The following is a 57,671-nucleotide window of genomic DNA, read 5'->3' as shown; positions in this document are numbered from 1 at the left end:
TCGCGGCACGGACAACGGTCCGGTCGTCCAGGCCGACGCCACCGCCCCCAACTGGACCGCCACGGCGGCTGCGGTGGCCCCCAGCGTCGTCTCCATCACGGTGACGACCAGCCAGGGTGAGGGTCAGGGGTCGGGCGTCATCATCGACGGCAAGGGCCATATCCTCACGAACAACCACGTCGTGAGCGGTGCGGGGCAGGGCGCCACGATCAGCGTGGCCCTCAACGACGGACGCACCTACAAGGCGACCGTCGCCGGCACCGACCCGAGCACCGACCTGGCCGTCATCACGCTGACCGACCCGCCGTCCGACCTCAAGGCCGTGGCGCTGGGCAACTCCGACGACCTCAAGGTCGGCGACCCGGTCATGGCCATCGGCAACCCCCTGGGTCTGGCAGGCACCGTGACGACCGGGATCGTCAGCGCCCTGAACCGCCCTGTCACGACACAGGCCGAGAACGACAGCCAGTCGCAGCAGGACCCGTTCGGGCAGGGCCTGCCGGGACAGGGCCAGAGCGACCCGCAGACCGGCAGCGACTCCAGCCAGGTGGTCACGAACGCGATCCAGACGTCCGCCGCCATCAACCCGGGCAACTCCGGTGGCGCGCTCGTCAACTCCAGCGGGCAGCTCGTCGGGATCAACTCCTCGATCGCGTCCCTGGGCAGCTCGGGCAGCAGCCAGAGCGGCAGCATCGGCATCGGGTTCGCGATCCCGGTCAACGAGGCCAAGAGCATCGCCACGCAGCTGATCGACAAGGGCAAGGCCGAGCACGCCTTCCTCGGGGTCACCCTGCAGGACGGCACGGCCACCGACGGCTCCAGCCAGCGTGCCGGCGCCGAGGTGTCGTCGGTCAGCTCCGGCACCCCCGCCGCCAACGCCGGGCTGAAGAAGGGCGACGTCGTGATCGCCGTCGACAACGACCCGGTCGACTCGTCCCTGTCCCTCGTCGCCAACATCCGCGAACGGTCCGTCGGCGACAAGGTCTCGCTCACCGTCCTGCGCGACGGCAAGCGCGTCGACCTCACCACGACCCTCGTGGCCAAGGCTGCGGCGACGAGCTGACGTCCCATCGTCCGCGGAGGGCACCTCGCTCCTCCTGCGGCCAGCGCCGCCGACGTGCGGACAGCGGCGCGCACGCATCCCCCCGGACCCCTTCCCGGGGGGATGCGTCACGTCCGGGGAGGGACCCTCGGGGAGGGGTCGTCGGGGAGCCGAGCGGTGATATCCGTTCGACCGCGAACTGGTTCGGTGGCAAGGTGGACCCTTGTGCCTGCCGCCTCGGTCCCGCCATCGCTGACGCCAGAGCTCCAGCGCGAGCAGTCCTACCTCACCGCCGCCCGCGAGGCCCTCGCCAGGATGCGCGAGCAGACCCTCTCCCTGCAGGTCCAGGCACACGACCCGATCTCGGCCGAGCACCTGGCCCGGAACCTGCGGCTGCGAGCGGCCGCGCTCAAGGACGACCCGTCGTCCACCCTGTTCTTCGGGCGGATCGACACCGACGACACCAACGACTCGGGCCGTGCGGAGCGCTGGTACATCGGGCGTCGCCACGTCGCCGATGCCAAGGGCGACCCGCTGGTCATCGACTGGCGCGCCCGGATGTCGACGGCGTTCTACCGGGCATCGCACGCCGAGCCGATGGGGGTCGTCCTGCGGCGCCGGTTCGGTCTCGACCACGGGGCGATCACGGCCTACGAGGACGAGCACCTGCAGGACCGCTCCGAGCACGAGGTCCACAGCCGGATCCTCGCCGAGGAGATCGAGCGCCCCCGCGTCGGCCCGATGCGCGACATCGTCGCGACGATCCAGCCCGAGCAGGACGAGATCGTCCGCGCCGGCCCCGACGAGACGATCTGCGTCCAGGGTGCGCCCGGCACCGGCAAGACGGCCGTGGGGCTGCACCGGGCGGCCTGGCTGCTCTATGCCTTCCGCGACAAGCTGGCCCGTTCCGGGGTGCTGGTGATCGGCCCCAACCGCGCGTTCCTCGAGCACATCGGCGCCGTCCTCCCGGCACTCGGCGAGGTGTCGGTCGCCCACACCACGATCGAGGAGCTGGTCGCCTCGGTGCCGGTCCGTGGAGAGGACTCCACCGCCACCGCGCTGCTCAAGGGCGACGCCCGCCTCGCCGACGTGCTCCGGTATGCCGTGTGGTCGGCCGTGCAGCCCGCCACCGAGCCGCTCGTGGTGCCGCGCGGCGTGCGCAAGTGGCGGGTCCCGGCATACGAGGTCAACGAGATCCTGGACGAGCTCCGGTCGCGGGGGGTGCGCTACGACGCCGCCCGGCAGATGCTCCCCCAGCGGCTGGCCCACGCGGTCCTGGTCAAGCTCGAGGGATCCGGCGACTCGCCCGACGACCGCGTGCAGGACCAGGTGGCCCGTTCGGCGATCGTGAAGAAGTACGTCTCGGCGCTCTGGCCGCCCCTGGACGCCAAGGCGGTGCTGTTCGACCTGCTGTCGAACCCCGAGAGCCTGGCCAAGCACGCCGACGGTCTCTTGACCGAGGATGAGCAACGAGTCCTGTTGTGGGACAAGGGTCCTCGGAGCAAGGGGTCGGCGAAGTGGTCGCGCGCCGACACCGTCCTGCTCGACGAGCTGGGCGACCACATCGCGAGGACCCCCTCGCTCGGGCACGTCGTCCTCGACGAGGCACAGGACCTCTCGCCCATGCAGCTGCGGGCAGTCGGGCGCCGCTGCTCGACCGGGGCCGCGACGGTGCTCGGCGACATCGCCCAGGGCACGACCCCGTGGGCCACCGACTCATGGGAGTCGTCGCTGGCCCACCTCGGCAAGCCCGGCAGCCACGTCGAGGTGCTCGACCGCGGCTTCCGGGTGCCCGCCAGCGTGATCGAGTACGCCGCCCAGCTGTTGCCGCACATGGCTGCCGGGCTGGGGGCTCCGGTCTCGGTGCGTGACAACCCAGGCCGTCTCGACCTGGTCGCCGCCGACGCCTCGCGACTCGAGGACACCGTGGCCGAGATCGTGGCCACCGAGCTGCAGGAACCCGGCTCCATCGGCGTCATCGCCCCGGATGCGATGGTGGAGTCCCTGTCAGAGGCGTTGCGGCGCAATGGATTCGATCATGGTGTGCTCGGGCAGGACCACGGCGATATCGACCACCAGGTCGACATCGTTCCCGCCACCGTCGCCAAGGGACTGGAGTTCGACCGCGTCATCGTCGTCGAGCCGGCCGCGATCGCCGCAGCGGAGCCCGACGAGCGCACGGGACTGCGCCGCCTCTACGTCGTGCTCACCCGCGCCGTGTCCGCCCTGACCGTGGTCCACGCGCAGCCCCTCCCTGCCGAGCTCGGGCGGGCGGCATAAGGAGCTCGTCCGACCCCTGCGTCTGCAAGACTTCGACCGTGCCGGCCCTGCAGACCTGGTGGACCCTCGACATCGCCGAGCTCGCCCCGCGCGCTCACCACGACACCGTGGCCGCGATCGGCGCGGACCTGCGGCGGCGGCTCGAGGAACCGCACCGCAGCTACCACACGGCCCACCACCTGGTGGAGCTGTTCTGGGCGCTCGAGGACCTCGAGAACGCCCGCGAGCTCAACGCCAGGGAGGCGACGGTGGCCCGGGTGGCCGGGTGGTTCCACGACGCCGTCTACGACCCGGCATCTCCGGGTGACAACGAGATCCGCAGCGCCGAGCTCGCCGCGCGCGACCTGCAGGCGCTCGGTTTCGACACTGACGACGCCAAGACCGTCCGGGACCTCGTCCTCGCCACGCAGACCCACGACCTCACCACCGACAGACTCCGTGCCGCCTTCCACGACGCCGACCTGTGGATCCTCAGTGCACCGCCCGAGCGCTACGCCGAGTACACCCGTCAGGTGCGAGAGGAGTATGCCGCCGTGCCCGACGACGCGTTCCGCTCGGGGCGTGCCGCGATCCTCGGCCCGTTCCTCGCCCGGGAGACGATCTACGCGACCGAGCACGCCCGTGAGCACTGGGAGGACGCGGCCCGCGCCAACCTCGCCGCCGAGCTCAAGGACCTCACCCGGCCCTGATCGCCGCGGCGACCATGGGCCACCAGAACCGGTGACCGGCGCGCGACTCGAACTCCTCGACGGTCAGCCACTGCGGGTCGACCGCATCGTCGAACGCGGCTCGGAGCTCCGGCGTGCCGGCCACCGTGGCCCGGTAGAGCTGCATGGAACCACCACCGACGGGCCACCTCCCGACGTCGGAGGCGGGCGTGAACCGCTCGGACCCGCACGGCGTCAGCGCCGCCGCGTCGAGCTGCACCCCCGTCTCCTCGGCCACCTCGCGGACCGCACACTGCGCCACCGACTCACCTGGTTCGCGCACGCCACCCGGGATGCCCCACTCCTGCCGACGCGGCGACCAGGCGACGGCACACCGCCCCAGCTCGTCCCGGAGCACCACCATCGCGGCGAAGACCTCGCCCTCGGGCACGAGCTCGTCCGAGTGCCACAGCTCCACGTCGGCCACCGACCCGTCGGGGTAGTCCACCCTCGTCGTGGGCCCCAGCTGCCGCCTCACGGGTGGACTCCCGGGCCGTGGTCGAACAGGGGCCACCAGTGCCGGTCCCCCACGAGTCGGGCGGCCCGGGCGAGTTCGAACCACGTGCCGACGCTGGAGTCGTCCGACGGAAGGAGCTCACCCGAGTAGACCGCGAAGCACGCCTTGGGGACCGGCCACGGGTAGCCGGCGTCGGGGGCCGGGACGGTGTTGCGGACATAGCCGACCAGCCGAGGTGCGAGGGCCGCCGGCGTACCCAGGAGCCGCGCGACGAGGCCTGCCAGCGCGTCCGGCACCGCCTGTGCCCCGACCGCCTGCGAGGGCAGGTCCCACCCGCCGTCGCGCTCGACGAGCAGCAGGTCGCCGCCTCGACGCAGCGCCAGCCGGACGATCACCGTGTTGGCGGGCGGGTCGTCCTGGCGCGACAGGATGACGTCGGCGCGCGACCCGGGTGGGAGCCAGGACGCGCCCGGCACCGCCGCCACGACCCGCTCGTGCTTGCGCTTCTGGATGCGCAGGCCGCTGCGCTGGAGCATCCGCACCACGTCGCGTCCGTCTGCGGGCCTTGCCCCCGCCGCGACCAGCCCGCGATAGCTCTCCTCGGGCACGTCGTAGTGGTCTCCCTCGAAGCCGCGACGCGGAATCCCTTGCGCTGCAGCGAACTCGTGCAGCTCGTCATAGGACGAGTCGGAGATCATGTGCGACCAGAGCCGTCCGTGGGCGGGCCAGGCGGGCGGGTCGATCCAGATCGTCACGGCACCGACGCTACTGCCTGACCGTGACCCTGTGGACAACCGCCGGGGGCCGCGCGCCCACTCCCCTACGGTCGGAAGCCAGCCGCGGAGGTCATGGGGGCTCCGCCGACGACGAGGAGTCAGACATGTCCATGCAGTTCCAGGTCGACACCGAGCGCATCACCGCTGCCTCGGGCGACATCGCCCGCATCTCCGCCGAGATCGACAGCCAGGTCACCGCCATGATGAGCCGCCTGCACGGCCTCCAGGACGCGTGGACCGGCTCCGCCTCGGCCCGCTTCCAGTCGCTGGTGGCCGAGTGGCAGGGCACCCAGAGGCAGGTGCGCACCTCGCTGGAGTCGATCGGCACCGTCCTCGGGGCGGCGGGCGCGCAGTACGCCGAGACCGAGGCCCAGACGCTGCGGATGTTCACCTGACGTGGCGCCGCCCCGGCCCGGTGGTCGGGGCGGCGCCATGGCGGGTATGCCGGGTGCTCACCCCCGGCGCCGCCGTCAGCTACTCCGTGGTGATCGCCCGCAGGACGTCCAGCCGCGAGGCCCGCCGTCCGGGCCAGAGCGCGGCCAGCACGCCCACGACACCCGCCAGCAGCACGAAGATCGCCAGCTGGGCCACCGGGATGGACAGCACGTCGATGCCGTCGTCGGCCAGCGAGCGCTGCAGGCCCCAGCCGGCGGCCAGGCCGAGCACGACGCCGAGCACCGCACCGAGCAGCGCGATGGCGACGGACTCGAGACGCAGCATGGTCCGCAGCTGCCGGCGACTGAGCCCGACGGCCCGCAGCAGCCCGATCTCGCGGGTCCGCTCGATCACCGACAGCGCGAGGGTGTTGATGATGCCGAGGACGGCGATGACCACGGCCAGTCCGAGCAGCGCGTAGATCATGTAGAGCAGCTGGTCGATCGGCTTGCGCTGCTCGGCCGCGAAGGCGTCCTGGTCCTTGAGCGTGACCGTCGGCAGGTCCGCGATGACCTTGTCGATGCCGGACTCGATCGCCGCCTTGTCCGCACCCGGCTCCCGGACGACGAACGTGAGGCTGTCCTGCTGCGGCCGGCCGTTCGCGGTCGCCGTCGCGAGGGACGTCAGGACCGGGATGTCCATCGCCTCCATCGACCGGTAGATCGCGGCGACCCTGAAGGTGCCCTCCTTGCCGGCCGCGACCGAGGCCTTGACCGTGTCGCCCAGGCCGAGGCCGAGCTCCTTGGCGGACTTGTCGGTCAGCATGACGGTGTTGCCGGTCAGGTCCGAGATCTTGCCCTGCACGACCTCGACCGGGACGGCCCGGCCGAACGTCGCGGGGTCGATCGCGGCGGCGAACTTGGTGTCCCCGCCGGACTTGAAGACGGTGTACCGCAGCGGCGTCGCCACCTCCACGCCGGGCACCTTGGCCACGTCAGCCGTGATCGACGACGAGAACGGCTGGCCGATCGCGTTGGACACGACGTAGTCGGCCACGAAGTTCTCGTTGATCGACTTGTCGACGCTCGCCTTGGCCGACGCCCCGAACACCGACATCAGCGACACCAGCGTGAGGCCGATCATCAGCGCGGAGGCGGTGGCCGCCGTGCGGCGCGGGTTGCGGATGGCGTTCTGCTCGGCCATCACCCCGACCGTCCGGAACAGCCGCCGGTAGACGAACCCACACGCCGCGATGACCGGCCGGCCGATCACGGGGCTCGTCAGCGCCACCCCGAGCAGCAGCCCGAAGACACCGCCGCCGACGTAGTACGCGGAGTGGTCGATGTCGGTGAAGGCCCCGAGGTAGCCGGCCACCAGCCCACCGACCATCAGCACGGTGCCCACCAGCAACCGCCAGCGCAGGGCCGACTCGGGCAGGGCCACGTCGTCGCGCATCGCGGCGACCGGCGGCATCTTGCCCGCCCGGCGAGCGGGCAGGTAGGCCGCCACCATGGTCACGAGCAGCCCCACGGCATACGACCACATCGCGGTGGACCACTCGAAGACGAGGGGCGACCCGCTGAGGTCGAGGCCGAACGTCGCGAACAGGGCCTTGATCCCGAGGGCCAGGACGAACCCGAGCCCGAGCCCGAGGGTGGCGCCCACCAGGCCCACCACGAACGCCTCGAAGAGCACCGACCGCGTCACCTGCGTGCGGGCCGCCCCGAGGGCCCGGAACAACGCGAGCTCACGGCTGCGCTGGGCCACCAGGATCGAGAAGGTGTTGATGATGAGGAACGAGCCGACGAACAACGCGATGCCGGCGAAGATGAGCAGGAACGTGTTGATGAACGACAGCGCCTGGTTGATCGAGTTCTGCGACTCCTTGGCGACGGCGGTTCCCGTGACGGCCTCGTAGCCGGCGGGCAGCTTGGCCTGGACGGCCTTGGCGAGGTCCTCCTGGCTCACGCCGTCCTTGGCGGTCACCCACGCGTCGGTGTACTCGTCCTTGCCGCCGAGGTACATCTCCTGGGCGGTCTTGGTGTCGAAGAAGGTGAGGGTGGCGCCCACGAGCCCGGACTTGAACTCGGCGACGCCCACGAGGGTCGCGCGCACGATCGGCGTCGGGCTGCTGGTGGCCAGCGTGACCTCGTCGCCGATCCGGTAGCCGGCCCGCTCGGCGGTGAGCGTGTCGAGGACGACCTCACCCTTGCGGTCGGGCCACCGGCCCTGCTTGATGAAGGCCGGCGGCTCACCGGACGCGGTGGGCGCGTCGTTGTAGGACAGACCCAGACCGGGGGCCCCCTGACCGCCGATGAGCTTGCCCTTCTTGGACACGACGAAGGTGGTCGGGTCGGTGACGTTGCCGTCGGCCCGCGCCACCCCCGGCACCGACGCCAGGTCGCGCACCATCGAGCCAGGCAGCGTGGCCGACGACGGGGCGCTGTCGAAGTCGCCGCTCACGGTGTCGGGACGCACGACGACGTCGCCGACCGTGTCGACGATCCCGCTGAACGCCTTGCCCAGGGTGTCGGTGAAGATGAGCGACCCCGAGACGAACGAGACCCCGAGGATGATCGCGAAGGCGCTCATGAACAGCCGCAGCTTGCGGCCGAGGAGGCTCTTCCAGCTCGCGCGCAGCATGTCAGCCGTGCCCGGGGGTGAGGCTGCGCATCCGCTCGAGGATCGAGTCGGCAGTGGGCTCGCGCATCTCGTCGACGACCTTGCCGTCGGCGAGGAAGATGACGCGGTCGGTGTAGGCGGCTGCGTTGGCGTCGTGCGTCACCATGACGATGGTCTGGCCGAAGTCGTCCACGCTGCGCCGCAGGAAGCCGAGCACCTCGGCGCCCGAGGTGGAGTCGAGGTTGCCCGTCGGCTCGTCCGCGAAGACGATCTCCGGCTGGCTCACGAGGGCACGCGCACAGGCGACCCGCTGCTGTTGGCCGCCGGAGAGCTCGGCCGGGCGGTGGGTGAGGCGGTCGCGCAGGCCGACGGTCTCGATGACCGTGTCGAACCAGGCCTGGTCCGGCGTGCGGCCCGCGATGGCCAGCGGCAGGAGGATGTTCTCCTCGGCGCTGAGGGTCGGGATGAGGTTGAACGACTGGAAGACGAAGCCGATCCGGTCGCGGCGCAGCACCGTGAGGGCCTTGTCCTTGAGCCGCGTGAGGTCGACGTCGCCGATGTAGACCTGGCCGTCAGTGACCGAGTCGAGGCCGGCCGCGCAGTGCATCAGGGTGGACTTGCCCGAGCCCGAGGGGCCCATGATCGCCGTGAACTCCCCCTTCGAGAGGTCCAGGCTCACCCCGTCGAGGGCTCGTACCTGCGCCTCGCCCTTGCCGTAGACCTTGGCCAGGTCGACGACACGGGCAGCGGCCGCACGGGTTGGCGACGCCGCGGTGGCGTCGGTGGTCAGGGGTGTCGCAGTCATCTCAGGCTCCCGGCTCATGGTGGTTCCGCTCTCCTCACACAACGTAGGGACGCGTCCCCGCTCACGCATTCAGGTTCGACCCTGAACCCACCCTGAGTGAACCCCCAGTCCACCTACGCCCCGTCAACCAGACGGTGGACAGCGCGCGAACAGGGTCCAGCGGTCAGCTGACGGTGATCCGGGCGACCTCGCGCAGGTCCGGGGCGTCGTACCGGTCGCCGCGGACCTCGCCGGCCTCCCAGCGCATCAGGAGTCCGCGTCCGCGGACCTCGAGCGTGGCCAGGTTGTTGTCGAACCAGGGACCGTGGGTGACCTCCCACCGGTATGGCGCGCTGGGCACCTTGTCCGTGCGGCCCACGAGGAACTCGAGCGGTCGCGCAAGGCCCTTGCCGAGCAGGGCCTGGCCGATGCGCACCTGGCGCGGCAGTGGGTTGCGGATCGGTGAGCAGACGGCCTGCAGGATCGTGCTGCTGCCGCCGCCGAGCTGGTCCGGACCGATCTGGGTGACGTAGGAGTTGTGCACGTCACCGGACAGGAAGGTGATGGTCCCAGGGCGTCGCCCACGGTCCCCGCGCGCGACCGCCACGACCAGGTCGAGCACGGCGGAGAATCCCTCCTGGAACGCCGCCCAGTGCTCCAGGTCGAGCGCACGACGCATCTTCTCGCCGAACCTGGCGACCCGCGGACCCCAGGCACCGCTCGACATCGCCTCGTTGATGGCTTCGAGGTCGTGGATGCCCTGCGCGATGAAGAACGGCAGGGACGTGCCGATGAACAGGTGGTCGACGTCGCCGCGCAGCTGCCGGTCGAGCCACTCCATCTCGTCGTCGTCGAGGATCGAGCGCCGCGAGGGCTGCAGCACCCGCGCCGCCCGTGAGTCGACCACGACGAGCCGGGACTCACCCAGGTCACGGGCGAAGCTCCAGCGGTAGGTCTCGGGCTCCTTGTCCACCCGCTCGGCCAGGTCGTCGAGGACCTGGGTCAGGTCGAGCTCGTCAGCGGCGCCCGAGCGTCCCGACTCCGCGTGGGCCGAGATGAGGCGCCAGACCTCGTCGTCGGCCAGCTCCTGCGGCGACAGGTTGCCGACGTGCTGGTACACCCAGTACGACGCCAGCCCGCCGACGATGCGCTGGTGCCACCACGGCTTCGCGTTCATCTCGCGGTGCCAGCTCTGCGAGGTGTTCCAGTCGTCGCGGATGTCGTGGTCGTCGAAGATCATCGCGCTCGGCAGGGTCGACAGCAGCCAGCGGTTGAGCGGGTCGCTCCACGCCAGCCAGTACAGGTGGGAGTACTCCTCGAAGTCCTTGAGCTCCTCGCCCGGCGGCTCGTCGAGGCTGCGCCGGGTCGCGATGAACTCGCGCATCTCGTCGCTGGTCTCGTCGGCGTACACCTGGTCGCCCAGGAAGCACACCAGGTGCGGCCAGTCCCGCTCCTCGCGCTCGGGCCTGCTCAGGTGGTACGCGTAGGCCCGCAAGGCGTCGACACCGTTGCTCTTGTTGCCCTCGGCGTCGTGCGGGACGCTCGTGCGGCAGGACCCGAACGCCATCCGGGTGGGCTCGCTGTTGACCAAGGTCCTGATCCGGCTCGGCGGCAGGCCGGGGAAGTCCGGCTCCACGGGCGGCCACACCTGCTCGTCGTCGATGTCGACGTCGTAGTCGCTCGAGGTGCCCGGCTCCAGCCCGTCCAGGACCACCAGCGCGTAGTGCCGCCCGTGGGCGCCGAAGGTCGGCGCGCTCCACTCCCGGTCGAAGGCCCGCACGCGCACCCGCGAGGCGTCGCGGGTCTGCACCCACACGGTGGCCGACGTCTCCCCGACGTAGCGGAGCAGCGGCCCCAGGATCAGGGGGCCGTCGGGAGGGTGAGTCGACACGATGACCGTTCTACACGCCATACCCCCTGCTTGGGTAACGCCGGTGGGCGGTCGGTCCTTTCGGGGGATGGCCGAAGGGCGGCCCACCTCTCGGTGGACCGCCCTTCGGCGTCGTGGCGTATGCCGTGTGGCTAGCTTCGTCAGAAGCCCATGCCGCCCATCTCGTCGCCACCGGGAGCCATCGGCGCAGCCTTCTCGGGCTTGTCGGCGATGACGGCCTCGGTGGTGAGGAACAGCGCGGCGATCGACGCGGCGTTCTGCAGCGCGGAGCGCGTGACCTTCGCCGGGTCGATGATGCCGGCGGCGATCAGGTCGACGTACTCGCCGGTCGCGGCGTTGAGGCCCCAACCTGCGTCGAGCGTGCTGACCTTCTCGGTCACGACGCCGCCCTCGAGGCCGGCGTTGATCGCGATCTGCTTGAGCGGGGCAGAGGCGGCGACGCGAACGATGTTCGCACCGGTGGCCTCGTCACCCTCGAGCTCGAGCTTCTCGAACGCGGCCTTGGTCGCCTGGAGCAGGGCCACGCCACCACCGGCGACGATCCCCTCCTCGACAGCAGCCTTGGCGTTGCGCACGGCGTCCTCGATGCGGTGCTTGCGCTCCTTGAGCTCGACCTCGGTCGCGGCACCGGCCTTGATGACCGCAACACCGCCGGCCAGCTTGGCCAGACGCTCCTGCAGCTTCTCGCGGTCGTAGTCGCTGTCCGACTTCTCGATCTCGGCGCGGATCTGGTTGACGCGACCAGCGATCTGGTCGGCGTCGCCAGCACCCTCGACGATGGTCGTCTCGTCCTTGGTCACGACGACCTTGCGGGCGTGACCCAGCAGGTCGAGCTCCGCGGTGTCGAGCTTGAGGCCGACCTCCTCGGAGATGACCTGGCCACCGGTGAGGATGGCGATGTCGGCCAGCATGGCCTTGCGACGGTCACCGAAGCCGGGAGCCTTGACGGCGACCGACTTGAAGGTGCCACGGATCTTGTTGACGACCAGGGTCGACAGGGCCTCGCCCTCGACGTCCTCGGCGATGATGAGCAGCGGCTTGCCGGACTGCATGACCTTCTCGAGGAGGGGCAGCAGGTCCTTGATGCCGGAGATCTTGGAGTTCACGACGAGGACGTAGGGGTCCTCGAGCACGGACTCCATGCGCTCGGTGTCGGTGACGAAGTAGTGGCTGATGTAGCCCTTGTCGAAGCGCATGCCCTCGGTGAGCTCGAGCTCGAGGCCGAAGGTGTTGGACTCCTCGACGGTGATGACGCCCTCGTTGCCGACCTTGTCCATGGCCTCGGCGATCATCTCGCCGATCTCGGTGTCAGCGGCGGAGATCGAGGCGGTCGAAGCAATCTGCTCCTTGGTCTCGACGTCCTTGGCCATCTCGAGCAGCTGCGCGGAGACGGCCTCGACGGCCTTCTCGATGCCTCGCTTGAGGGCCATCGGGTTGGCGCCGGCGGCGACGTTGCGCAGGCCCTCCTTGACGAGAGCCTGGGCGAGGACGGTGGCGGTGGTCGTGCCGTCGCCAGCGACGTCGTCCGTCTTCTTGGCGACCTCCTTGACCAGCTCGGCGCCGATCTTCTCGTACGGGTCGTCGAGTTCGATCTCCTTGGCGATGGACACGCCATCGTTGGTGATCGTGGGGGCTCCCCACTTCTTCTCGAGGACGACGTTGCGGCCCTTCGGACCGAGGGTGACGCGGACGGCGTCGGCGAGGATGTTCATTCCCCGCTCGAGACCGCGGCGAGCCTCTTCATCGAATGCGATGATCTTGGCCATTCGGGTGGTTCCTCCCACGCGAAACGTAAGCGGTGGCCAGTGGGTGCCCGCGACGGACGGAACGGCTTGCGCGGCTCACGTCGCCGCGTTCCCCGGACCTCACCTGGACTGGCCTGGATTGTCACTCTCAGGGTGAGAGTGCTAACGCCATTATTGGCACTCTCCCCGGGAGAGTGCAAACGCCGTCCGTGCTCCCGGACGAGCTCCCGCGTGATCTCCCGGACGGGCTCGGCTTCCGGGCCAGGGGAGCCGGGGGCTTCCGCGCACCCTGCCGGGGTGGGACGCTCGGCGCATGGCTGCGCACCCCGACCCATTCGAGGGCTCGAACTTCGTCGTCGACCTCGGGGCGGGCAACGACACCTCGATCGCCCGCGTGGACCTCCCGGTGGCGGTCCTCGACGAGGTGGCCTACCGCTCGGGCAACGACAAGACCGCCGAACCGCGCAAGCAGCCCGGGCTGGCGAGCTACTCGCACCTCGCGCTGCACCGCGGCCTCACCACCAACCTCGACCTGTGGAACTGGTGGGAGCAGGCGAGGAACGGCGACCCGGCGGTGGACCGCGACGTGCGGGTCAAGCTCCTCGACGCCACCCACAAGCCGGTCCTCACCTGGCGGTTCCGCAACGCCTTCCCGGCGGTCTACCGGCTCAGCCCCCTCGACGCCTCGTCCAGTGACACCGTCATCGAGACGGTCGAGCTCACCTTCGACTCCATGGACGTCGAGGCGTAGAGCCCGCCGGAGGCGGGCCGACCGGGCCCCGGTCAGAGGAGGGTGCGCAGCGTCGCGTCCGCCTCGGACTCCACCGGATCGTCGAGGTCCCCGACGAAGACCGCGTATGCCGTGCGCGCCGGGTTCGACTCGAGCTCACCGAGGACGGTGCGCCAGGCCGCGAGGTTCGGGTGGTCCACGCTGGTGCACGCCTGCGCCGGTGCGAGGGTCTCGACGGCCGCCTCCAGCTGGGGCCGCGACAGCTCGTAGGTCTGCGTCCCACTGGCGTGGCCGAGCAGCTTCGCGAGCACCACGCCGGGCAGTCCGTGGGCGGACCCGGGCGGGTTGATGTGGGGGAACTCCAGCTCGGGTGAGCTGGACGCAGAGCTGATGCCCACGGCATACGCGGCCGGCTCCTGCCAACCCTCGATCGTGGAGGCCAGCGCCTGCGTGATCGCGGCGATGCCTTCGGGCGTGCTCCAGTCGGGATCCATCAGCCCATCCTGACAGCCGAGGGGAAGGCCTCGCGGTAGGACCGCAGGTCCACGGTCCCGTTGCTGACCGACTCCGCGGCGAGGACCCCGTGGCCCACCGCCCGGGTCACGCACTCGCTCGCTGCCACCATGAGCGCGTGCAGGGCCTCCAGCTCGGGGGGTGGCCGGTGACCCGTTGCCAGGGTGAACAGGGTGTCCCCGTCGAGCAGCGTGTGCACCGGGTCGACCGCCCGCGCCAAGCCGTCGTGCCCGAGCCCGCTGACCTTCTGGCACTGGGCCTTGGTCAGGGTGGCGTCGGTCGCGACGACCCCGATGACGGTGGCGGTGCCGGGGCGCAGGGGCTGGTCGGCGTAGACCACGGCCGCACGCTCCCGGGCGACAGCCAGCTCGCTCGCGGTCGGCAGACCGACGTGGGCGAACTCGCCTGCCAGCCCGTGCCGCCGTGCCAGCAGCTCGCCGGTCTCCTCGTCCCACGCGGGGCCGAAGGCGTTGACCACCACGAGCGCGGCGACCGTCGTGCCGTCCTCGAGGACAGCGCTGGCCGATCCCACCCCGCCCCTGAGCCCGCCCGTGCGCGCACCGGTCCCGGCGCCGACCGCGCCCTGGTCCACCGCGCCGCCGCGGGCTGCGTCGAAGGCGGCCGCACCGTCCAGCGCGTCCGGTGCATGTCCGAAGTCGCCACCACGGCCCAGGTCGAACAGCACGGCGGCGGGCACGATCGGGACCACCTCGCCGCGCCCACCCGTGGGCCAGCCCCGCCCCGCGGCATACAGGCGCTGCATCACCCCGTCGGCGGCGGCGAGGCCGAAGGCACTCCCACCGGTGAGCACGACGGCGTCGACCCGGTCGACAAGGTTGCGCGGGTCGAGCAGGTCGGTCTCGCGGGTGCCCGGCGCACCACCGCGGACGTCGACGCCACCGACCGCGCCACCCTCGGGGGCGAGCACGACGGTCGTGCCGGTCAGCCAGCCCGGCTCGGCACGCGTCCGGTGGCCAACCCGCAGGCCCCGGACGTCGGTGAGCGTGTTGGTCGGGCCCGGCCGCAGCATCAGTCGGTGCTCGCGTCGATGACGCAGAAGCGGTTGCCGTCCGGGTCCTCGAGGACCACGAAGTCGTGCTCCTCGTCGGGATAGGGCCAGTCGTCGACGCGACGGGCCCCGAGGGCGAGCAGCCGGTCGACCTCGGCCGCCTGGTCGGCGGCGTAGAGGTCGAGGTGGACGTGGGGGAAGGGCTCGGGGCGTGACTCACCCTGGTTCAGCGACAGGTTGGGCCCGACGCCGTCGCGGGGCTCGAGGATCACCCAGTCCGGCTCGGGGTCGTAGCGGGGCCGGTAGTCCAACGCCGGCGCCCAGAACGCCATAGCCGTCGGCACGTCGCTGACATTGACGACGATCGAGCCGATGCGGAACTTCGCGGTCACGGCAGCTCCTTGCGGTACGCACCCTCGTCGGCGACGAAGCCGACCCGTTCGACCATGACCCGGGTGTGGGGGCCGGCGGTCATCCTGACCTCCGCGAAGCCCCCGTCGCCGGCCCAGGCGGCGGTCCCCCGCAGCAGCAGCTCACCGACGCCCAGCCCCCGGTGCGACGGCCTCACGAAGAAGGTGTCGACCAGCAGCAGCGGGGCCACCGGGCGCGACGGGGTCGGCAGCGGCTCGACCACGGTGGCCTGGAGGAACCCGGCGTGCTCGTCGCCTGCCTCGGCCAGCCAGACGGGTCGCTGCCGCTGCGTGGCCAGCCAGGTGCGGGCGTAGCGGTCGAGGAACCCCGGCTCGCCCGAGCCGCCCCGGTGCAGGGCGCACTGCAGCGCCAGCGCCGCGACGACGAGGGCGTCGTCGGGACCGGCCAGCCGGGTTCGCACCTCGCCCACGTGCGCAGTCAAGCACGCGGGACTCGTCGCGCGCAGGCATACGCCCGGCGCACGACCTGCGCCGGGGGACGCGGCAGACGCCCTGGGACGCAACAACGCCCGCACAGTCGATTCTGCGCGGGCGTTGGTGACTTGGGGGGACCGGGTCAGAGCTGGATGCCCAGTCGACGGGCGCTGCGGGCGCGCTGGCGCGACGCGCGCAGTCGGCGCAGCCGCTTGATGAGCATCGGGTCGGCCTCGAGGGCTGCCGGCGAGTCGATGAGCGCGTTGAGCACCTGGTAGTAGCGGGTGGCGCTCATGTCGAACAGCTCGCGGATGGCCTGCTCCTTGGCGCCGGCGTACTTCCACCACTGGCGCTCGAAGGAGATGATCTCGCGGTCTCGCTCGCTGAGCTGCCCAGCGGCGGCGACGCGATCGGGCTCGTGTGCGACGTTCACTCTCGGTTCTCGTCCTTCAAGGCTCTGGGTTCCGTGCTTGCATCGCCAACTATACGGAGCGAATCACACGGTTGTCATTCCAATCCCGGACACTCGAACCGGATGTCTGGGCCGCCGCGCCACACCAGTCACAAGGGACGCAACAGCCCCGCGGGAGGTCAGCCGGATCCCAGCCCCGTGCCCCAGCGGGCCGGGGCGCTCAGGCCATGGTGTCGAGGATCGCGGAGATGTCGTCCTCGGAGGTGCGCGGGTTGACGATGGCGAACCGCGTCAGCGTCTCCCCGAGGTGTGACGTCGGCACCACGAACGCGAACTGGTCCTCGAGCAGGCGGTCGGACCACTCCTGGTACTGCGCCGCCGTCCACCCGACGCGGCGGAACACCACGACCGACAGGTCCGGCTCGCGGACGACCTCCACGTAGTCGCGCCGACCGATCTCGTCGGCGGCGAAGCGGGTCACCTCGAGGGTGCGCTCGACCGCGGCGCGGTAGGCATCGGTGCCGTGGGTGGCCAGAGAGAACCAGAACGGCAGGCCCCGCGCGCGACGGGTGAGCCCCACCGAGTAGTCGGTGGGGTTCCAGTCGGGCGCGTCGTTGAGGACGTCGAGGTATGACGCGTGCTGGGTGTGCGCGGCGCGCGCCAGGGCCGGCTCCCGGTAGATCAGGGCACAGCAGTCGAACGGCGCGAACAGCCACTTGTGCGGGTCGACGATGAACGAGTCGCAGTGCTCGATCCCGGCGTAGAGGTGACGCACGGAGGGCGCAGCGAGCCCCGCGCCGCCATACGCACCGTCGACGTGGAACCAGATGCCGAACTCCCGGCACACCTCGGCGACCGAGGCGAGGTCGTCGACGATCCCGAAGTTCGTCGTGCCGCTGGTGGCCACGACCGCGAAGAAGGTCTCGGGGCCGTTGGCCTCGAGCACCGCGCGGAGGTTGGCCCCCGTGAGCCGGCTGCGCCCATCGACCTCGACGCCGACGAACTCGGCGTCCATCACGTCGCAGGCCGACTGGATCGAGGAGTGCGCGCCATGGGTGGCGGCGACCCGCCACGGTCGGGCGCCCTGGCCCGTCACCCCGGCGTGGGCGGCCTTGCTGCGCGCGGTGTGCCGCGCGGCGACGAGAGCCGAGAGGTTGCCGATGGTGCCGCCGGGCACGAACACGCCGCCGGCCTCGGGGGGCAGGCCCACGAGGTCGGCGATCCAGCGCAGCGCCTGGTTCTCCGCGTAGACCGCCCCCGCGCCCTCGAGCCAGGAGCCGCCGTAGATGGACGACGCACCGACGACGAGGTCGAACATGGCCGCGGCCTCGGTGGGCGCGCACGGGATGAAGGACAGGTAGCGCGGGTGGTCGGTCGAGATGCAGGCCGGCGCGAGGTCCTCCTCGAACAGCTTCAGCGCCTCGACCCCGCCGATGCCGTCGGCCGTGATCGTCTGGCCCGCCTTGGCGTCGAGCTCTGCCAGGGTCCGAGGACCGTCGAGCGGGACCGGTTCGAGCCTCAGCCGGTCGGCGGAGTAGGCGAGGATCGCGTCGCCGAGGACTTCGAGCTGCTTGTCGCTGTAGCCGTGCACGGCGCGAGTCTAGGCCCGGGTCTGCGGCAGGAGGACGGCCTTCAGGGAGGCCACGTCCGCGACGACCGCGTCCGGGGCGGTGGCCCGCAGCGCCCCGGGTTCGCCCGCGCCCCACAGGACCGCGACAGCACCCATCCCGGCGGCCCGCGCCGCCTCGACGTCCACCGTCGCGTCGCCGACGTACACGCAGTCGAGAGGGTCCACGCCCAGGGCCGACGCGGCATGGAGCAGGGGCTCGGGGTGCGGCTTGTGGCGGGTGGTCTCCTCCTGGCCGGCCACCACGTCGACCAGGTCGGCCAGGCCCACGGCACGCAGCCCCAGCCGGACCGTGTCGGTCTTCTTCGACGAGACCAGGCCGGTCCGCGCACCCGCGTCGTGCAGGGCGGCGAGCAGCTCGGGGATCCCGTCGACCGCCCGGATCAGCTCGTCGTGGTGGGCGAGGTTCCAGGTGCGGTAGACGTCGGTGAGGTGCGCGCCGCGACCTGGGTAGCGCTCCTCGAGCACGGGCTGCAGCGGGCGCCCGATCCACGACCTGACCTCCGCGTCCTCGGCCCGTTCGCCCAGGGTGCCGATCGCGTGGTGATAGCTCGCGACGATCAGGGGGATGGTGTCGGCGAGGGTGCCGTCGAAGTCGAAGAGGACGACGGGCCAGCGGGGAGTCACGGTCACCGAGGCTAGCGCCGAGGGCTAGTTTTCTGGGTATGCCGCCCACTGCCCTCACCGAGCTCGTGCACCCCTCGTGGGCGGCGGCGCTGGAACCTGTGGCCGGCACGGTCGCGTCGCTGGGCGACTTCCTGCGCGAGGAGGTGGCCGCGGGTCGCGGCTACCTGCCTGCCGGCGATCACGTGCTGCGGGCCTTCGAGCGACCTCTCGAGGACGTCCGCGTGCTCATCGTCGGACAGGATCCCTACCCGACGCCGGGGCACGCCGTCGGTCTGTCCTTCTCCGTGGCCCCTGACGTCCGGCCGATCCCACGGTCGCTGGTCAATATCTTCAGCGAGCTGGAGAGCGACCTGGGCCTGCCGCGGCCCACGTCGGGCGACCTGTCACCGTGGGCCGACCAGGGCGTCCTGCTGCTCAACCGCGTCCTGACAGTGGCACCCGGGAAGCCGGCCAGCCACCGGGGCAAGGGCTGGGAGTCCGTCACGGCGGCCGCCATCGCCGCCCTCGTGCAGCGCGGCGGACCACTCGTGGCGATCCTGTGGGGCAGGGACGCGAGGAACCTCGTGCCGCACCTGCCCGGCATACCGGCCATCGAGAGCGCACACCCCTCACCGCTGTCGGCGCACTCCGGGTTCTTCGGGAGCAAGCCGTTCAGCCGGGCCAACGAACTCCTCGCCCAGCAGGGCGCCGCACCGATCGACTGGAGCCTGACGTGACCGACCCCGCCGTCTCCCCCGCCTCCCCGGACGACAACCAGACCCACCTGCCCCAGCCGGGCAAGGTCTGGCACCGCTACGTCGCGATCGGCGACTCGTTCACCGAGGGCATGTCCGACCCCGACCCCGTGCTCGAGAACTCCTACGTCGGGTGGGCCGACCGCCTCGCCGGGCACCTGGCAGGCATCGCGCACGCTGCCGGCGGGGACTTCGCCTACGCCAACCTCGCGGTCCGCGGCCGGCTGATGGCCGACGTCATCGGGCCACAGCTCGACGCGGCGATCGCCCTCGGACCCGACCTCGTCTCGATGGTCGGGGGCGGCAACGACATCCTGCGCCCGAAGGCCGACCTCGACGCCATCGCCGGCCGGCTCGAGGCCGCGGTGGTTCGGCTGCGCGAGGCGGGTGCCGACGTCCTGCTCGCGACACCGACGGACCCGGCCGGGGCGCCCGTGCTCAAGCACCTGCGGGGCCGGCACGCCATCCACACCGCCAACATCTTCAGCATCGCCCAGCAGCACGGCGCCTACGTCATCAACCAGTGGGGTATGAAGGCGCTCCAGGACTTCCGGCTGTGGGCCGACGACCGGATCCACATGACGAGCGAAGGCCACCGCAGGGTCGCCCTCAACGCACTCTCGGCGCTGGGCCATGACACCGACCGGGCCGACTGGTCGACCCCGCTCCCCCCGCAACCGCCGCTGGCTCGCCGCGAGTCCGCCGCCGCCAACGCCGAGTGGGCCAGGACGCACCTGGCTCCGTGGGTGCAGCGACGGCTGCGCGGTGAGTCCTCCGGTGACACCGTGACCGCCAAGCGCCCCGAGCTGACGCCCGTCGACCCGGTCCGCGACTGACCGCTCAGGCGACGGGGACCAGCAGCTGGCGCGAGACGAGGCCCACGCTGCCGGCGAGCGAGTCGAGGTAGGTGCGGGTCAGCGTCGGGCTGTCCTGCAGCTCCCAGAGGACCAGCGCCTGCTGCCAGGCCGCGTCGCGGGCCCGGCTGACGCTCCACGAGCCGACCAGGTTGAGCACCGGTGACACCTCGTGGTCGACCAGGCGCTCCGCCTCGTCGAGCAGCGACTGGCGCGCCTCCTCGTGCACGTCGGCGAGCACCGCGTTGACCGTCAGGAAGTCGGCCCGGACCCCGGGAGTGGAGGGCGAGAGGCCGAGCTGGCGACAGGCTCGGACCGTGGCGATGGCGAGGTCGTGGTTGATGTGGGCGTTCATGCCCGCCAGGGCGAACTGCAGCGGCACGACCCCGGCCGCGGCACGACTCTCGAACAGTGGCGTCCACGCCTTGCTGCGCTGGTCGTCCCGCGCATCGACCGCCTCGAGATAGAGCCCCGCGAAGATCGCGTCGAGGCGCTCGAGGAAGGCCGGGTTCACGAAGGCGTGCGCGGCCAGGCGATCGCCGACCCGTTCCGTGACCAGCAGGTACAGCGCGTTGAAGCGGCCCACCCCGTCGGCGGGCGCGAGGCCGGCACCCACCCTGCGCAGTCGCTCGACCACCTCCGCGACGCTGGTCGGCTGGCCGGGCGGCACGGCGACGGGCCGGCGCGGTGCGAGGACCTGGCGCACCTGTCGGCGGAGCGAGCTGAACCACCCCACGCCCTGACGGTAGGGGCCTGACCTGCGCGATTCAAGTAGTAGGACGTCCTACTACTACCATCGGCGCATGCCTGCGACCCGTCTGATGCCCACCGAGGAGGGCCAGGACCTCATCGACCTCACGCGTGAGATCTGCGCCAAGGAGCTGCGTCCGCGCGTCGACGAGGCCGAGCGCCGGGCCGCCATGACGCCCGAACTGCCGCGCGACGCGTTCCGCACCCTCGGCCGGGCCGGGCTGCTCTCCCTGCCCTACCCGGAGGAGTTCGGTGGCGGCGGCCAGCCCTACGAGGTCTACCTGCAGGTGGTCGAGGAGATCGCGTCCGCCTGGATGAGCATCGCCGTGGGCGTCTCCGTGCACTCGCTCACCTGCTACCCGGTTGCCCAGTTCGGCACCACCGCCCAGCGCGAGGCGCTGCTGCCGGCCATGCTGTCCGGCGACCAGCTCGGCGCCTACTGCCTGTCCGAGCGCGGCTCCGGCTCCGACGTGGCCTCGATGAGCGCCCGCGCGACGGCCGACGACGACGCCAACCCCACGGCATACACGCTCAAGGGCACCAAGGCGTGGATCAGCCACGCGGGCCACGCGGACTTCTACACCTCGTTCGTCCGCACCTCCGACGACGGCGGCCGCGGGCTGTCGTGCATCGTCGTGCCGGGTGACGCCCCGGGCCTCGCCTTCGGCTCCCCCGAGAAGAAGATGGGCCTGCACTGCGACACCGTCAGCGAGGTGCACTTCGAGGGGGTCGAGGTCTCCGCCGACCGGCTCGTCGGCGAGCGCGGCCAGGGCATGGCCATCGCGCTCTCGGCGCTCGACTCGGGTCGCCTCGGGATCGCCGCCGCCGCCACGGGTCTCGCGCAGTCCGCCCTCGACGCGGCGGTCGACTACGCCAAGGAGCGAGAGCAGTTCGGGCGCCCGATCGGTGACCACCAGGGCCTCGGGTTCATGCTCGCCGACATGGAGGCTGCCGTGACCAGCGCGCGCGCCTCGTACCTCCACGCCGCCCGACTGCGCGACGCCGGCCGGCCGTTCAGCAAGGAGGCCGCGGTCGCCAAGCTGGTCAGCACCGACAACGCCATGCGGGTCACCACCGACGCCGTCCAGGTGCTCGGCGGTGCCGGGTACACGCAGGACTTCCCGCTGGAGCGCTACATGCGCGAGGCCAAGGTCACCCAGATCTTCGAAGGCACCAACCAGATCCAGCGGCTGGTCATCAGCCGACAGCTCCTGAAAGGCTGAGATCCCTTGCAGATCAACGACTCCACCGTCGCCCTCGTCACCGGAGGGGCCTCCGGCCTCGGCGGCGCCACCGTCCGCCGACTCCACGCCGATGGTGCTGCGGTCGTCATCGTCGACCTCCCCTCGTCGTCCGGCGCGGAGCTGGCCGAGGAGCTCGGCGAGCACGCGCGCTTCGTCGCCGCCGACGTCCGTGACGAGGCCCAGGTGCAGGCCGCCATCGACGCGGCCGCCGAGCTCGGCACCCTGCGGGTCGTCGTCAACTGCGCCGGGGTCGGCACGCCCGGCCGGGTCGTCGGCAAGCGCGGGCCGCTGCCGCTCGAGGACTTCGCGAACGTCGTCAGCATCAACCTCGTGGGCACCTTCAACGTCCTGCGCCTCGCTGCCGCGGCGATGCTCGCCAACGAGCCGGTCGACGGCGACCGCGGCGTGGTGGTCATGACGGCGTCCATCGCCGCCTACGACGGCCAGGTCGGCCAGGCCGCGTATGCCGCGAGCAAGGGTGGCGTCGTCGGCCTCACCCTGAGTGCCGCCCGAGACCTCGCGGACAAGGGCATCCGCGTGATGACGGTCGCCCCCGGGACGTTCATGACCCCGATGCTCGCGGGACTGCCGCCCGAGGCCACCGCAGCCCTCGAGGCACAGGTGCCGCACCCCTCGCGGCTGGGCAACCCCGACGAGTACGCGGGCCTGGTCCGCCACATCGTCGACAACGGCATGCTCAACGGCGAGGTCATCCGTCTCGACGGCGCGCTTCGGATGCCCCCGCGCTAGTCGCGGCGCCACGCCATACGAGAAATCCCCACCGGCCTCTTGCGCGAGGGGCGGGGATGGGTGAAGATCAGCGAACCTCCTTCGGGAGGCCAGTCCCCCTCGGGGGACACGAGACCCGGCCAACTCATACTTGGCCGGGTCTCATCTTTTGTAACAGGCGTTGGGGGTGCGACCGGTAACCGACACGCGTCGGTCACGTAAACAGTGATCGATCTCTCGTCAGCTCGTCGGCACCCAGAACCGCAGCATCCCGCGGCGCTCGTCGTCCAGCACGCCCCCGCACGCCTCGATGACCTTGCGCGATGCGACGTTGTCGGCGTCGCAGGTCACGAGCGCCTGGGCGATGCCGTGGTCGCGCGACGCCAGGCGGAGCACCTGTCGCAGCATGGCAGTGGCATGCCCCTGCCGGCGGTGGGCCGGGGCGACGTCGTAGCCGATGTGCCCGCCCGTGTCGCGCAACCGCTCGTTGAGCCGTTGCCGCAGCTGGATCCGCCCGAGCCACTCGTCGTCCTCGCCCCACCACCAGGTCGTGGACGGCACCAGGTGGGCCGGGCGCGGCGTGTCCGGCAGTGCCTGGGCGCGCAGGCCCGCGACGTAGGCCGCGAACGCGGCGGGGTGCTCCCAGCGCTGTCCCCACTCGCGCAGGTCGCGTCCGATCATCGAGTTGTCGCCCACAGCGCCTCGACCCTCGGCCGCGAACCCGGACATGGCCCGCAGGAACGATGTGTGGAACCGCACGTGGGGTTCGTGGAGCGCGGGCACGGCGACGACGGGTCGGCCAGGTGGATGTCGGACCGGTCGTCCCGGTCAGACGGACTCGGCGAAGGCGTTCTCGAGCAGGTCGAGCCCCTCGGACAACAGCTCGGGCGACGCCGACAGCGGTGGCAGGAAGCGGAACACGTTGCCGAAGGTGCCGCAGGTCAGTGTCACGAGGCCCTGCGCGTGGCAGGCCTTGTTGATCCTCGAGGTGAGGTCGGCGTCGGGGGTCTTGCGCTCGAGGTCGCTGACCAGCTCGACCGCCAGCATCGCGCCCCGACCGCGGATGTCGCCGATGACTCCGTACTTGTCCGCGAGCGCCTCGAGCCGAGGCCGGAACTGCGCCTCGACTGCCTTGGCCCGGCCGCACAGGTCGTCCTCGCGCATGGTCTCGATCGAGGCGAGCGCCGCGGCGCAGGCCACGGGGTTGCCGCCGTAGGTGCCGCCGAGGCCGCCGGTGTGGATCTCGTCCATGACGTCGGCGCGGCCGGTGAGGGCGGCGAGCGGCATGCCGCCGGCAATGCCCTTGGCCGTGGTGACGAGATCCGGCACGACGCCCTCGTGGTCGGAGGCGAACCAGTCGCCGGTGCGGCAGAAGCCGGTCTGGACCTCGTCGGCGATGAACAGGATCCCCTGCTCTGAGCACCAGTCCGCGACCTTCTTCATGAACCCCGGAGCGGGCACGATGAAGCCGCCCTCGCCCTGGATGGGCTCGAGGATGACCGCGGCCGTGTTGTCCTCGCCGACCTGGGCGTGCACGAGGTCGACGAACTCGGCGAAGGCCTCGTCCGCGCACTGCTCGGGCCCGGTGGGCCAGCGGTACGGGTAGGCCATCGGCACGCGGTAGATCTCGCTCGCGAACGGGCCGAACCGGTGCTTGTAGGGCATGTTCTTGGCGGTCAGGCCCATCGTGAGGTTCGTGCGCCCGTGGTAGGCGTGGTCGAACGCGACGACCCCCTGCCGGCCCGTGAAGTGACGGGCGACCTTGACGGCGTTCTCGACGGCCTCGGAGCCGGAGTTGAACAACGCAGACCGCTTCTCGTGGTCGCCGGGCGTGACCTCGGCGAGCGCCTCCGCCACGAGGATGTACTCCTCGTAGGGGGTCACCATGAAGCAGGTGTGCGTGAAGTCGTTGACCTGCTTCGTCACGGCGTCGATCACGCGCTGGTTGCCGTTCCCGACCGTGGTCACGGCGATGCCCGCGCCGAAGTCGATCAGCTGGTTGCCGTCGACGTCACGCAGGATCCCGCCGGACGCCTGCTCGATGTAGACCGGCAGTCCGGTGCCGACACCGGCGGAGACCGCGGCGAGCTTGCGTTGCTGGAGGGCCTGGCTCTTGGGGCCGGGGATGCTGGTGGCGAGGACGCGCTTCTGCTCGAGCATGGGCCGAGCATAGGGCGGTGGAGGGAGCCCCGAGAAGGGTGGCTGGCTGACCCCCGGGAAGGTGCAGTCGGACCGGTCCGTGGCACACCGGCACACCCGCCCGTAGCGTGGGGGCATGGCACCCAAGGCGACCTCACCCGCGGTCGAGGTCGAGGTCGGCGAGCGCGACGTGCGGATCTCGAACCCGGACCGCGTCTACTTCCCGGCCAGGGGCGAGACCAAGCTCGACCTCGTCAACTACTACCTGTCGGTGGGCGACGGGATCGTCAATGCGTTGCGCGAACGGCCGTGCATGCTGCACCGGTTCCCCGAAGGCGTCGCGGGCGAGAAGGTCCACCAGAAGCGCGTCCCCCACGGGGCGCCTCCGTGGCTCGAGACCGTGCGGGTGACCTTCCCGCGCTGGAACCGCACGGCCGACGAGCTGTGCGTCACCGAGCTCGCCCAGGTCATCTGGGCCGTGCAGATGTCGACCGTGGAGTTCCACCCGTGGAACAGCCGGCGGGCCGACGTCGAGAAGCCCGACGAGTGGCGCATCGACCTCGACCCAGGGCCGGACTGCCCCTGGGACCGCGTCCAGCGCGTCGCCCACGTCGCCCACGAGGTCCTCGACGAGCTCGGCGCCGTCGGGTGGCCCAAGACCAGTGGCGGGTCAGGGATGCACGTCTACGTGCGGATCGCCCCCGAGTGGGGCTTCAAGGACGTGCGTCGCGCGGCTCTCGCGTTCGCGCGCGAGGTCGAGAGGCGTATGCCGGACGACGTCACCACGACGTGGTGGCGCAAGGACCGCGACCCCGCCGACCTCTTCGTCGACTACAACCAGAACGCCCGCGACCACACCATCGCGGCGGCGTACTCGGTGCGCGGCAACCCGATCGGCACCGTGTCGGCTCCGATCCGCTGGGACGAGGTGGACGACGTCCACCCGGACGACTTCACCATCGCGACGATGCCGGCGCGCTATGCGGAGCTGGGCGATCTGCACGCGGGGATCGACGACGCGGTGTTCCAGATCGACCCGCTCATCGAGTGGGCGGACCGGGACGAGCGCAACGGGGTCGACGAACCACCGGACCCGGAGTCCGCAGAGACGGACTGAAAGCCCTCCCCTCTCCGCACCTGCGGAGGTAGTGTCACTCCTGTGCCGCTGATGAGGATCAAGGATGCTGCGTCGTTCCTCGGCGTCAGCGACGACACGGTGCGACGCTGGGTGGACAGCGGCGCCCTCGAACCGAGCACCGACGAGGCCGGGCGCAAGGTCGTCGACGGCTACCAGGTCGCGCTGCTCGCCCGAGACCAGGCACACGCCGTCGCCGACCCGAGCGGCGTGGGGCGCTCGGCCCGCAACCGGTTCGTCGGGCTCGTCACGGACATCAAGCGCGACACCGTGATGGCGCAGGTCGAGATGCAGTGCGGTCCGTTCCGGGTCGTGTCGCTGATGAGCTCCGAGGCCGTGGACGACCTCCGGCTCGAGCTCGGCTCCGTCGCCATCGCCGTCGTCAAGTCCACCACCGTCATCGTCGAGACCCCTCAGGGAGCGTCATGATCCGACCCCTCGCCACCCTGGCCGCCGCCGCACTCGTCCTCGCGACGGCCGCCTGCGGGTCGGACGCCGGCGACCCGGCGAGCTCCAACGCGTCCTCCTCCTCCTCGTCCTCCTCGTCCCCCGCCCTGTCCGGTGAGATCACCGTCTTCGCGGCCGCGTCGCTGAAGAAGACGTTCACGGCCATCGGCGCCGAGTTCGAGAAGGCCCACCCCGGGGCGAAGGTCACCTTCAACTTCGCCGGTTCGTCCGATCTCGTCGCCCAGCTCCAGCAGGGCGCCCCGGCGGACGTCTTCGCCTCGGCCGACACCAAGAACATGGACAAGGCGACCGGCGACTCGCTCACTGCGGCCAGCCCGGTCAACTTCGCGTCGAACACGCTCGAGATCGCCGTGCCCCCGGGCAACCCGGCCGAGGTCGCGAGCCTCGCCGACCTCGCCGAGCCCGGGGTCAAGGTCGTCCTGTGTGCCCCCGCCGTTCCGTGCGGCTCGGCCGCCGCCAAGGTCGAGACCGCCGCGAAGGTCGACATCAAGCCGGTCAGCGAGGAGCAGTCCGTGACCGACGTCCTCGGCAAGGTGACCTCCGGTGAGGCCGACGCCGGACTCGTCTACGTGACCGACGTCAAGGGCGCCGGCGACAAGGTCGAGGGTGTCGAGTTCGCCGAGTCCTCGGCCGCGGTCAACACCTACCCGATCGCCACGCTCAAGAGCAGCAGGAACGCTGCGCTGGCCGACGCGTTCCTCCAGGCCGTCACCGGTGAGCCGGGTCAGGGCATCCTCGCCGCCGCCGGGTTCGCGAAGGCGCCGTGACCGGAACGCGCCCCCCGCGCCTCGGACTGCCCGCCTGGGTCTTCGTCCCCGCAGCGGTCGGCGGGTTGTTCGTCGTCCTCCCCCTGGTGGCCATGCTCACCCGGATCGAGTGGGGCAGCTTCGGCACGCTCATCACGTCCGACTCCTCCCGCGCCGCCCTGTCGCTGAGCCTGCGCACGTCGGTCGCCAGCACGCTGCTGTGCATCGTGTTCGGCGTGCCGATGGCGCTCGTGCTCGCGCGCACTGAGTTCCGTGGCCAGTCGGTCGCCCGGTCCCTCGTCCTGCTCCCCCTCGTGCTCCCGCCGGTCGTCGGTGGCATCGCACTGCTCTACACGTTCGGCCGCCGAGGGCTGCTCGGCCACACGATCGAGGTCCTCGGGTTGCAGGTCGCGTTCTCCACGACGGCGGTCGTGATGGCGCAGACGTTCGTCGCGCTGCCGTTCCTCGTGGTCAGCCTCGAGGGTGCCCTGCGTACCGGCGGCCAGCGGTTCGAGGAGGTGGCCGCGACCCTGGGCGCCCGGCCGACGACGGTGTTCCTGCGGGTGACCCTGCCGCTGGTCCTGCCGGGCCTCGCGTCGGGAGCCGTCCTCGCCTTCGCCCGGGCACTGGGTGAGTTCGGCGCGACGATCACCTTCGCGGGCAGCCTGCAGGGAGTCACCCGCACCCTCCCGCTCGAGATCTACCTCCAGCGGGAGACCGACCCCCAGGCCGCGGTCGCCCTGTCCCTGGTCCTCGTCGTCGTCGCGACCGTCGTGATCGCCCTGACCCGCCGCTCGAGGACCGCGCTGTGAAGCTGCACGCCCAGGTCCGCCTACCGCAGCGCGGCGTCGACCTCACCGTAGCCGTGGAGGCCGGCCGCACCCTGGCCCTCCTCGGGCCGAACGGCGCCGGCAAGTCCACGGCTCTCGCCTCCATCGCCGGCCTCCTGCGTCCTGCTGCTGGACGCATCACCCTCGAAGACCGGATCCTGTTCTCCGGCAACGACATCGGCAACCTCGAGGCGCGCGTTGGCGCCGATGGCGTTGCCGGCGGTGACGCCCACCGCGGCCAGTGGATCCCTCCGCATGCGCGCGGGGTGGCGCTGCTCGCCCAGGAACCGCGGCTCTTCCCGCACCTGTCGGTGCTCGACAACGTCGCCTTCGGCCCACGCAGTGCCGGTATGGCGCGCGGTGCCGCCCGCTCGGTGGCGCGGGAGTGGCTGGCCAAGGTCGATGCCGAGGCCTTCGCGGACCGCCGCCCGGCGGCGCTGTCCGGCGGCCAGGCCCAGCGGGTGGCCATCGCCCGGGCGCTGGCCACCGAGCCGCACCTGCTGCTGCTGGACGAACCACTCTCCGCCCTCGACGTCGAGTCCGCCCCCGCGATCCGCCAGCTGCTTCGCCGGGTCCTGCGTGACCGCACCACCATCCTGGTCACCCACGACATCCTCGACGCGGTCCTGCTGGCCGACGACGTGGCCGTCGTCGAGGGCGGACGCATCGTCGAGCAGGGGCCAACGGCGCGGGTGCTCACCCGACCCACGAGCGGCTTCGCGGCCCGCATCGCCGGGCTCAACCTGGTCCGCGGAACCGCGCGCGGGGCGGCCGTCACGACACCTGGCGGGCTGCGCGTCGAAGGGCTGTCGGAGGACGTGCTGCACGACGGGCAGGCCGCGGTCGCGGTGTTCAGCCCGAACGCGGTCGGCGTCTACCTCCAGGCCCCCGCCGGCAGCCCCCGCAACGTGGTCCGGGGGACGGTGACGGACCTCGAACCCCACGGACACCAGGTACGGGTGCACACGGCATACCTGGCGGCGGACATCACCCCCGCGGCGCTGGCCGAGCTCGACCTCGCACCCGGCTCCGACGTGGTCTTCACGATCAAGGCTAGCGAGGTCGCGGTCTACGCCGCGTGAGCGAACCGGTACTAGGACATTTGCCCCATGACCGTCCCGACTGGACCGGGGACTGTTGGTCGGTGGGCCCACCCGCGCCCGCAGACCAGGGAGGAATACTCATCATGCGCAGACTGCCGTTCATCACCACCGGAGCACTCGTCCTGACCCTCGGACTCGCCTCGGGAGCCTCAGCCCAGGGCGAGCCCGACCCGTGCCTGCTCATCTTCGGGGTGGAGCAGGCGACGATCGTCGGCACGTCGGGGCCCGACCGCATCGTCGGCACGTCAGGGCCCGACGTCATCCTGGCCGGCGCGGGTGACGACATCGTCAACGGCGGTGGGGGCGACGATCTGATCTGTGGTGGGCCCGGCAACGACAGGGTCGACGGAGGAGACGGGAACGACTTCATCCTCGGCGACACCGGCGAGACCTTCCTGCTCGGCAACCCGGCAGGGATGAACGTGCCCGGCGGCGCCGACCAGCTGACCGGCGGGGCTGGCGACGACCAGTTGGCCGGCGAAGGTGGCGACGACCTGCTTCGCGCCGGTGACGGCAACGACTTCGCCACTGGCCAGATGGGCGCCGACGTCGTCATGGGCGAGGCGGGCGACGACGAGCTGTTCGGAGGCCCGGCCGACGACGTGGTCAACGGTGGCGACGGCAAGGACACCGTGGTCGGCAACTTCGGCAACGACGTGCTTCTCGGCGGCAGGGGTGACGACCTGATGACGGGCGACAACCCCATCCCGGTCACGCAGGGTCCGTCGTTCGACGTCTGCAACGGCCAGCAGGGCGCCGACTTCGCGGTCGAGGGGTCCTGCGAGCAGCTGAACCAGGTGGAGACGACCGGCCCCTTGCCCGAGTGAGCCAGCGGCGACGCCGAGGGTGCCTGCCGCCCTCGGCGTCGCAGTGAGAGGCGGGGCTCGCGCTACGCCTGGGAGGCGCCGCTCCCCCCGCCAGCGGCCGCCGCCTCGCGCGCAGCCAAGCCGGCTGCGTAGTCGGGCAGCTCCTGGAGCGCGAAGTGGTTGCCGTCGGGGTCCTCGAAGTGGGTGAACCGGCCCCAGGGCAGGTCCTCGACCTCGGTCACCTCGACACCCCGGCCCTTGAGCTCTGCATGGGCCGCGTCGGCATCGGCGACCACGACCTGGATGTACTGCTTCATGCCTTCGCCCAACATGTCCATGCCCTTGACGAAGCAGAAGGAGCAGGCGGACCCCGGTGGCGTGATCTGGACGAAGCGCAGGCCTGCCTCCTCCACGACCTGGTCCTGGTCCGCCGGCCAGCCGACGACGTCCTCGTAGAACGCCTTCGTGCGGTCGATGTCCGTGACGGAGATGGGGATGAGCTCGATCTTGTAGTCCATGGCCGGTCCTTCCGTGGCAGCCTCTCCCTCGGAGGTTCTACCACCAGCGTAGGAAGGATTCCGGTCAGTTCCTGACCGCTGGCCCACCCGACCTAGGAGGCCCGGGGCCCGTCGGGGCGACGGTGGAGCTCGTCGATGATCTCCTGCTCGCGGGCCAGGGCGGCGAGCAGGTCGGTCGTGCCGACGCCCCCGCCCGGGGCTCCGGGACCGCGCATCGCGTCCTCCAGCGCCGCCAGCTCGGTCAGCAGCTCACGCACCGAGGGCTGGCCCGTCGGCGGTTCGGCCGCCGTGGCCCGCGCCCACTCGTCGGAGGGGTGCTCTGCCGTGGTCGACTCGGTCATCTGCGGCCTCCCGAGGCACGTGGTGGTGACGCCCCGGCTGCTTGAAGCCTTGCGATCATCATCCGAATTGTCGCTTTCTGTCAATGGTCACGGGACCCCGGTGACACTTTTCCGGGCCCCAGACGTCTCGTTAGGCGTTGGTCCATCCCGGGCTGGTCCGCCGGGTCGGACCAGCACCACGAGCCCCGCCCCCACCGCCTGACCGAGCCCACACGGCGGTGGGGGTGGGTCGTCCTACAGGGGAGACAGGAGGGTGGGCGGTTGTCTGCACCAGGAACCGCAGCCGACGACGACGAAAGGGACTGGGCGGAGGCCCTGGAGTACGCGGCCATCCTGACCCGCAAGCTGGCGCTGCCCGTCGTGGAGGACCCGCGGATCACCCTTGCCCGCGGCGAGGAGGCCTGCCTGACCACCGTGGCGAGCTACCTGCGCGGCTACCGCGTGGGCTCACGTCTGAGCTGGGGCGACCGGCAGGGGGCCGCGGTCCTCGGCACCACCCAGCGGATCGTCGTCAACCACCGCCTGCAGGGGTGGACGTCGTTCTGGCTGAGGGACCTGCGCGAGAGCACCCCGAGCCTCGAGGAACCGCCGTGGAGCGTCGAGCTCACCTGGCACAGCAACCTCGCACCACTGCGCTTCACGGGACCGAGCGCTCCCCTCATCGCGATCCACGTTGCCGCGTTCACCGACCCGTCGGGCTGGACCTCTCACCCGGGGATCCAGCCCATCGTGCGCGCCATGCCGCAGACCCGCTCGGCGGTCCGGCTCGGGTCCTTCCACCGCTTGCACCCAGGGGTGGTCGTCGTGGTCAACCGCGACATCCAGTCGGCCACCGCCCACACCCGCATCCCCGCCGGCACGCAGGGCATCATCGTCCGGCGCGAGGTGCCGTGGGCGCGGGTGCAGTTCGACAACGGCCGTGCGGTCCTGGTCGACCCCTCGTGCCTGGACACCGTCAGTTGAGGGCGGCCCGGAGGCTGGCCCGCTGGGTCCTCGGCATGCTCGGGGACGTGTTCCTCACCACCGGACTCGGACTCCTGCTCTTCGTCGGCTGGCAGCTGTGGTGGACCGACGTCACGGCCAACCGGGCCCAGGACGCCGCCGTGGTGAGGCTCGACCGCGACTTCGGTGCCGACCCGGCCCCAGGCTCCACGACCGCCACCACCGACCCCGACGCCCCGGCCCTCGGCAAGGGCTTCGCCATCCTGCGCATCCCACGGTTCGGTGCCGACTACGCCCGCCCCCTGCTCGAGGGGACGGGCCGGGACATCCTCATGAAGGGGGTCGGCCACTATCAAGGCACCGCTGCCCCGGGGGCCGTGGGCAACTTCGCCATCGCCGGTCACCGGACGACCTACGGTCGTCCCTTTCACGACATCGACACCTTGCGCACCGGGGACCGCATCGTCGTCGAGACCAGGACCGCCTTCCACGTGTATGCCGTGCAGCGGCACACGATCGTCACCCCGGACGACGTCGACGTGGTCGCGCCGGTCCCGGAGCACCCGGGTGCGCGGCCCACCCAGCGGTGGCTCACGATGACCGCCTGCCACCCCAAGTACAGCGCGGCGCAACGGTATGTCGTCTTCGCCGAGCTGGTGAGGTCCTACCCCCGAGCCGAGGGCCTCCCCGCGGGCGTCCTCGAGCTGCCTTCGTCGTCTCAGCACGGGAGCTGACCACGCCACCGCGTCACCCTTCGGTCCCTGCCCTCTCTCTTAATTGCGTGGCGGGAACCTCCGCCGCGATTTCCAGGGGGGACGACAGACGTGATCAAGGCAGTGGCGGGAGCTCGGACGACGATGGGGAGGACACGGAGGACACCGGGGCAAGGAGTCGTACTGGTCAGGGGTTCGGCTGTGTGGATCGTGACGTCTTGCCTGGTGGCGCTGTTGGCGATGGTCGCCTTGCTGGCGACGGCCGGACCTTCGCGAGCCGACGTCATCCCCGACGCGATCACCTCCATCAGCACCACGGCAACCCACGTCGACGAGGGTGACCAGGTCACCTTCACGTGCGAGTGGGCGGTTCCCGACGGGTCGAGCCCGGGCGACACCTTCGACCTGACCCTGCCGGAGCAGCTCAAGTGGGTCGGCTCGAGGACGTTCGACCTGCGGGCGCCCGACCGCTCGGTCGTGGCCACCGCCGTGGTCGATGACAGCGGCCACGTGATCTTCACGCTGGGGGACTACGTCGCCTCACACACCCGCGACGTCCACGGCACCTGCACGTTCGTCACCCTCTACAGCACCGAGGGCACCGGCGAGCAGGTCGACCTCGAGTTCCAGACGGGCTCCGAGGTGATCCGGGTGCCCGTGGGCACTGACGAGCCGTGCACCTCCAACTGCACGGGCACGCGTGACGACGCAGGCAAGGACATGTGGTGGCTCGATGCCGCTCAGACCACCACCCGGTCAGTCGTCTGGACCCCGGCCACCACCGCCGACTCCACCACCGTGACCATCACGGACATCCCCGCGCCCGGGCTGGCGCTGGACTGCGACACCGTCGAGCCGCACATCGGTCGCCAGCTCAGCGCCCAGGGCAAGCTGACCGCCCCCTACGACGACGACGCCCTCCCGGCGACGGTCACCTGCACGCCCGATCGCCTGGTGGTGCAGTGGAGCTCGGCCCCGGCAGGTGAGTACGCCGAGGTTCGGGTGAACGCCGTGGTCACGCGCGCCGCCCAGGACACCTACGCCAACGCAGCGGTGGTCTCGTTCGACGGGATCGACACCGCCGTTAACTCCACCGTGATCCGGACCGACGCGAGCGGCACGGGGAGCGGTCAGGTCCCGCCGAGCACCACGACCTCGACGACTTCGACGAGCTCCACGAGCTCCACGAGCTCCACGACCTCCACGAGCCCGACGAGCTCCACGACGTCGACGACCTCGAGCCCCACCCCGACCAGCCCCACCCCGACCCGGCACGTCGTCACCGACTACGCCGCGCCCACGCAGGGCCCCAGCCTGACCGCATCGCCCACCGTCGCCACGGGAGGCGGCGACGCCGGGGCCTTGGCCTACACCGGGTCCGACCTGCTCGGCATCGCCGCCGTCGCGGTGCTCTTCCTGACCTTCGGTGCCGGGCTCCTCGTGGCGGCCCGACCACGCGGCAGCCACCAGGGTCGGTGATCTGGGGTCCATGTCTCGGCACGATGTGTGGGTTCGACCGCTGGAGGTAGCCGCGCGCGAGCGGGCCCGGCGCAGCTTCGCCACCCGTCGCGTGCCGCCCGAGGCGATGCAGACCCTGGTCGGTGGCGCCGTCCGTCCTCGCTCGGGGGACGTCGTCCTGGCCAAGGTCGAGCGGCTCGGGCAGCACCGCCGCATCGAACAGCCCAACGGCAGGCGCAGTGCGCTGCACCTCGACGACACCGTGGTGGTCGCGTATGCGGACCGCTACGCCACCGACCAGTTCGAGTCGCACGTCCCCCGCTCGCTCGGGCGGGCGCAGCTGGTCGCCTCGGGGGGGATCGCGTCCGAGTCGCTGTCGCAGAGCCGGGCCGTGCGGCGCGCCACCGACATCATTCCCCTGGGCCTCGTGGGCGACGAGCTCGGTCGCCCCCTGAACGTGTGGGACTTCCGCCTCCCCGAGGTGGAGCTGCCGCGCGAGCGACCCCGGACGATCGCGGTGCTGGGCACGTCGATGAACGCCGGCAAGACGACGACGATGCACTACCTGCTGCACGGCCTGAGCAAGGTGGGCGCGGACCCGGGGTCGGTCAAGGTCACGGGCACCGGTTCGGGCAACGACTACTGGGTGATGCTCGACGCGGGCGCCCACCGCATGCACGACTTCACGGACGCCGGGCTCGCCTCGACCTTCCGCCAGCCGATCCCCGTCCTCGAGTCGGCCATGAGCCAGCTCGTCGCCCAGCTCACCGTCGCTGGCTGCGGGGTCAACTTCGTCGAGATCGCCGACGGGGTCTTCCAGCAGGAGAACCGCATGCTGCTGACGTCGCCGGTCGTCCACGACCTGCTCGACGTCGTCGTGCTGGCTGCGTCCGATGCGATGGGTGCGGCGCACGGGGTCGCCCACCTGCGTGAGCGCGGGTTCGAGGTGGCGGCCGTCTCCGGCATGCTCACGCGCTCGCCCCTCGCGATCCGCGAGACGCAAGAAGCCACCGGTCTGCCCGTGTGGGGCATTCCCGAGCTCCAGTCACCGGACCTGGTCATGCCGACCCTCGGGATCGACCTGTCGCTGGCCAAGCAGCCCGAGCCATCGCCGCCGGCGGCCTGGCCCATCGAGCTCGAGGGGCTCCAACCCGACCTCGCGGACCCCGTTGCCGAGCCCGGTGGCATGGACCTGTCGGGCGCCGCGTCAGGCCCTGACCTCGCGTCGAGCGACAGCCTGCGCGGCGGACCCCTGGGTGGGGCTCGCCTGGTCCCTCAGGTGGGCTGACCGTGGACGGACACCTTCCCGTCTACCCGTCCCGGGCCAGTCGCCGCGCCCTGCGCAGACGCGCCACCCTCCCCGACGCCACACCCGGCGACCGCTCGCTGTTCCGCGTCTCCCGGGTGGCCATCGCCGCCGTGGTCGGCCTGGGCCTGGCACAGGGTGCCTGCCTCCTGGCGTTCATCCTGCTGTTGTCCCACGTCGTCGAGCTGCTCGAGCCGACCAGCGTGGGGTTCGCGGCGGAACGCCAGTACCGCGACTCGCTGATGGCGTGCGCCGTCCTCGCCGCGCTCGGGGTGGCGCTGGGGATCCTGCGCGCGGTCGAGTTCACCGTGACCGAGAAGGCCGGCTACGAGGTGGTCCGCCGCCTGCGGATGGAGATGTACGCCCACCTGCAGCGGATGTTGCCGGCACACCTGCTGCACCGCGCCCGCGGGGGTCTCCTGCTGCGACTGACCGGCGACCTGTCGATGCTGCGCATGTGGCTCAGCCGTGGCCAGCTGCAGGGCTCCTCAGCCGCCATCACGCTGACGGCCGGTCTGGCTGGCGCCTTCGTCCTGGACCGGCCCATGGCCTGCGCGCTCCTGGCCGTGCTCGGTGTGGGTGCCATCGCCTCCCTCCACAGCGGCCGGGCCATGCGGACGGCAACCCGCACGATGCGGCGCCGCCGTTCGCTGGTGATCGGCAACATCGCCGAGCAGATCAACGCCCTCGCCGTCACCCAGGTGGCCGGGAGGGCGGCCGGCGAGTTCGCCAGGCTCTCGCGGCAGAACGACTCCCTCAACCGCGCCCTGGGGCGCGTGGCCGCCCTCCGGGGTCGGCTGCGCGGCCTGGCCACCGGCACGAGCATGGTGGCCACCGCAGCCGTGGTCGCCGTCGGGGTCGTCGAGGCTCGGGGTGGAGCCGTGCTCCCCACCACGGTGCTGCTCGAGGTCCTGATCGCGCGCTTCCTCACGAGGTCGGTCAGGACGCTCGGGCTCATGCACGACTACTGGCACCGCGGGCTGGTCTCGCGCCAGAAGATCCTCGACTTCCTCGCGAGCTCGAGCCGGGGCGTCGAGGCCTCCCTCCTGCCGCCGCTGCGGGTCCGGCGTGGCGAGATCCGCTTCGACGGCGTCACCGTGCCGGGGGCGCTGCAGGAGCTCACGGCGGTTGCTGGGCCGCGCACGATCGTCGCCATCGCCGGCGGTGCGGGTTCGGGAGCCTCGGCCGTCCTCGATGTCGTGGCACGGCTCGTGGATCCCACGGCCGGCACCGTCACCGTCGACGACCAGGTCCTCTCGGACACCGACCCCGCCTCTGTCGGGCGCGTGGTCGGCATGGTCGGACCCGACCTCCCTCTCCTGCGGGGCACCGTCACCCGCAACCTGAAGTACGCCGCCCGGGAGGCCTCCGCCCAGGAGGTCCAGCGTGTGGCATTCGGGCTGGGCCTCCCACAGACCCTGGGCCGGCTCGGCGACTCAGGCGTCGGGGAGTGGCTCGTCGAAGGCGGCCACAACATCTCGCCGGCCGACCGACAGCTCATCGCACTCGGACGCGCCCTGATGGGCAGCCCACCGATCCTCCTGCTCGACCGTCCCCTCGAGGGCCTGGACCCCGCCAGTCGCACCTTGGCCCGAGCCATGCTGCTTCGCCACCGGGGCACCGTCCTGTGGTGCACCGACGAGCCGGACGACCTGGCCGAGGCCGACCTCATCTGGGTGATGGAGCACGGCCGCCTCGTCGAGGTGAAGGCCAGCAGCACGTACCGCGCGGAGCTGTGGACCAGTCGCACCCACCAGGAGCAGAGATGGCCCGCCCCCACAACCTGAAACGCGACCGACGGTTGATGGCGGGGTTCGCGGCCATCACGACCCTGTGTGTGGGCGCCGTGGGCTGGCAGCTCGCCGGCGCGGCGCCTGCGGCACCGGACGTGGTCACCCGCACGGTCGACCCCGGCCCGGACGGTGTCATCGACCTCACCTTCGGTGGCGACACGATGCTCGGCGACGGCGCTCAGTCGCTCATCGACGCCAAGGGGCACGACGCCGTGCTCGCCGGCGTCGCGCCCATGCTGGGCGGCGACACCACCATCGTCAACGCCGAGGGTCCGATCACCACGGTGACCGATCCGGCCAACCCGGGTGCGAAGTACTCCTATGCGGTCGACCCCCTGGGCGCTGGCGCCCTCGCACGTGCAGGCGTCGACGTCCTGGGCCTGGGCAACAACCACGCCATGGACCGCGGTGCCATCGGGCTCACCCAGACCCAACAGGTCGCGTCGGCGCAGGGGTTGTCGACGTTCGGGGCGGGTGCCAACCGTGCCGAGGCCATGCGCCCGCTCATCCTGCGGTCGCCCGACGAGACCATCGCCGTCCTGGCCTTCGGCGAGAACTTCGGGCCGGCCCACCGGAGCACACCGACCACAGCCGGGATGGTGCCGCTCAGCCCCGAGCGGATCGAGCGTGGCGTTCTCACTGCCAAGCGGGCCGGCGCCTCCAAGATCGTGGCGTTCGTCCACTGGGGTGACAACTACGCCGATGTCAACGCCCAGCAGCGCTACTGGGCGGGCCTGTTCGTGGACGCAGGCTACGACGCCGTCATCGGCACCGGTCCGCACGTGCTCCAGCCGGTCGAGGTCCTGCGAGGCACCCCGATCGCCTACAGCCTCGGCAACCTCGCGTTCGGTGCACCCGGACGGTTCGCCGGCTACGGCAAGGTCGGGATCGGCGCCGTGGCCCACCTGCGCTGGGACGCGTCCGGACTCGGGACGCTGAGGCTCGACTGCATCCGGACCGACAACCTCCTCAACGGCTACGTCGCCAAGGCGTGCCCCGCGGAGCCGCTCGCAGCAGCCCGACAGGTGCTCGGAGCAGGCATGAGCTGGCAGCAAGCCCAGGCATCAGTCACCTTCTGATGCGACTTCGACGACTGACCTGGATGGTGCTCCTCGTGACGATCCTGGCTGGACCAGCCTGCAGCAGCTCAGCAGACGACCCGACCGCACCCCTGACGGGCACCGGCTCGTTCGCCTTCGCCCCACCGGGACGCAAACCCATCACGGTGTTCTATGCGGTGGGGTCCGGCGACCTGCGCGACGGCCGTGTCGTCGTCGTCATGCACGGGACCAACCGGAACGCCCGTGACTACCGCGACTCGTGGGCCGCCCTGGTCGAGCACCGTCCGTGGGTCGTCATCGCACCGGAGTTCGACCGCGAGGACTTCCCTGGGGTGTCCGGTTACAACCTCGGTGGGGTCGTCGACGAGTCCGACGACCCGGTCCCCCAGTCCGAATGGACCTTCTCCTACATCAAGCCGCTCGTCGACCAGGTCCGGTCGCGGACCGGGGTCGCCGAGCGGACCTTCGACCTGTTCGGGCACTCGGCCGGCGCCCAGTTCGTGCACCGCTACCTGGAGTTCGTCCCGGACGCACCCGTACGACGGGCGGTGGCGGCCAATGCCGGCTGGTACACCATCCCCGACCCGGACGTCGACTATCCATACGGCCTGGACAACGCGCCGCGACCCGTCGACCTGCCGGCGTTCCTCGCCCAGCACCTCACGGTCCTGCTGGGCAGCGACGACGTCGAGGACGACAACCTCCGCCAGGACGACGGAGCGAGCCAACAGGGCTCCACCCGCATCGAGCGCGGGGAGCAGTTCTACCGCGTGGGCAGCGAGCAGGCGCGCCGCCGCGGCCTGCCGTTCCGCTGGACCCTGGCCGTCGTCCCCGGGGTGGCGCACGACCACGCCCTCATGGCGACGGCGGCCGCCGACGTCCTCGCGGGGTGACCGGCCAGGTCGGCTCCGGTGACGGCTCCACGATCGTCAGGTGACGGCTCACGTTGGGCGCAGGCGTCGCGACGTAGAAGCCCTGCACGAAGTCGAACCCGAGGGCTCGCACCCCGGCCAGCTGCCTCTGGTCCTCGATGCCCTCGGCCAGGCACTTGATCCCCAGCGCGTCGGCGATCTCGACGGCCGACCTCATGATCGCCAGCGCGACCTCGGCGGCGCGCGAGTCCGCCTGGCTCAGCGCCGCCGAGAAGGTGCGGTCGACCTTCAGCATGTCGACAGGCATCCGCTGCAGGCTGCCGAGCGACGAGAAGCCGGTGCCGAAGTCGTCGATGGCCACGCGCACCCCGAGGTGGCGCAGCTCGCGCAGGAAGGCGATCGACTCGTCGGAGATCGCCGACGACTCCGTGACCTCGAGCTCGAGCCGGTCGGGCTCGACGGCGTACTCCGCCAGCGTCGCCTCGACGTGGTCCATGAACCCTGCGGCAGCAAGCTCGACGCCTGACACGTTGACGGCAAGGCGCACTCCGCGCCCGACGGCAGACAGCTGCTGGCAGGCTCGCCGCAGCATGAGCCGCCCTATGGGGACGATCAGGCCGGACGTCTCAGCCAGCTCCAGGAACTCCGACGGCAGCAGGAGTCCACGGGTGGGGTGCTGCCAGCGCAGCAGCGCCTCGTGCCCGACGACCCGCCCGGTGCGGACGTCGTGCTGGGGCTGGTAGTGGAAGACGAACTCCGCGTGGTCGATCGCCAGCCCCAGCTCGGCGAGCAGCGATGCCCGGTGGACCGCGCGAACGCTCATCGAGGTCGTGAAGGTGCTCATCCGGCCCGACCCCCGGCCCTTGGCGTCGTAGAGCGCCAGGTCGGCGGTCCGCACCACCTCATCGGCTGCCGTACGCACCACCTCGTCAGTGCTGGCGCCAAGTGGCATCGCGTGGGAGCACCCCACGCTCGCCGAGACCTCGATCCTGTTGCCGCGGACGGTGAACGGGTCGGCGAAGGCGCCCTGGTACCGGGCGAACAGCACCTGGGGAAAGGCCGGGGGACTCTCTGGTTGGGCGATCACGGCGAACTCGTCGCCGCCGAGCCTCGCGACGAAATCCCCCCGGCTCTGGGCCAAGAGGCGCAGCGCGACGTGCTGCAGCAGCTCGTCGCCGATCCCGTGACCCAACGTGTCGTTGACGGACTTGAAGTTGTCCAGGTCGAAGATCGCCAGGTGGCTGGTCCCCGGCCCGTCCTGGCCGCTCAGGCACCGCTGGAGCTTCTCCTGGAAGCTGCGACGGTTGGCCAGGCCGGTGAGGGGGTCGGTGTGGGCGAGCCGGACCAGCTCCTTCTCGTGGCTGAACTCCTCGGTGATGTCGACACCGACACCTCGCCAGCCGACCACGCTGCCGTCCTGCGCGAGCTGTGGCTTGGCCGACAGCGACCACCACCGCTCGGCGCCCGCGACCACGACGGCCAGGACGTGGTCACGGATCCCGTCGGCGCGACCCATCGCCGCAGCCAGCTCCCGCAGCGAGGCGCAGCCCTCGGGCGAGTCCCTGGTCAGCCGGCCGAGCAGGCCCTCGAGGGTCAACCGGCGGAGCTCGTCGGCAGAGTACCCAGACACCTCCGCCAGTCGCTCGGACGATCGGGTGAAGGTGCCGTCCGGGCCGGTCTCCCAGAGCCAGTCGCGTGACCCGTCCTCGAAGTCGTCGAGCAGGAGCTCGACGACCTGCTGGGCGCGCAGGGCGGCGACCTCTGCCAGCGACCTCCGTTCGAAGGAGTTGGCCAGGTGGAAGACCCCCACCACGAGGACCGCCCCATAGAGCACGAGCTGCCCGGCCAGCACTGAGTAGGCCGTCTGGCCCATGGCGAGGAACGTCACGGCCATGCCCACGGTGTGGATCGCGATCCACAGGATGCCGATGGAGCGCAGCGGCGACAAGGCGATCGCACCCGCGCCCATGATGCCGGCACCCGTCGCCACCAGGACGATCTGGCGACCGGTGTCGACCCTCGGCAGGAGGTAGACGACCAGCGTCGTCGTGAGGGAGGCCTGCGCGGCCACCTCGATGATGGTGACCCGGTAGTACCGTCGGTTCGCCTGCTGCTCCTGCCGGGTCACGTCGCGCTCACCCACCCACCAGGCAACCACGCGCAACGCCGCAGCCGGCAGGGCCAGGCTGATCCACGCGACGGCGAACGCCACGTGGTCGTGGGGGATGACGTAGACCGCCAGCACCACCACGCTGAAGGCGTTGGCCAGGTTGGCCCTCGGCGCCACCTGCATGGCTGCGCGCACCTGACGCCGGAACACCTCGGCCTCGTCAAGGGTCCGTTCAGGTCTCTGCGGCAGGAGCCGGACCCTCTTCACGTGATGCCCCACCACGTTCCACCCATGTCACAGCCTCTCCACGAGGGCAGGCTCGCCCCTGCGAGCCGTCGTTCGGAAGACGCGCACGGGGCCTTCGCCGTGACGCTTGGCCAGCGCAGGGGGCCTGTTTGTCCGAGGGCTGAGCCGATCTCGGTCGGCCGAAAGTCGAGGTCATCGCCCCGTAATACGCGACGCAGGCCCGCCGTCTTGTCCGTGTTGGTCCATCAGCATCCGCTGACCGACCAGGTGGCCGCCGCGGCGCGGCCGGGGCCCCGCGGTTGATCCTCCCCTCCGATCCCGCGGGGCCCAACCGGGTTCCACGGCATACCCGCCCTCTGACGGCTACGCAGGACGTCCAGCAAGGAGGTTCAGCACGTGGGGTCGCACGCCGCCCCGGCACCCGCCGCGGACGACATACCGCAGGACGAGGGTCGCGCCGCAGTCCGCGGCACGCTCCATACCGTTGACCGAGCCGAAGACCCTGATGGAGTGGGCGAAGCCGCCGTAGCGGATCTGCCGGACGTGGAGCGCTTCGTGCGCCATCACCATCTTGGTCTTGGACCACGTCATGCCCGGCTGGATGTAGACGGTTGAGGGGCCGGGACCCCTCCCCCTGAACACCGTGAGGCCACGGGTGCTGCCCCGGGCGTAGGCCCTCGCGTGGTCCAGCTTCCACTGCGCGTTGCCGGTCGGGTCGACCACGCGCACCCAGGCCCTGAACGCGCTGTCGGCACCTCGTGCGGCGGAGGCTGTCGCCCCACCCGCGACGGCACACGTGACGGTGACCGAGATCCACCGGCCCTTCCGGAGCTTGATCCACCCCCGCGTGACCGGACCGGTCACGCGCGCCCCGCGGCCCAGGGTCGTGACGACGCGGTACGAGAGCCCTGGGCCCCTGCGGACGTTCGCCCGCGAGACACAGACCCGCCGCGCCTGCGCGTTCGGCCCGGAGGAGGACGAGGACGCGAGGGCCAGCGGCTGCTGGCCTGTCTCCGCGACCCCGACGAGGTGGGTATGACGGGTGTCGAGGGCCATGACGCGCAGCCGGTCCCCCGCTCCCGTGGTGCCCGCGCCGACCGCCGCCGTACGCACATCGGACACCTCGGTGAAGCCGAGCGAGGGCGCCAGGATCGGTGACGCCGCAAGGACCGTCGCCGCCAGCGCCACCGCGCACCGAGATGCGCAGAGGTGCCGGTGCAGGTCCAGGGGCGGCGCCGTCGTGCAGGAGCGAGCTGCTGCGCCCGGCCGGTTCGTTCGTGCGAGTCTCATCTGAAGCCACACCTCCACGCGTTGATGATTCCCCGCACCTGGTCGCCCGGGGAAGGCCTTGCTCAGGTCCGCCCGTCCACGGGTCCGTCGCGGTGTCCACGAGGTGGTGGATCGCCTCCGGCGGCGACTCGAGGGAGAGCGCCTTCACCCCCATAGACCGCCGCGACCAACCGGACATTACGGAGATGTCGCGCCGTAAGGGACCGGCTCTCCGTTTCGTCCCTGCAGTGACGCCCGTTCCGGACGTCCACCTCGGAGATTCACGAATCTCACAGCGGCGCAACGTAATCCGGCTCGCGACCCGTTGTCTCGACACGGTCGGCCATCGCCGCGTTCCTTCTCGGTGCCTGAGCGCCGAGACCCGATCGAGCATGCCCTGAAAGCAGGCGATCACATGAAGTCGACCCTTGGACCCGACGCGCTGCAGCCGACAGCGGTGCGGCTGTGCTGTGCCGTCGGGACGCTCTCCCTCATCATGGCCACCGGCCTGCCCGCCGACCGTGCCGACGCGGGCACCGTCCCGGCTCCCTCCACCCGGTCGTTCCCCATCGGCACGAAGCTGCTCGACTACTGCGGCAACGGATCCCTGACGGTCAAGACTGCCGGCATCCGCAGGGTCGTGTTCGTCGTCCACGGGAGCTCGGCCAACCACTGCGACTACGCGCGGTACGCCATGGAGTCCGCGGAGGACGCCGGCGCGCTCGCCTCGACCCTCGTGGTCGCCCCGCTCTTCACGGATGCTGCGACGGCCGGCGACAGACGCCTGACGTGGGGCTCGGGATGGCGCGAGGGCAGCACCAGCACCAACCCCGACGGCACGAGGGTGTCGAGCTTTGCGGCGATGGACCTGCTCGCGGCCGCGGCCCGGCAGACCTTCGGGGGCGGTGTCCCGCTCCTGCTCGTGGGGCACTCCGCGGGCGGCCAGTTCGTCCAGCGGTATGCCGAGGGGAGCGACGCGCCCTTCGACGCCTTCGTGCCCATGAACCCCTCCAGCTACGCCTACCTCAGCGCGCAGCGGTGGCCGGGTGGTGCGACGGTCGACGGGGTGCCGGGTTGCCCCGGCTACAACACGTGGAAGTACGGGCTGCACGACCTGAACCGGTACATGGGTGACGCGGGAGACCTTCGGGCGCGGTATGCCGCCCGGCGGGTCGCCCTCGTGCTCGGCGGGTCGGACGTCGACCGTGACGAGGCGCTGGACGTGGGCTGCGAGGCGGACAGCCAGGGTCGCAACCGCCTGGAACGCGGGCGGCTGTTCTTCGGCCACCTCGCAGACCAGCTCGGGGTCCATCCCTCGGGTCACACCCTGGCCGTCGTGCCCCAGGTCGGTCACGACGGGCGCTCCATGATCCGGTCGGCAGCGGCCAGAGCGGTCCTCTTCCGCTGACCTGCCGGCGGCCCGGCTGACCACTCGCGCTGGCGGCGTCATCACAGGCAGCACTGGGCCGTCTCTTCCTATGGGCAACCATCGAGCCAGGGGAGAGTCCGGATGTCATCGGCATCACCAGTACCCGGCGACGGGTGCGAGACGGACTCGGTGCTCATCCAGGCCGTCCGTTCCGGGGACATGGACGCTGCATCGACCCTGTACGTGCGCCACTACGCGGCCGCCCTGCGGGCGGCCAGGGGCATCGGCGGCCAGGGCATCGCCGAGGACCTGGTGGCCGAGGCCTTCACCAAGGTCCTGGCCTCGCTGATCCGTGGCCATGGTCCGGACCTCGCACTGCGCCCCTACCTCGTCACGACCATTCGCCACCTCTACGTCGACGGCATCCGCAAGAACGCACGGGAGTTCCCCGTCGGTGACTCGGAGGTGCTCGACGGCGTCCAGCCCGACGACAGCGAGGCACTGCTCGAGCACAGCGTCATGCTCGAGGTGCTCACGACGCTGCCGACTCGATGGCGCGAGATCCTCTGGCGGACCATCGTGGTCGGTGAGCCGCTGTCCGTCGTGGCCGCGACGATGGGGCTCAAGCCCAACGCGGCTGCGGCCCTGAGCTTCCGTGCACGACGCGGGCTCAGCAAGGCCTACCAGGACCGGCTCTCGGGCCCCGTCGAGCATCTGGACGTCCCCGCAGACGGGTCCGCGGTCCAGGGCGCTTGACCGCGACGCGACCGTGCACGATCCGGGCTTGCCGCGCGCGTCACGGAACCACGGTTGCTGAGTCTTGGTTGGTGTTGGGCTTTCTCTTGGCGATCGAGGATGTGTGTGAGGGTGAGCGAGTTTCCGCAGGGATCCGGTGACATGGAGCACGTCGCACGAATCATGCTCTCCATGGAGGTCGTCGAGATCGACATGCCCCATGTCGTCGTGACGACCGTCGCGGGGTGCGCCTCGGCCAGCTACTCGGGCCCCTACGCCAACGGCCTGGCCGCACTGGCGGTCGCCGAGGCCGAGCACCAGGCCGAGCTTGCCGCAGGCGGGACGGGGGAGATCCGCTTCAGCGTGGCAGCCCTCTACCCGGGCGCTGAGCTCCACGAGCTGCGCGAGCCCGCGGCGGCCTACGCCGATCCCGACACGAGTGCGGACTGTGGATGACCTCGAGGACCAGGCACCCGACGTAGACCTGGTCGAACGCGTCCGTGCCGGGGACCGCGACGCCGCGGTCGACCTGTGGACCAGGCACTACCCGTCGGTGCTGCTCGCGGCGCGACGCGTCACGCGACAGCAGCGCGACGCCGAGGAGATCGCCTCCGATGCCTTCTCCGGCATGCTCGCGGCGCTGTCCACCGGCGCTGGCCCGACGACCTCGGTCCGCGCCTACCTCGTGACCTCGGTGCGCAACCTCGCCGCCAGCCGGGCGAGGCGGCCCTCGTCCGGTGACGTGATCACCGACGACGTGGCGGTGTTCGACAGGGCTACCCCTGACACCACCGTGCACATGTCCGAGCTCGAGCTGGTCCGGGTCGCCTTCGCCGACCTGCCGCGACGCTGGCAGATCGTGCTGTGGCGCACGGCGGTCGACCGCGACAGCAACATCGAGGTCGGGCGGGCCATGGGTCTGTCGCCCAACGGTGTGGCTGCCCTCGCCAAACGAGCGCGCCGGGGGTTCCGCCTGTCCTACTTGAGAGCACACCTCTCCGACCGGGGCGTCAACGCCGAGTGCAAGCCGTTCATCGATGGTCTCGCCGACCTGTCGATCTCCGAGGCAGGTGCAGCGCCTGAGCTCGTGGACCACGTGGCCACCTGTGACCTGTGCACGCGCCGGGTCGAGGAGCTCCGGGCCGTCAACCTGAACTTCGCCGGGGTCCTGGGGCCGGCCGTCTTCGGGCTGCTGCCCTCCACGATGTTCGCCGGCGCCTCCGTGGGGGGCGCGGGCGCAGCAGGCGCGTCTGGCGCCTCCGGCCCTGGCGCGGGTGCTTCGCCGGGCTCGGGCACTGGCGTCGCGCAGGAGCCCTCTTCGACCGTCATGGTCACCCGCCCCGGCGTCACCCGCTGGGCGTTGGGTTCCGCGGCCGTTGCGGGCACCGCGGTCGCGATCCTGATGGCGTCGCGGCCCGACGTCATGATGACCCCGCCGGTCGAGGACACGTTCACGACGGCGCCAGCGGTCGCTGCCCCCACCACGTCGGCGCCCCCCACCGTCACACCACCCCGCACCGTCACACCACCCCGCAGCTCGGCCCCAACGACCCAGCCGACGACTCCCAGCTCCAGCAGCACCACCCCTCGACCCAAGGCGACCGCACCCCCCAGGCCCGGAGTCGTGACACCCCCGAGGACCAGCTCTCCCCCGACCACCACACCGCGCATGACGCCGGTGACGGTCGACCTGGCCATCGCCGGCTCGCGGGCAGACACCACCCTCGACGTCACGGCCGCGGCGCAGGGGATCAGGGGTCCCGTTCGGCTGACGATCCAGGTGCCCGACGGTGTGACGCTCTCGGGTGCCACGGGCGACTGGAGCAACTGCACCCAAGGCAATGGGCTCATCTCGTGCACCGTCAACGATGGCGCTGCGGGCCGCTGGGTTGGGGCGATTCACACCGTGTGGGCTGACACCGCGCGAGGGCGCGTTCGCGCGACCGTGGCGGGCACGTACGCGAATGGCTCGCCCGCGACGGGATACGTGGGCACTACCTGGCCCCCGTGAGGCCACACGGGGCCGATCGCAATAGAAGCGGCTTGCGTTGAGCATGTGAACCACCCACGAAGGAGCCCATCATGGATCGGCCGGACCGGACATCGGTGTCGTCTCGCGGTCTCGACGAGCTGACGCAAGCCGTCGAGCGGGCCAACTTCCTCAATACCGACTCCTCGCGGTCGTACCTGCTGGACCCGTGCTGCATGCTCGAGGCCCTGTCGGACGTCTATGACGCATCCCGGCGCCTGATCGTGGAGAGCTGCACGTTCACGGACAGTGTGGCCTCCGGCTCAGCACCCTGACCCCGCCCCTCCCCTCTCCCGCGACACGCCACGGGCCTATGGCAGACACAGCAAAGGGTGGCCGGTTCTCGTGGAACCGGCCACCCTTTCGCATGCCCTTCTCCTAGGTCAGCCGACCTGCCTCGTCACGTGCGCGGAGCACTTGAGGTCCTTGCCGTCGGCCTTCCCGAAGTCGGAGGCGTCGAGGTCGGCGGAGCCGCCGGGGTCGACGGTCACCTTCTTCGTCGCCTCGGCCACGACATGGGAGTCCTTCCCCGCCACCGAGACGATGACGACGTAGGTCGCCTTGCCCTTGTCCGCGTTGTTCAGCTGTCCGCTCGCGGACCATGTGCCCGCACCATCTGCCTTGCAGGCGAATCCTGTGAGGGCGGCACGCGCTCCCACCACCTCGTCGGCTGAGGCGGTGGAGCTCGCGGACTTCCCGTCGGTCGCCCGGGAGGTTCCACCGTCATCGGTACAGCCGGTGAGGAGGGACAGCATCCCCACCACCACCAGTCCGTGCTGTCGGATCGTTCTCTTCTTGCTCACTGCGTGCTTGCCTTTCATCGATGTCATAGCGGGCTTGGCCGCCGTCAGGCGGCTTGGGGATCGCGTCGCCGACGAGCCACGAGCACCATGGCGAGGCCCACCATGAGGAGCAGGAGGCCCGCCGCGACGTAGGGCAGCGTGTTCGAGCCCGTGAAGGCCAGGAACCCAGGCGGCTCTTCCTCGGCAGTGGGAACATCGACGACCGATGGCGGGGTCTTGACCGTGGGCGGGTTGCCCCCTCCCGGCGGAGGCGGCGTCTTGCCCTCGGCCGTGGCGATGTTGCGAACGTAGCCAGCGTCGATGTCCGCCTGGTTCGCCACGTAGACGTCCGATACACACTGCATCTCCTGGCCGGGGGCCAGCGTCGTGGAGGGGCACGTCACCGACAGGTCGAACTCGGCGAGCAGCTCGTCATCGACAGTCACGTCCTTGAGCGTGACGTTGCCCGTGTTGGCGAGATCGAAGTAGTACGTGATCTCGTCACCGACACCGGCCAGGCCGTCGTCGTTGGCGTCCTTGGTGAGCGCCGCGGACTTGACCAGCGACAGACCAGGCGCCGGGTCCGGCGTCGGGGTCGTCGTCTTCGACGGCGGTGTGACCACGGGCGGACCGCTGGGCGGGGTGCCCTTGGCCGTGGCCGCGTTCTTCACCGAACCSGCRTCGACATCGGCCTGGSTGACCACGTACRCCGAGCTGGTGCAGTCCATCTCGGCACCCGGRGCSAGCGTCGTSGACGGRCASGTSACSGACACSTCCGGACCAGCCGGCGCGACGAGCACGTCGTCCACSGTGATGTCCTTCATGGTCACGGTCCCGGTGTTCTTGACGTGGAAGGTGAAGGTGATCTCGTCACCGACACCGGCCTTGCCGTCGTGGTTSGCRTCCTTGGTGAKCGMSGCGGACTTSACCARSGWCAGGCCSGRRGTSRYCGGSGTCGGCGTCGTCGTCKWCGACGGCGGCGTCACCACCGGCGGACCGCTGGGCGGGGTGCCCTTKGCCGTGGCCGCGTTCTTCACCGAACCGGCGTCGACATCGGCCTGGGTGACCACGTACGGAGTCGACGTGCACTCCATCTGTGCTCCAGGAGCGAGCGTCGTGGACGGGCAGGTGACGGACACCTCCGGACCAGCCGGCGCGACGAGCACGTCGTCCACCGTGATGTCCTTCATGGTCACGGTCCCGGTGTTCTTCACCGCGAACGTGAACGTGATCTCGTCACCGACACCGGCCTTGCCGTCGTGGTTGGCGTCCTTGGTGATCGAGGCGGACTTCACCAGCGACAGACCCGACGTGTTGGGCGTCGGCGTCGTCGTCTTCGACGGCGGCGTGACCACGGGCGGACCGCTGGGCGGGGTGCCGTGTGCGGTCGCCGCATTCGCGACCGAACCGGCATCCACATCGGCCTGGGTGACCACATAGCTGCTCGAGGCGCAGTACATCTCGGCACCCGGAGCCAGCGTGGTGGCAGGACACGTGACCGAGACCTCCGGACCGGCCGGAGCGACCAGGACGTCGGTCACGCCGACGTTCTTCATCGTCACGGTGCCGGTGTTCTTGACGTGGAAGGTGAAGGTGATCTCGTCACCSACACCGGCCTTGCCGTCGTGGTTGGCATCCTTGGTGATCGAGGCGGACTTCACCAGCGACAGASCCGGAGTGGTCGGCGTCGGMGTYGTCGTCTWCGACGGCGGCGTCACCACCGGCGGACCGSTGGGCGGGGTGCCGTGCGCGGTCGCCGCGTTCGCCACCGAACCGGCGTCCACGTCGGCCTGCGTCACGACGTACACCGAGCTGGTGCAGTCCATCTCGGCACCGGGAGCCAGCGTCGTGGACGGGCACGTCACCGACACCTCCGGACCAGCCGGAGCCACCAGGACGTCGGTCACGCCGACGTTGGTGACGGTCACCGTGCCGGTGTTCTTGACATGGAAGGTGAACGTGATCTCGTCACCGACACCGGCCTTGCCGTCGTTGTTGGCGTCCTTGGTGATCGAGGCGGACTTCACCAGCGACAGGCCCGAAGTCGTCGGCGTCGGAGTCGTCGTCCTCGACGGCGGCGTCACCACCGGCGGCCCGCTGGGCGGAGTCCCCGTCGCCGTCGCCGCGTTCTTGATCGAACCGGCGTCCACATCGGCCTGGGTGACCACATAGGCACTCGAGGTGCAGGTCATCTCGGCGCCAGGAGCCAGCGTCGTCGACGGACACGTCACCGACACCTCCGGACCGGCCGGAGCGACCAGCACGTCGGTCACCGTGATGTTCTTCAGGGTGACGCTCCCGGTGTTCTTCACCGCAAACGAGAAGGTGATCTCGTCACCCACACCTGCAAGGTTGTCGTTGTTGACGTCCTTGGTGATCGCCGCGGACTTGACCAGGGTCAGGCCCGGGGTGACCGGGGTCGGCGTCGTCGTCGACGACGGCGGCGTCACCACCGGCGGACCGCTGGGCGGGGTGCCCTGGGCGGTCGCCGAGTTCTTGATCGAACCCGTGTCGACATCGGCCTGGGTGACCACATACGCACTCGAGGTGCAGGTCATCTGCTCGCCGGGAGCCAGCGTCGTCGACGGACACGTCACCGTGACCTCCGGACCAGCAGGAGCGACCAGAACATCGGTCACCGTGATGTTCTTCAGGGTGACGTTCCCGGTGTTCTTGACCGCAAACGAGAAGGTGATCTCATCACCGACACCGGCCTTGCCGTCGTTGTTGGCGTCCTTGGTGATCGAGGCCGTCTTGAGCAGCGTCAGGCCCGGGGTGACCGGGGTCGGGGTCGTCGTGCCGGACGGCGGCGTCACCACCGGCGGACCGGTGGGCGGGGTGCCCTGGGCGGTCGCCGAGTTCTTGATCGAACCGGTGTCGACATCGGCCTGGGTGACCACATAGACGCTCGAGGTGCACACCACTGTGGCACCCGGAGCGAGGTCACCAGGCGGACAGGTCACCGAGACCTCCGGCCCGGCAGGCGCGACCAGCACGTCGGTCACCGTGATGTTCTTCAGGGTGACGTTCCCGGTGTTCTTGACCGCAAACGAGAAGGTGATCTCATCACCGACACCGGCCTTGCCGTCGTTGTTGGCGTCCTTGGTGATCGAGGCCGTCTTGAGCAGCGTCAGGCCGGTCGACGGGACCGGGGTCGGCGTCGTCGTCGACGACGGCGGGGTCACCACCGGCGGACCGCTGGGCGGGGTGCCATGCGCGGTCGCCGCGTTCTTGATCGAACCGGTGTCGACATCGGCCTGGGTCACGACGTACACCGAGCTGGTGCAGTCCATCTCGGCACCCGGAGCCAGCGTCGTCGACGGGCACGTCACCGACACCTCCGGACCCGCCGGAGCGACCAGCACGTCCGTCACGCCGATGTTCGTGAGCGTCACGTTGCCGGTGTTCTTGACGTGGAAGGTGAAGGTGATCTCGTCACCGACACCGGCCTTGCCGTCGTTGTTGGCGTCCTTGGTGATGGCAGCCGACTTCACGAGCGTCAGGCCGGTCGCCTGCGTCTGGACGGGCTGGGTGGCGGTGTCGCTGGCCGTGACATTCGGGCCGTCGGGCGGTGTGCCCGTGGCCGTCGCGGTGTTGTCGACGGCGCCCTTCTGGGCGTCCGCGGCCGTGATCACGTAATCGGCGGTGCAGGTGATCGTGGCGCCGGGCGCCAGCGTCGCCGGCGTGGTCGGCGTGCACGACAGGGACAGAGCCGGCCCCGCGGGCGCAGCCAGGACATCGGTCACCGTGACCCCCGTGAGGGTGGACTGTCCGGTGTTGGTGGTGACGATCGTGTAGTGGATCACGTCGCCGGCGTCGTCCAGGTTGTTGTTGTTGGTGTCGGTGACCGAGCTGATCGACTTGACGATGCCGATCGCGCTGCCGGGCGTGGTGACCGTGGCCGAACACCCGGCTCCGGGAGCGGGCGGGCAGTCCGGGTCGACAGTCGGGACCGTCGCGGTCGAGCCGGGAGTCGGGTTGGGGCCACCACCAGGCATCACCGGGATCGTCGTCTGCGCGGCGGGCTTGACGGTCGCCGTGTTGACGATGTTGCCGGTGGTGCCTGCGGCAACCGTGCCGGTGACGGTGTAGGTGAGCGTGCCACCGACGTTGATGCGCACGGTGTCGGCGATGTCACCGGAACCGCTGGCAGCACACGTGGTGGGCCCCGCCGGTGGGAGGTTTGCACTGCCCGCGGCGGTCACGGCGCAGGTCCAGGTGGCACCCGTGATCGACGCCGGGATCGGGTCGGTGAAGGTCGCGTCGATGGCGTCACTGGGCCCGTCGTTGTGCACCGTCACCGTGTAGGTGACCGGCTGACCGGGGGTGTACGAGTCGAGGTCGGCGCTCTTGGTGATCGACAGGTCGACCTTCGGGAGAACGGTCAGCGGGGTCGAGCCGGGCGGGTAGAGCCCGACGATCCTCGAGATGTTGTTGGTGCAGTTGGGGATGGCGGCGCCCGTGGTGTCGGTGCACCCGGAGTTGTTGTAGACGCCCGGGGTGTTGCTGGTGACCTGGACCGTGATCGTGCAGGAGGCCTGGCCCTGGGCGAGGTTGCCGGTGGCGCTGATGCTGCCGCTGGTCACGTTGCTGGCGGTCAGGTCACAGGTGCCGCCGACCGGCCCGGAGGCGACGAGGCCCGCAGGTAGGTCGTCGGTGAACGACCAGCCGTTCTTGGCCATCAGGTCGGTCGTGTTGGTCACCGTGAAGGTGAGGGTCGAGGAGTCGCCCTGCGTGATCGTGGCAGGCGAGAACTCCTTGTCGAGCTGCGGGGTCACGTCGACGATCTGCGGGAGGTCGAAGCCGACGTCGTTGCCGGTGCCCGTGGCCCTGAGGTTCCTAACGCGGATGCCCAAGGTGGGGGTCGCCCCCGTGAGCGGCACCTGCAGGGCGCCGGACTGCAGCTTGGCCACGCTGTAGTTCACGTTGTTGACGTTGATGACCTGCCTGCTGGGGTCACTGCACGGATCCAAACCGGTGCCGACGACCGTGGGAACGCCGTTGACCATGAGGGCGAACTCCTGGCTCGCGTGGTTGGAGAAGCAGTTGGTCTCGGCGAAGATCGCCGAGACGGCGTAGAAGTGGCCGGCGATGGTAGGGATCGAGTTCTTGGTGGTCTGGAGCTGGATGCCAGCTGCCTGGACACCGTCGGGGCGGTTCGTGTACTCGCTGAGGATCTGGTTCTGAGCGGCCTGGGCGGCAGTCATGCCCTGGTACTGCCCCATGGCGGTGGCCATGGCGCCGAGGATGTTCCACCCGCCGTTCCGTGCGCACTGGTCGTCGGCCGCCGGCGTGACACCGGAGGGCAACGGGCTCCCCTGGCGCATCACCCAGCCGTTGCAGGCGCTGGCTCCGGGGCTCCAGGCAGCATCAGCCGTGTAGGTCTCGCCGGCAGCAGCGGCGCCGCCGGTGTAGCTGCCGATCCTCACCGGCGCCGCACTCGCGTCGATGTTGGAGAAGTCCTCGCTGTAGAGCAGGGTCCCCGCCTGCGGTACCCCCGGATTGCCGGGGACGGCGAGAGCCGGCGTCACAGCCAGCGCGGTCCCCATCGCCGCCACCAGCGCGAACACGACTGTCAAGGCAGCAGGACGTCGCCATCGTGCCCTTTCCCCCATAAGGCCTGAAAAACGACGCACTGAAACCACACTCTCCTTAGTCACATGGGTTGCTTCGTCCCCCGTAAGACCTCGAAGCCGGCAAGTCGTGACGCTTCAGGCCGAAGAATCTTTACGGCCGCCTGACCAAACACGGGCAAGTCGCGTGTGGCCCCGCCGCGGGGCGGCCTGTAACGGGCCGGCCATAACCGGACAAAACCGCGCGACCCGTGCCGTGGACCGGCACAGGGACGGCGCCTGTCGGACGCCCATCGCACGGAGGTGGGAGCGCACGCATGGCTGTGGACGGCACGATCTCCCCCTGCGGGACCGCGCCGCCCACACCCATGAGAGGCCCGAGAGCCGATGTCGTGACGCGGGTCTCAAGCCCCGGGACGACGCCCGTCAGCTGCCGGTCAGCGTGCCGCCGAGGAGGAACACGACGGCACCGTCGCGGAGGAAGCGGAGCTCGCAACCGCCGTCGCCGACACCCCCCTGAACTGGGTGCCCAACACGACATCCACGTCCCGACCCACGCGGACCGTGCTCACCTGCACAGCACCGGGGATGTGGTCAGCTACCAGCTGCGCCGCGCCCCGCCCGTCCGGGCCGAACGTGATGACAGCCGCTGCGTCGGTCCACCGGCCCTCCGCAGCCGTCCCCACGCGTGCGACCCTGAAGCCGGCCTTCGTCAGCTGCCCTGCACCTTTCCTGGCCTGGCCAGAGATCCCGGACCCGTTGAACACCGCGACCTCGAAGCTGGCCAGGTCGGCCTGCTGCTGGTGGCACGACGCCTGGACGGTCTGGGGGGCAGGGTCGAAAGCCCCGAGCGCGGACGCCGTCGCCAAGGTCGACGCCCCGAGGACGAGCCCCGGCGTGCACACGAACAGCAGCACCCGACCGAGCTGGCGGCGGCCGGCCGAGGTCCAAGGCCCCGCAGGAGCGGACTCCGGCCGCCCCGAGGTCTCCCGTCCTGACGCTGGCACGGGGGTCGATGGGCTCGTGGGCATGGCGTGTCAGTCCTCCGGTCGCACGCCTCAGGTCCTCGAGACGGCCATCGTGGTGGCGACCGCCGGGCTGCGCGTTCGAGGATGAGAGCAGGGCCACCGCGGATGGTGACGCGCCCATGCCCGAGAACGGGACGAAGGTCGACAAACTGCGCTGAGCCGACGGGGGGACTCGAACCCCCAACCCCCTGTTTACAAGACAGGTGCGCTGCCAATTGCGCCACGCCGGCATGCCTGCCCGAGCAGACGGCGTCGATGGTACCGGCGCGGTGGTGACGGGCGAGAACCCTGCGCCAGACGGCATACCCCGCTCATGGCTGCGGCCTCCCACCCGCCGGGGTGGGAGGCCGCACGGAGGACGTCGTCAGCGAGCGTTCAGGTAGCTCTGGAGCGTCCGGACCGTGGCGCGGTCGAGGGTGCGCGACCCATTGTGGCGAGCGCCGATCTTGGTCTGGAGGGCGCGGATGGTCTTGGGGCCGATGACACCGTCCGGTGCCGATCCGACCTTGCGCTGCAACGCCTTCACGTCGGTGCGCGACAGGCTCCCGTTGACCGACCCACCGACCCAGCGCTCGATGGCCGCGTTGGTCTTCGGGCCACGGATGCCGTCGACGACCAGCCGGCCGGCGGGGGCGGTGCGCGCCGAGGAGCGGGAGGCGACCGGGGTGCTGCGGACCGCGGACGCGGTCGCAGTCGCGGACGACGCCCCTCCGTTCGCGCGCGTCAGGCCGGCGCGGGCCCCGCAGGTCGGCCACGCACCGGGGCCTTGCACCTTGAGGACCTTCTGGGCGACCGCGATCTGCTCCGACTTGCTGGCCTGGTGGGCGTACGCGGCGTAGGCGCCGCCACCGAAGCCGCTCCAGGTGGACCGGCTGAACTGCAGCCCGCCGTAGAAGCCGTTGCCGGTGTTGATGGACCAATTGCCGCCCGACTCGCAGGCCGCGACCCGGTCCCAGACGGTGCCGGCCGCGTTGGCCGAGGAGGCGGTCGCCAGGCCGCCCGCGACGGTCGCGACACCGGCCACGGCGACTCCGGTGACACGACGCTTGACGGGGTTGGGCTTCCGGGCAGAGTGCTTCGGCGCGTAGAACATGGGGAAGGGGTCCTCTCCTGACGTGCGCCTGCGAGGTGAGCTGTCGGGTTCGGGCTGTCAGGTGCCCGGCCGGCGGACCGGCTTCACCCCAAGGCCGCGTTGCGGCCGCGTTGGGTCCCCCGTCCTCGTCTGCCCGGAACCGTTCCGGCTGGTCACCCGCCTGACGAGGCTCGGCGCTGCGGGTGTGCATTGGGTGTGCCGTGTTCACTTGTGGGATGCCGGCGGCATCGGTCAACCACCGTAGGCCCGTGGGCGGGATCGGACAACCAGTTCGCCGGATGTCGTAGTCCCTTCGGTCAGAACTGGGCGGTAGGGGTCGACATCGCGACGCCACGACCGGGCCCGACAGGCGGGCGGCCGGGCGGCCGGGCGCCCGAGCGGGGGCGGTCCGGGTCAGCGACGCCGAGCGCGACGCTTCTGCACCGCACTGCGGTCGAAGGGCGCCGCCAGGAACTCACCGAGCACGCTGCCGGCCGCGATCGCGAGCAGCACGGCCATCGCCCCCAAGAGGGTGGTGATGCCACCCTGGAGCGACAACGTCCCCGCGCCCTCGGAGGAGCCGTTGACCATCTCGTACAGGCCCCGGAAGATCGCCAGACCGGGGAGCAGGCCGTACGACGCGGGCACGACGAGCACCATGGGCGGGGCCCCGAGCCGCAGCGCGACCAGCCGCCCGGCGAACCCGAGCACGATCGCGGCGCAGCCCGCAGCGGCCAGCGGACCCAGCCCGTCGATCCGCGCCACGGCCAGCGAGACGCCCACGCTGGCGGCGCACAGCAGACCGGCCGGCAGGACGAGCCGGCGCATGCTGCGAAGCCCGACCGCCCCCGCCAGGCCGACGAGGAACGCGCCCACCACCGCGAGGAGCACGGGTGCGCTCAAGGCCCGGGTGGCCACGATGGACGGCGACGCGACGTCGAGGTCGAACATCTCCGTGAGGGACAGCGTGAGGGACAGGCCCGTGGCGACGCCGAGGATGATGCCCGCGGTCGTGAGGAAGACGGCGAACATCCGGCCCGCTCCGGTGACGGAGTAGCCGGAGATGGCATCCTCGAACGCCGAGGCGACCGTGCGTCCGGGCAGCAGCACCGTGATGCCGCCGGCGACGATGAACGCGAAGTCCGACGACGAGACCGGCAGCCAGCCCTGCGCGCCCAGGCTGAACGCACCCCAGGCGCAGACGGTGGCGAAGAACCCACCGATGGCGCACTGGTAGAAGTCCGGCAGCCCGCGCCGCCCCAGGGACCGGGCGGCATACCCGACGAACAGCGCCGACAACCCCGACACGAGCGCGGCGACCGCACCGGCACCCAGCATCGTCGCGATGGCGGCGGCCAGCACACCCAGCGAGCCACGGACCGCCCACCGCGGCCAGAAGCGTGGGGCGCGGCGGATCTCGCGCAGCCGGGCCGATGCGGCCTCGCGGTCGTAGCCCTCGCTGACGAGGCTCTCGACGAACTCGTGCACCGCGGTCAGCCGGGCGAAGTCACGGCTGGCCGAGCGCACGACGCGCAGCATGGTGATCGGGAGGCCGGAGGTCGTCGTGCACTGGATGAGCAGTGACTGCAAGGTGATGTCGACCTCGAGGTTGTCGAGCCCACCGGCCGCGGCGACCGCGATGACCGACGACTCGACCTGCGGCGCCCCCGCCCCGCACCGCAGCATCAGCTCGCCGACCCGCAGGGCCAGGTCGAGGGCCGCCCGCGCCTCGCGCTCCTCCGCCGCCGCCTGCCGGATCTTCACGTTGCGATAGGGCGAGTGCCTCAGCGACTCCAGCATCGGCATCGTCTCGGTGAGCTCTTCGCCGCGCCAGATGCGGCTGCTGCGCAGGACGGGGCGGCGTGGCCGGTGCGGCGGGCCCGGGTCGGGGCGCGGGCTCGGGTCTGGGGTGCCTTCGGCCATCAGCCGAGCCCGGGGAGCACCGCGCTCGGTGCCTGGGTGGGCCACCAGTCCGGGGAGCCGGCTTCCTGGAGGGCCAGGCCCGCGAGGGCGAGAGCCAGCAGCAGGAGGAGCCCGACCGCGATCTGGGAGGCGCGCGCACCGGGCACGACACCGCGCACCAGGCTCCGGGTGCCTCGGCGCAGGCCGGAGCCCCCGGGCCCCCACCACGCCATGAGGGCGGCTACCAGCCCGCCGACCGCGAGGTGGGGAGCCGAGTTGGGTTCGGGAGACCCACCCGTGACCGCCACGGTGGCCAGCGCGGAACTGAACACCGCGCAGATGCCCACGACCGCCGGCAGCAGGGCGCTGACGACGGTGGCGAGCGCGCCGATGACCAGGTGCCAGGGGCTCGCGGCGACCGCGAACGGCACGTCGCTGCGCCGACGGCCCTTGTTGTAGCGGCGCAGCACGAGCGAGGTCACCGAGCGGTCGGCGGTCCGCGCCGCCCACGACAGGACGATGGCCAGCGTCACCGCGACCACCGGGAAGGTCGCGACGGCAGCGACGAGCAC

Annotated in this window: 53 protein-coding genes, 1 tRNA gene and 1 riboswitch (2 of these 55 only partly in view); of the genes, 27 read left to right on the top strand and 27 right to left on the bottom strand. The window is 71.0% G+C overall.

What is annotated here, in order from left to right; translation table 11 throughout:
- The 3 genes from AC1DV7_RS01385 to AC1DV7_RS01375 form a co-directional block, all read left to right on the top strand.
- Window positions 1-1,063 carry the 3' portion of a S1C family serine protease gene (locus AC1DV7_RS01385; RefSeq protein ID WP_477593827.1) on the top strand. The gene continues 473 nt to the left of window position 1, outside the view, so 1,063 of the gene's 1,536 nt are visible here — the last part of the coding sequence; the start codon falls outside the window, past its left edge; it ends in the stop codon at window positions 1,061-1,063.
- 204 nt (window positions 1,064-1,267) lie between these two features.
- The gene (locus AC1DV7_RS01380; RefSeq protein ID WP_477593825.1) at window positions 1,268-3,322 is read left to right on the top strand and encodes a HelD family protein; all 2,055 of its coding nucleotides are present in this window, start codon (window positions 1,268-1,270) and stop codon (window positions 3,320-3,322) included.
- Window positions 3,323-3,360: 38 nt separating this feature from the next.
- Complete coding sequence (locus AC1DV7_RS01375) at window positions 3,361-4,011, top strand: HD domain-containing protein (RefSeq protein ID WP_477593823.1); 651 nt, start codon at window positions 3,361-3,363, stop codon at window positions 4,009-4,011.
- Here the strand turns inward: AC1DV7_RS01375 and AC1DV7_RS01370 are convergent.
- Window positions 3,998-4,507 carry an NUDIX hydrolase gene (locus AC1DV7_RS01370; RefSeq protein WP_477593821.1) on the bottom strand — a complete coding sequence of 170 codons (510 nt, stop codon included), beginning with the start codon at window positions 4,505-4,507 and terminating at the stop codon, window positions 3,998-4,000. The genes AC1DV7_RS01375 and AC1DV7_RS01370 overlap by 14 nt on opposite strands.
- Window positions 4,504-5,241, bottom strand: a complete 738-nt coding sequence (locus tag AC1DV7_RS01365; protein ID WP_477593819.1) for a DUF4031 domain-containing protein — start codon at window positions 5,239-5,241, stop codon at window positions 4,504-4,506. Before AC1DV7_RS01365 ends, AC1DV7_RS01370 begins: the two co-directional genes overlap by 4 nt.
- Before the next feature lie 125 nt (window positions 5,242-5,366).
- Between AC1DV7_RS01365 and AC1DV7_RS01360 the strand changes: the two genes are divergently transcribed.
- Entirely contained in the window at window positions 5,367-5,657 is a 291-nt protein-coding gene (locus tag AC1DV7_RS01360) for a WXG100 family type VII secretion target (protein WP_477593817.1), read from the top strand.
- Window positions 5,658-5,736: 79 nt separating this feature from the next.
- On the opposite strand, the gene AC1DV7_RS01355 is transcribed toward AC1DV7_RS01360, so the two are convergent.
- The 4 genes from AC1DV7_RS01355 to groL form a co-directional block, all read right to left on the bottom strand.
- The gene (locus AC1DV7_RS01355; RefSeq protein WP_477593815.1) at window positions 5,737-8,280 is read right to left on the bottom strand and encodes an ABC transporter permease; all 2,544 of its coding nucleotides are present in this window, start codon (window positions 8,278-8,280) and stop codon (window positions 5,737-5,739) included.
- Between the two features lies 1 nt (window position 8,281).
- Window positions 8,282-9,064 (bottom strand): ABC transporter ATP-binding protein, encoded by a 783-nt coding sequence (locus AC1DV7_RS01350; RefSeq protein WP_477593813.1) that lies wholly within the window; start codon window positions 9,062-9,064, stop codon window positions 8,282-8,284.
- A 163-nt stretch (window positions 9,065-9,227) separates the two neighbouring features.
- The gene (locus AC1DV7_RS01345) at window positions 9,228-10,934 is read right to left on the bottom strand and encodes an alkaline phosphatase D family protein (protein ID WP_477593811.1); all 1,707 of its coding nucleotides are present in this window, start codon (window positions 10,932-10,934) and stop codon (window positions 9,228-9,230) included.
- Between the two features lie 140 nt (window positions 10,935-11,074).
- Window positions 11,075-12,700: a chaperonin GroEL gene (gene groL, locus AC1DV7_RS01340; protein WP_477593809.1), complete on the bottom strand. Its 1,626-nt coding sequence runs from the start codon at window positions 12,698-12,700 to the stop codon at window positions 11,075-11,077.
- A gap of 292 nt (window positions 12,701-12,992) precedes the next feature.
- On the opposite strand from groL, the gene AC1DV7_RS01335 reads away from it, so the two are divergent.
- Entirely contained in the window at window positions 12,993-13,430 is a 438-nt protein-coding gene (locus AC1DV7_RS01335; protein WP_477593807.1) for a phage tail protein, read from the top strand.
- A gap of 32 nt (window positions 13,431-13,462) precedes the next feature.
- Here the strand turns inward: AC1DV7_RS01335 and AC1DV7_RS01330 are convergent, their stop codons facing one another.
- The 7 genes from AC1DV7_RS01330 to AC1DV7_RS01300 all read right to left on the bottom strand — a co-directional run bounded on the left by AC1DV7_RS01330 (window position 13,463) and on the right by AC1DV7_RS01300 (window position 18,442).
- Complete coding sequence (locus AC1DV7_RS01330) at window positions 13,463-13,903, bottom strand: hypothetical protein (RefSeq protein WP_477593805.1); 441 nt, start codon at window positions 13,901-13,903, stop codon at window positions 13,463-13,465.
- A complete protein-coding gene (locus AC1DV7_RS01325) occupies window positions 13,903-14,952 on the bottom strand; it encodes a P1 family peptidase (protein ID WP_477593804.1) in 1,050 nt (349 codons plus the stop codon). The genes AC1DV7_RS01330 and AC1DV7_RS01325 overlap by 1 nt, the downstream gene beginning before the upstream one ends.
- A complete protein-coding gene (locus AC1DV7_RS01320; protein WP_477593802.1) occupies window positions 14,952-15,323 on the bottom strand; it encodes a VOC family protein in 372 nt (123 codons plus the stop codon). The genes AC1DV7_RS01325 and AC1DV7_RS01320 overlap by 1 nt, the downstream gene beginning before the upstream one ends.
- Window positions 15,320-15,772 (bottom strand): N-acetyltransferase family protein, encoded by a 453-nt coding sequence (locus AC1DV7_RS01315; RefSeq protein WP_477593800.1) that lies wholly within the window; start codon window positions 15,770-15,772, stop codon window positions 15,320-15,322. The genes AC1DV7_RS01320 and AC1DV7_RS01315 overlap by 4 nt, the downstream gene beginning before the upstream one ends.
- Before the next feature lie 146 nt (window positions 15,773-15,918).
- Entirely contained in the window at window positions 15,919-16,209 is a 291-nt protein-coding gene (locus AC1DV7_RS01310) for a DUF3263 domain-containing protein (RefSeq protein WP_477593798.1), read from the bottom strand.
- Between the two features lie 199 nt (window positions 16,210-16,408).
- The gene (locus tag AC1DV7_RS01305; protein WP_477593796.1) at window positions 16,409-17,779 is read right to left on the bottom strand and encodes a pyridoxal phosphate-dependent decarboxylase family protein; all 1,371 of its coding nucleotides are present in this window, start codon (window positions 17,777-17,779) and stop codon (window positions 16,409-16,411) included.
- Between the two features lie 9 nt (window positions 17,780-17,788).
- On the bottom strand, window positions 17,789-18,442 hold the full coding sequence (locus tag AC1DV7_RS01300; protein WP_477593794.1) for an HAD family hydrolase: 654 nt from the start codon (window positions 18,440-18,442) through the stop codon (window positions 17,789-17,791).
- Window positions 18,443-18,480: 38 nt separating this feature from the next.
- Between AC1DV7_RS01300 and AC1DV7_RS01295 the strand changes: the two genes are divergently transcribed.
- Complete coding sequence (locus AC1DV7_RS01295) at window positions 18,481-19,158, top strand: uracil-DNA glycosylase (RefSeq protein ID WP_477593792.1); 678 nt, start codon at window positions 18,481-18,483, stop codon at window positions 19,156-19,158.
- Entirely contained in the window at window positions 19,155-20,012 is an 858-nt protein-coding gene (locus AC1DV7_RS01290) for an SGNH/GDSL hydrolase family protein (protein ID WP_477593790.1), read from the top strand. Before AC1DV7_RS01295 ends, AC1DV7_RS01290 begins: the two co-directional genes overlap by 4 nt.
- 4 nt (window positions 20,013-20,016) lie before the next feature.
- On the opposite strand, the gene AC1DV7_RS01285 is transcribed toward AC1DV7_RS01290, so the two are convergent.
- Window positions 20,017-20,766, bottom strand: a complete 750-nt coding sequence (locus tag AC1DV7_RS01285; RefSeq protein ID WP_477593788.1) for a DUF5995 family protein — start codon at window positions 20,764-20,766, stop codon at window positions 20,017-20,019.
- Window positions 20,767-20,833: 67 nt separating this feature from the next.
- On the opposite strand from AC1DV7_RS01285, the gene AC1DV7_RS01280 reads away from it, so the two are divergent.
- Window positions 20,834-22,003, top strand: coding sequence for an acyl-CoA dehydrogenase family protein (locus AC1DV7_RS01280; RefSeq protein ID WP_477593786.1), 1,170 nt, complete (start codon window positions 20,834-20,836; stop codon window positions 22,001-22,003).
- Between the two features lie 6 nt (window positions 22,004-22,009).
- Window positions 22,010-22,774 carry an SDR family NAD(P)-dependent oxidoreductase gene (locus AC1DV7_RS01275; RefSeq protein WP_477593785.1) on the top strand — a complete coding sequence of 255 codons (765 nt, stop codon included), beginning with the start codon at window positions 22,010-22,012 and terminating at the stop codon, window positions 22,772-22,774.
- Window positions 22,775-22,993: 219 nt separating this feature from the next.
- Here AC1DV7_RS01275 and AC1DV7_RS01270 read toward each other — a convergent pair whose 3' ends face one another.
- On the bottom strand, window positions 22,994-23,512 hold the full coding sequence (locus tag AC1DV7_RS01270; protein ID WP_477593783.1) for a GNAT family N-acetyltransferase: 519 nt from the start codon (window positions 23,510-23,512) through the stop codon (window positions 22,994-22,996).
- Between the two features lie 69 nt (window positions 23,513-23,581).
- Window positions 23,582-24,913 (bottom strand): 4-aminobutyrate--2-oxoglutarate transaminase, encoded by a 1,332-nt coding sequence (gabT, locus tag AC1DV7_RS01265; RefSeq protein ID WP_477593781.1) that lies wholly within the window; start codon window positions 24,911-24,913, stop codon window positions 23,582-23,584.
- Window positions 24,914-25,028: 115 nt separating this feature from the next.
- Between gabT and ligD the strand changes: the two genes are divergently transcribed.
- From ligD to AC1DV7_RS01235, 6 genes are all read left to right on the top strand, one after another.
- On the top strand, window positions 25,029-26,009 hold the full coding sequence (gene ligD / locus AC1DV7_RS01260) for a non-homologous end-joining DNA ligase (RefSeq protein ID WP_477593779.1): 981 nt from the start codon (window positions 25,029-25,031) through the stop codon (window positions 26,007-26,009).
- 42 nt (window positions 26,010-26,051) lie between these two features.
- Window positions 26,052-26,456 (top strand): TOBE domain-containing protein, encoded by a 405-nt coding sequence (locus tag AC1DV7_RS01255; RefSeq protein WP_477593777.1) that lies wholly within the window; start codon window positions 26,052-26,054, stop codon window positions 26,454-26,456.
- The gene (gene modA / locus AC1DV7_RS01250; RefSeq protein WP_477593775.1) at window positions 26,453-27,262 is read left to right on the top strand and encodes a molybdate ABC transporter substrate-binding protein; all 810 of its coding nucleotides are present in this window, start codon (window positions 26,453-26,455) and stop codon (window positions 27,260-27,262) included. Before AC1DV7_RS01255 ends, modA begins: the two co-directional genes overlap by 4 nt.
- Complete coding sequence (locus AC1DV7_RS01245) at window positions 27,259-28,053, top strand: ABC transporter permease (RefSeq protein WP_477593774.1); 795 nt, start codon at window positions 27,259-27,261, stop codon at window positions 28,051-28,053. Before modA ends, AC1DV7_RS01245 begins: the two co-directional genes overlap by 4 nt.
- On the top strand, window positions 28,050-29,153 hold the full coding sequence (locus tag AC1DV7_RS01240) for a sulfate/molybdate ABC transporter ATP-binding protein (RefSeq protein WP_477593772.1): 1,104 nt from the start codon (window positions 28,050-28,052) through the stop codon (window positions 29,151-29,153). The genes AC1DV7_RS01245 and AC1DV7_RS01240 overlap by 4 nt, the downstream gene beginning before the upstream one ends.
- Before the next feature lie 104 nt (window positions 29,154-29,257).
- Window positions 29,258-30,001: a calcium-binding protein gene (locus tag AC1DV7_RS01235; protein ID WP_477593771.1), complete on the top strand. Its 744-nt coding sequence runs from the start codon at window positions 29,258-29,260 to the stop codon at window positions 29,999-30,001.
- Between the two features lie 62 nt (window positions 30,002-30,063).
- Here AC1DV7_RS01235 and AC1DV7_RS01230 read toward each other — a convergent pair whose 3' ends face one another.
- Together AC1DV7_RS01230 and AC1DV7_RS01225 are read right to left on the bottom strand one after the other, a co-directional pair.
- A complete protein-coding gene (locus AC1DV7_RS01230; RefSeq protein ID WP_477593769.1) occupies window positions 30,064-30,498 on the bottom strand; it encodes a glyoxalase superfamily protein in 435 nt (144 codons plus the stop codon).
- Window positions 30,499-30,590: 92 nt separating this feature from the next.
- Window positions 30,591-30,839 carry a hypothetical protein gene (locus AC1DV7_RS01225; protein ID WP_477593767.1) on the bottom strand — a complete coding sequence of 83 codons (249 nt, stop codon included), beginning with the start codon at window positions 30,837-30,839 and terminating at the stop codon, window positions 30,591-30,593.
- A gap of 261 nt (window positions 30,840-31,100) precedes the next feature.
- Here AC1DV7_RS01225 and AC1DV7_RS01220 point away from each other — a divergent pair, with 261 nt between their 5' ends.
- From AC1DV7_RS01220 to AC1DV7_RS01190, 7 genes are all read left to right on the top strand, one after another.
- Window positions 31,101-31,802 carry a hypothetical protein gene (locus tag AC1DV7_RS01220; protein ID WP_477593765.1) on the top strand — a complete coding sequence of 234 codons (702 nt, stop codon included), beginning with the start codon at window positions 31,101-31,103 and terminating at the stop codon, window positions 31,800-31,802.
- Window positions 31,803-31,837: 35 nt separating this feature from the next.
- Window positions 31,838-32,515, top strand: a complete 678-nt coding sequence (locus AC1DV7_RS01215) for a class E sortase (RefSeq protein WP_477593763.1) — start codon at window positions 31,838-31,840, stop codon at window positions 32,513-32,515.
- A gap of 180 nt (window positions 32,516-32,695) precedes the next feature.
- Window positions 32,696-33,973 carry an Ig-like domain-containing protein gene (locus AC1DV7_RS01210; protein ID WP_477593761.1) on the top strand — a complete coding sequence of 426 codons (1,278 nt, stop codon included), beginning with the start codon at window positions 32,696-32,698 and terminating at the stop codon, window positions 33,971-33,973.
- Window positions 33,974-33,983: 10 nt separating this feature from the next.
- Window positions 33,984-35,240 carry a DUF1611 domain-containing protein gene (locus AC1DV7_RS01205; protein ID WP_477593759.1) on the top strand — a complete coding sequence of 419 codons (1,257 nt, stop codon included), beginning with the start codon at window positions 33,984-33,986 and terminating at the stop codon, window positions 35,238-35,240.
- Between the two features lie 2 nt (window positions 35,241-35,242).
- Window positions 35,243-37,045: an ABC transporter transmembrane domain-containing protein gene (locus tag AC1DV7_RS01200; RefSeq protein WP_477593757.1), complete on the top strand. Its 1,803-nt coding sequence runs from the start codon at window positions 35,243-35,245 to the stop codon at window positions 37,043-37,045.
- On the top strand, window positions 37,024-38,130 hold the full coding sequence (locus AC1DV7_RS01195; RefSeq protein WP_477593755.1) for a CapA family protein: 1,107 nt from the start codon (window positions 37,024-37,026) through the stop codon (window positions 38,128-38,130). Before AC1DV7_RS01200 ends, AC1DV7_RS01195 begins: the two co-directional genes overlap by 22 nt.
- Complete coding sequence (locus AC1DV7_RS01190) at window positions 38,130-39,005, top strand: alpha/beta hydrolase family protein (protein ID WP_477593753.1); 876 nt, start codon at window positions 38,130-38,132, stop codon at window positions 39,003-39,005. The genes AC1DV7_RS01195 and AC1DV7_RS01190 overlap by 1 nt, the downstream gene beginning before the upstream one ends.
- Here the strand turns inward: AC1DV7_RS01190 and AC1DV7_RS01185 are convergent.
- Both AC1DV7_RS01185 and AC1DV7_RS01180 read right to left on the bottom strand, forming a co-directional pair.
- Window positions 38,968-41,361, bottom strand: a complete 2,394-nt coding sequence (locus AC1DV7_RS01185) for a putative bifunctional diguanylate cyclase/phosphodiesterase (protein ID WP_477593751.1) — start codon at window positions 41,359-41,361, stop codon at window positions 38,968-38,970. The two genes, AC1DV7_RS01190 and AC1DV7_RS01185, sit on opposite strands and share 38 nt — an antisense overlap.
- Window positions 41,362-41,703: 342 nt before the next feature.
- On the bottom strand, window positions 41,704-42,630 hold the full coding sequence (locus AC1DV7_RS01180; protein WP_477593749.1) for an SH3 domain-containing protein: 927 nt from the start codon (window positions 42,628-42,630) through the stop codon (window positions 41,704-41,706).
- Window positions 42,631-43,024: 394 nt separating this feature from the next.
- On the opposite strand from AC1DV7_RS01180, the gene AC1DV7_RS01175 reads away from it, so the two are divergent.
- The 5 genes from AC1DV7_RS01175 (at window position 43,025) to AC1DV7_RS01155 (ending at window position 47,017) form a co-directional block, all read left to right on the top strand.
- Window positions 43,025-44,017 carry a hypothetical protein gene (locus AC1DV7_RS01175; protein WP_477593747.1) on the top strand — a complete coding sequence of 331 codons (993 nt, stop codon included), beginning with the start codon at window positions 43,025-43,027 and terminating at the stop codon, window positions 44,015-44,017.
- Window positions 44,018-44,167: 150 nt separating this feature from the next.
- Complete coding sequence (locus tag AC1DV7_RS01170) at window positions 44,168-44,734, top strand: RNA polymerase sigma factor (protein WP_477593745.1); 567 nt, start codon at window positions 44,168-44,170, stop codon at window positions 44,732-44,734.
- Between the two features lie 111 nt (window positions 44,735-44,845).
- On the top strand, window positions 44,846-45,169 hold the full coding sequence (locus tag AC1DV7_RS01165; RefSeq protein ID WP_477593743.1) for a hypothetical protein: 324 nt from the start codon (window positions 44,846-44,848) through the stop codon (window positions 45,167-45,169).
- On the top strand, window positions 45,162-46,724 hold the full coding sequence (locus AC1DV7_RS01160) for an RNA polymerase sigma factor (RefSeq protein WP_477593741.1): 1,563 nt from the start codon (window positions 45,162-45,164) through the stop codon (window positions 46,722-46,724). Before AC1DV7_RS01165 ends, AC1DV7_RS01160 begins: the two co-directional genes overlap by 8 nt.
- Before the next feature lie 71 nt (window positions 46,725-46,795).
- Window positions 46,796-47,017 carry a hypothetical protein gene (locus tag AC1DV7_RS01155; protein ID WP_477593739.1) on the top strand — a complete coding sequence of 74 codons (222 nt, stop codon included), beginning with the start codon at window positions 46,796-46,798 and terminating at the stop codon, window positions 47,015-47,017.
- Window positions 47,018-47,125: 108 nt separating this feature from the next.
- Here the strand turns inward: AC1DV7_RS01155 and AC1DV7_RS01150 are convergent, their stop codons facing one another.
- From AC1DV7_RS01150 to AC1DV7_RS01120, 7 genes are all read right to left on the bottom strand, one after another.
- Window positions 47,126-47,545: a hypothetical protein gene (locus AC1DV7_RS01150; RefSeq protein WP_477593737.1), complete on the bottom strand. Its 420-nt coding sequence runs from the start codon at window positions 47,543-47,545 to the stop codon at window positions 47,126-47,128.
- Between the two features lie 44 nt (window positions 47,546-47,589).
- Window positions 47,590-53,094, bottom strand: a complete 5,505-nt coding sequence (locus AC1DV7_RS01145) for a DUF7507 domain-containing protein (RefSeq protein ID WP_477593849.1) — start codon at window positions 53,092-53,094, stop codon at window positions 47,590-47,592.
- A 440-nt stretch (window positions 53,095-53,534) separates the two neighbouring features.
- A complete protein-coding gene (locus tag AC1DV7_RS01140; protein WP_477593735.1) occupies window positions 53,535-54,128 on the bottom strand; it encodes a LytR C-terminal domain-containing protein in 594 nt (197 codons plus the stop codon).
- Between the two features lie 154 nt (window positions 54,129-54,282).
- A tRNA-Thr gene (locus AC1DV7_RS01135) sits at window positions 54,283-54,355 on the bottom strand.
- A gap of 134 nt (window positions 54,356-54,489) precedes the next feature.
- Window positions 54,490-55,218, bottom strand: coding sequence for a transglycosylase family protein (locus AC1DV7_RS01130; RefSeq protein ID WP_477593733.1), 729 nt, complete (start codon window positions 55,216-55,218; stop codon window positions 54,490-54,492).
- A 31-nt stretch (window positions 55,219-55,249) separates the two neighbouring features.
- A riboswitch (cyclic di-AMP (ydaO/yuaA leader) is annotated at window positions 55,250-55,340 on the bottom strand.
- 271 nt (window positions 55,341-55,611) lie between these two features.
- Entirely contained in the window at window positions 55,612-57,120 is a 1,509-nt protein-coding gene (locus tag AC1DV7_RS01125; protein WP_477593731.1) for a threonine/serine exporter family protein, read from the bottom strand.
- Window positions 57,120-57,671, bottom strand: partial view of a serine/threonine-protein kinase gene (locus tag AC1DV7_RS01120; protein WP_477593729.1) — the 3' end only. The gene runs 1,137 nt beyond the window's last position; the window shows 552 of its 1,689 coding nt (coding positions 1,138-1,689); its start codon lies beyond the right edge, outside the window; it ends in the stop codon at window positions 57,120-57,122. Before AC1DV7_RS01120 ends, AC1DV7_RS01125 begins: the two co-directional genes overlap by 1 nt.

The sequence above is a fragment of the Pedococcus sp. P2_E4 genome, from assembly GCF_056403935.1.
Note: the sequence above shows the minus strand (reverse complement) of the source record. Positions and strands in the feature narration are given on the sequence as shown.

Bases quoted from the DNA above. Each gene is read 5' to 3' on its own strand.
- AC1DV7_RS01130 (WP_477593733.1), bottom strand. From the start codon at position 55,218: ATGTTCTACGCGCCGAAGCACTCTGCCCGGAAGCCCAACCCCGTCAAG.
- AC1DV7_RS01350 (WP_477593813.1), bottom strand. From the start codon at position 9,064: ATGACTGCGACACCCCTGACCACCGACGCCACCGCGGCGTCGCCAACC.
- AC1DV7_RS01325 (WP_477593804.1), bottom strand. From the start codon at position 14,952: ATGCTGCGGCCGGGCCCGACCAACACGCTCACCGACGTCCGGGGCCTG.
- AC1DV7_RS01205 (WP_477593759.1), top strand. From the start codon at position 33,984: ATGTCTCGGCACGATGTGTGGGTTCGACCGCTGGAGGTAGCCGCGCGC.
- AC1DV7_RS01225 (WP_477593767.1), bottom strand. From the start codon at position 30,839: ATGACCGAGTCGACCACGGCAGAGCACCCCTCCGACGAGTGGGCGCGG.
- AC1DV7_RS01155 (WP_477593739.1), top strand. From the start codon at position 46,796: ATGGATCGGCCGGACCGGACATCGGTGTCGTCTCGCGGTCTCGACGAG.
- AC1DV7_RS01175 (WP_477593747.1), top strand. From the start codon at position 43,025: ATGAAGTCGACCCTTGGACCCGACGCGCTGCAGCCGACAGCGGTGCGG.
- AC1DV7_RS01125 (WP_477593731.1), bottom strand. From the start codon at position 57,120: ATGGCCGAAGGCACCCCAGACCCGAGCCCGCGCCCCGACCCGGGCCCG.
- AC1DV7_RS01330 (WP_477593805.1), bottom strand. From the start codon at position 13,903: ATGGATCCCGACTGGAGCACGCCCGAAGGCATCGCCGCGATCACGCAG.
- AC1DV7_RS01335 (WP_477593807.1), top strand. From the start codon at position 12,993: ATGGCTGCGCACCCCGACCCATTCGAGGGCTCGAACTTCGTCGTCGAC.
- AC1DV7_RS01295 (WP_477593792.1), top strand. From the start codon at position 18,481: ATGCCGCCCACTGCCCTCACCGAGCTCGTGCACCCCTCGTGGGCGGCG.
- AC1DV7_RS01195 (WP_477593755.1), top strand. From the start codon at position 37,024: ATGGCCCGCCCCCACAACCTGAAACGCGACCGACGGTTGATGGCGGGG.
- AC1DV7_RS01140 (WP_477593735.1), bottom strand. From the start codon at position 54,128: ATGCCCACGAGCCCATCGACCCCCGTGCCAGCGTCAGGACGGGAGACC.
- AC1DV7_RS01230 (WP_477593769.1), bottom strand. From the start codon at position 30,498: ATGGACTACAAGATCGAGCTCATCCCCATCTCCGTCACGGACATCGAC.
- gabT (WP_477593781.1), bottom strand. From the start codon at position 24,913: ATGCTCGAGCAGAAGCGCGTCCTCGCCACCAGCATCCCCGGCCCCAAG.
- AC1DV7_RS01355 (WP_477593815.1), bottom strand. From the start codon at position 8,280: ATGCTGCGCGCGAGCTGGAAGAGCCTCCTCGGCCGCAAGCTGCGGCTG.
- AC1DV7_RS01360 (WP_477593817.1), top strand. From the start codon at position 5,367: ATGTCCATGCAGTTCCAGGTCGACACCGAGCGCATCACCGCTGCCTCG.
- ligD (WP_477593779.1), top strand. From the start codon at position 25,029: ATGGCACCCAAGGCGACCTCACCCGCGGTCGAGGTCGAGGTCGGCGAG.
- modA (WP_477593775.1), top strand. From the start codon at position 26,453: ATGATCCGACCCCTCGCCACCCTGGCCGCCGCCGCACTCGTCCTCGCG.
- AC1DV7_RS01215 (WP_477593763.1), top strand. From the start codon at position 31,838: ATGCTCGGGGACGTGTTCCTCACCACCGGACTCGGACTCCTGCTCTTC.
- AC1DV7_RS01190 (WP_477593753.1), top strand. From the start codon at position 38,130: ATGCGACTTCGACGACTGACCTGGATGGTGCTCCTCGTGACGATCCTG.
- AC1DV7_RS01280 (WP_477593786.1), top strand. From the start codon at position 20,834: ATGCCTGCGACCCGTCTGATGCCCACCGAGGAGGGCCAGGACCTCATC.
- AC1DV7_RS01235 (WP_477593771.1), top strand. From the start codon at position 29,258: ATGCGCAGACTGCCGTTCATCACCACCGGAGCACTCGTCCTGACCCTC.
- groL (WP_477593809.1), bottom strand. From the start codon at position 12,700: ATGGCCAAGATCATCGCATTCGATGAAGAGGCTCGCCGCGGTCTCGAG.
- AC1DV7_RS01180 (WP_477593749.1), bottom strand. From the start codon at position 42,630: ATGAGACTCGCACGAACGAACCGGCCGGGCGCAGCAGCTCGCTCCTGC.